Origin of the sequence: Pseudoflavonifractor sp. AF19-9AC (assembly GCF_003478995.1) — a bacterium.
Lineage (GTDB): Bacteria > Bacillota > Clostridia > Oscillospirales > Oscillospiraceae > Lawsonibacter.
In genome coordinates, this window is sequence record NZ_QUGI01000002.1 from 366,286 (window position 1) to 421,212 (window position 54,927).

General features: G+C 60.3%; 64 protein-coding genes (1 of these 64 only partly in view). 18 read left to right on the forward strand and 46 right to left on the reverse strand.

What is annotated here, in order from left to right; all coding sequences use genetic code 11:
- From DWX58_RS04635 to DWX58_RS04660, 6 genes are all read left to right on the forward strand, one after another.
- Positions 1-571, forward strand: the 3' portion of a protein-coding gene (locus DWX58_RS04635) for a dihydrodipicolinate synthase family protein (protein ID WP_118641796.1). The gene continues 329 nt to the left of window position 1, outside the view; 571 of the gene's 900 nt are visible here — the last part of the coding sequence; the start codon falls outside the window, past its left edge; the stop codon is at positions 569-571.
- A 95-nt stretch (positions 572-666) separates the two neighbouring features.
- Positions 667-2,778 (forward strand): PTS sugar transporter subunit IIA, encoded by a 2,112-nt coding sequence (locus DWX58_RS04640; protein ID WP_158579214.1) that lies wholly within the window; start codon positions 667-669, stop codon positions 2,776-2,778.
- Between the two features lie 42 nt (positions 2,779-2,820).
- Positions 2,821-3,087 carry an HPr family phosphocarrier protein gene (locus DWX58_RS04645; protein ID WP_118641798.1) on the forward strand — a complete coding sequence of 89 codons (267 nt, stop codon included), beginning with the start codon at positions 2,821-2,823 and terminating at the stop codon, positions 3,085-3,087.
- A 3-nt stretch (positions 3,088-3,090) separates the two neighbouring features.
- Positions 3,091-4,773, forward strand: a complete 1,683-nt coding sequence (ptsP, locus tag DWX58_RS04650; protein ID WP_118641799.1) for a phosphoenolpyruvate--protein phosphotransferase — start codon at positions 3,091-3,093, stop codon at positions 4,771-4,773.
- A 149-nt stretch (positions 4,774-4,922) separates the two neighbouring features.
- Positions 4,923-5,702: a polysaccharide deacetylase family protein gene (locus DWX58_RS04655; protein ID WP_118641800.1), complete on the forward strand. Its 780-nt coding sequence runs from the start codon at positions 4,923-4,925 to the stop codon at positions 5,700-5,702.
- 328 nt (positions 5,703-6,030) lie between these two features.
- Complete coding sequence (locus DWX58_RS04660) at positions 6,031-8,937, forward strand: S-layer homology domain-containing protein (protein ID WP_118641801.1); 2,907 nt, start codon at positions 6,031-6,033, stop codon at positions 8,935-8,937.
- Between the two features lie 59 nt (positions 8,938-8,996).
- On the opposite strand, the gene DWX58_RS04665 is transcribed toward DWX58_RS04660, so the two are convergent.
- On the reverse strand, positions 8,997-9,434 hold the full coding sequence (locus DWX58_RS04665; protein WP_118641802.1) for a hypothetical protein: 438 nt from the start codon (positions 9,432-9,434) through the stop codon (positions 8,997-8,999).
- 202 nt (positions 9,435-9,636) lie between these two features.
- Here DWX58_RS04665 and DWX58_RS04670 point away from each other — a divergent pair, with 202 nt between their 5' ends.
- The 8 genes from DWX58_RS04670 to DWX58_RS04705 all read left to right on the forward strand — a co-directional run bounded on the left by DWX58_RS04670 (position 9,637) and on the right by DWX58_RS04705 (position 18,471).
- Positions 9,637-10,512, forward strand: a complete 876-nt coding sequence (locus DWX58_RS04670) for a prephenate dehydrogenase (RefSeq protein WP_118641803.1) — start codon at positions 9,637-9,639, stop codon at positions 10,510-10,512.
- 901 nt (positions 10,513-11,413) lie between these two features.
- Positions 11,414-12,595 (forward strand): cation diffusion facilitator family transporter, encoded by a 1,182-nt coding sequence (locus tag DWX58_RS04675; protein ID WP_118641804.1) that lies wholly within the window; start codon positions 11,414-11,416, stop codon positions 12,593-12,595.
- Between the two features lie 94 nt (positions 12,596-12,689).
- On the forward strand, positions 12,690-13,382 hold the full coding sequence (locus DWX58_RS04680) for a response regulator transcription factor (protein WP_118641805.1): 693 nt from the start codon (positions 12,690-12,692) through the stop codon (positions 13,380-13,382).
- Between the two features lie 264 nt (positions 13,383-13,646).
- Complete coding sequence (locus tag DWX58_RS04685; protein ID WP_118641806.1) at positions 13,647-15,083, forward strand: HAMP domain-containing sensor histidine kinase; 1,437 nt, start codon at positions 13,647-13,649, stop codon at positions 15,081-15,083.
- Positions 15,084-15,597: 514 nt separating this feature from the next.
- On the forward strand, positions 15,598-16,857 hold the full coding sequence (locus DWX58_RS04690; RefSeq protein WP_118641807.1) for a trypsin-like peptidase domain-containing protein: 1,260 nt from the start codon (positions 15,598-15,600) through the stop codon (positions 16,855-16,857).
- Positions 16,854-17,339 carry an 8-oxo-dGTP diphosphatase gene (locus DWX58_RS04695; protein WP_118641808.1) on the forward strand — a complete coding sequence of 162 codons (486 nt, stop codon included), beginning with the start codon at positions 16,854-16,856 and terminating at the stop codon, positions 17,337-17,339. The genes DWX58_RS04690 and DWX58_RS04695 overlap by 4 nt, the downstream gene beginning before the upstream one ends.
- Positions 17,336-18,232 (forward strand): aldose 1-epimerase family protein, encoded by an 897-nt coding sequence (locus DWX58_RS04700; protein ID WP_118641809.1) that lies wholly within the window; start codon positions 17,336-17,338, stop codon positions 18,230-18,232. The genes DWX58_RS04695 and DWX58_RS04700 overlap by 4 nt, the downstream gene beginning before the upstream one ends.
- Positions 18,229-18,471: a hypothetical protein gene (locus tag DWX58_RS04705; RefSeq protein ID WP_118641810.1), complete on the forward strand. Its 243-nt coding sequence runs from the start codon at positions 18,229-18,231 to the stop codon at positions 18,469-18,471. The genes DWX58_RS04700 and DWX58_RS04705 overlap by 4 nt, the downstream gene beginning before the upstream one ends.
- 62 nt (positions 18,472-18,533) lie before the next feature.
- Here DWX58_RS04705 and DWX58_RS04710 read toward each other — a convergent pair whose 3' ends face one another.
- From DWX58_RS04710 to DWX58_RS04740, 7 genes are all read right to left on the reverse strand, one after another.
- Positions 18,534-19,649, reverse strand: a complete 1,116-nt coding sequence (locus DWX58_RS04710) for an LCP family protein (RefSeq protein WP_118641811.1) — start codon at positions 19,647-19,649, stop codon at positions 18,534-18,536.
- A 182-nt stretch (positions 19,650-19,831) separates the two neighbouring features.
- Positions 19,832-21,244: a hypothetical protein gene (locus DWX58_RS04715; RefSeq protein WP_118641812.1), complete on the reverse strand. Its 1,413-nt coding sequence runs from the start codon at positions 21,242-21,244 to the stop codon at positions 19,832-19,834.
- Positions 21,241-21,714: an RNA polymerase sigma factor gene (locus DWX58_RS04720; RefSeq protein WP_118641813.1), complete on the reverse strand. Its 474-nt coding sequence runs from the start codon at positions 21,712-21,714 to the stop codon at positions 21,241-21,243. Before DWX58_RS04720 ends, DWX58_RS04715 begins: the two co-directional genes overlap by 4 nt.
- 122 nt (positions 21,715-21,836) lie before the next feature.
- Positions 21,837-22,850: an alpha-hydroxy-acid oxidizing protein gene (locus tag DWX58_RS04725; RefSeq protein WP_118641814.1), complete on the reverse strand. Its 1,014-nt coding sequence runs from the start codon at positions 22,848-22,850 to the stop codon at positions 21,837-21,839.
- A gap of 118 nt (positions 22,851-22,968) precedes the next feature.
- The gene (locus tag DWX58_RS04730; protein ID WP_118641815.1) at positions 22,969-24,660 is read right to left on the reverse strand and encodes a Na/Pi cotransporter family protein; all 1,692 of its coding nucleotides are present in this window, start codon (positions 24,658-24,660) and stop codon (positions 22,969-22,971) included.
- A 302-nt stretch (positions 24,661-24,962) separates the two neighbouring features.
- Positions 24,963-26,561, reverse strand: a complete 1,599-nt coding sequence (locus DWX58_RS04735) for an ATP-binding cassette domain-containing protein (RefSeq protein ID WP_118641816.1) — start codon at positions 26,559-26,561, stop codon at positions 24,963-24,965.
- A gap of 180 nt (positions 26,562-26,741) precedes the next feature.
- A complete protein-coding gene (locus DWX58_RS04740) occupies positions 26,742-27,629 on the reverse strand; it encodes a LysR family transcriptional regulator (protein ID WP_118641817.1) in 888 nt (295 codons plus the stop codon).
- Between the two features lie 102 nt (positions 27,630-27,731).
- Here DWX58_RS04740 and DWX58_RS04745 point away from each other — a divergent pair, with 102 nt between their 5' ends.
- The gene (locus tag DWX58_RS04745; protein WP_118641818.1) at positions 27,732-28,754 is read left to right on the forward strand and encodes a putative sulfate exporter family transporter; all 1,023 of its coding nucleotides are present in this window, start codon (positions 27,732-27,734) and stop codon (positions 28,752-28,754) included.
- Between the two features lie 66 nt (positions 28,755-28,820).
- Here DWX58_RS04745 and DWX58_RS04750 read toward each other — a convergent pair whose 3' ends face one another.
- Together DWX58_RS04750 and DWX58_RS04755 are read right to left on the reverse strand one after the other, a co-directional pair.
- On the reverse strand, positions 28,821-30,191 hold the full coding sequence (locus tag DWX58_RS04750) for an MATE family efflux transporter (RefSeq protein WP_118641819.1): 1,371 nt from the start codon (positions 30,189-30,191) through the stop codon (positions 28,821-28,823).
- The gene (locus DWX58_RS04755) at positions 30,184-30,612 is read right to left on the reverse strand and encodes a MarR family transcriptional regulator (protein WP_158579216.1); all 429 of its coding nucleotides are present in this window, start codon (positions 30,610-30,612) and stop codon (positions 30,184-30,186) included. Before DWX58_RS04755 ends, DWX58_RS04750 begins: the two co-directional genes overlap by 8 nt.
- Before the next feature lie 133 nt (positions 30,613-30,745).
- Here DWX58_RS04755 and DWX58_RS04760 point away from each other — a divergent pair, with 133 nt between their 5' ends.
- A complete protein-coding gene (locus DWX58_RS04760; RefSeq protein WP_118641821.1) occupies positions 30,746-31,429 on the forward strand; it encodes a class I SAM-dependent methyltransferase in 684 nt (227 codons plus the stop codon).
- A gap of 69 nt (positions 31,430-31,498) precedes the next feature.
- Here DWX58_RS04760 and DWX58_RS04765 read toward each other — a convergent pair whose 3' ends face one another.
- Positions 31,499-31,900 carry a hypothetical protein gene (locus DWX58_RS04765; protein ID WP_118641822.1) on the reverse strand — a complete coding sequence of 134 codons (402 nt, stop codon included), beginning with the start codon at positions 31,898-31,900 and terminating at the stop codon, positions 31,499-31,501.
- Positions 31,901-31,917: 17 nt separating this feature from the next.
- Positions 31,918-32,559 (reverse strand): hypothetical protein, encoded by a 642-nt coding sequence (locus tag DWX58_RS15110; RefSeq protein WP_147382238.1) that lies wholly within the window; start codon positions 32,557-32,559, stop codon positions 31,918-31,920.
- 226 nt (positions 32,560-32,785) lie between these two features.
- Between DWX58_RS15110 and DWX58_RS04770 the strand changes: the two genes are divergently transcribed.
- Entirely contained in the window at positions 32,786-34,156 is a 1,371-nt protein-coding gene (locus tag DWX58_RS04770) for an aldehyde dehydrogenase (protein WP_118641823.1), read from the forward strand.
- A 276-nt stretch (positions 34,157-34,432) separates the two neighbouring features.
- Here the strand turns inward: DWX58_RS04770 and DWX58_RS04775 are convergent, their stop codons facing one another.
- The 3 genes from DWX58_RS04775 to DWX58_RS04785 all read right to left on the reverse strand — a co-directional run bounded on the left by DWX58_RS04775 (position 34,433) and on the right by DWX58_RS04785 (position 36,992).
- Positions 34,433-35,254: an amidohydrolase family protein gene (locus DWX58_RS04775; RefSeq protein ID WP_118641824.1), complete on the reverse strand. Its 822-nt coding sequence runs from the start codon at positions 35,252-35,254 to the stop codon at positions 34,433-34,435.
- Between the two features lie 3 nt (positions 35,255-35,257).
- Entirely contained in the window at positions 35,258-36,301 is a 1,044-nt protein-coding gene (locus DWX58_RS04780) for an acyltransferase (RefSeq protein ID WP_118641825.1), read from the reverse strand.
- A gap of 79 nt (positions 36,302-36,380) precedes the next feature.
- Positions 36,381-36,992 (reverse strand): LysE family transporter, encoded by a 612-nt coding sequence (locus DWX58_RS04785; RefSeq protein ID WP_243093259.1) that lies wholly within the window; start codon positions 36,990-36,992, stop codon positions 36,381-36,383.
- Positions 36,993-37,201: 209 nt separating this feature from the next.
- On the opposite strand from DWX58_RS04785, the gene DWX58_RS15550 reads away from it, so the two are divergent.
- Positions 37,202-37,990 (forward strand): hypothetical protein, encoded by a 789-nt coding sequence (locus DWX58_RS15550; protein ID WP_243093260.1) that lies wholly within the window; start codon positions 37,202-37,204, stop codon positions 37,988-37,990.
- Positions 37,991-38,319: 329 nt separating this feature from the next.
- Here DWX58_RS15550 and rplQ read toward each other — a convergent pair whose 3' ends face one another.
- From rplQ to rplC, 31 genes are all read right to left on the reverse strand, one after another.
- Positions 38,320-38,664, reverse strand: a complete 345-nt coding sequence (gene rplQ, locus DWX58_RS04795) for a 50S ribosomal protein L17 (protein ID WP_118641827.1) — start codon at positions 38,662-38,664, stop codon at positions 38,320-38,322.
- Positions 38,665-38,980: 316 nt separating this feature from the next.
- On the reverse strand, positions 38,981-39,934 hold the full coding sequence (locus DWX58_RS04800) for a DNA-directed RNA polymerase subunit alpha (RefSeq protein ID WP_118641828.1): 954 nt from the start codon (positions 39,932-39,934) through the stop codon (positions 38,981-38,983).
- A gap of 132 nt (positions 39,935-40,066) precedes the next feature.
- Positions 40,067-40,669, reverse strand: a complete 603-nt coding sequence (rpsD, locus tag DWX58_RS04805; protein ID WP_118641829.1) for a 30S ribosomal protein S4 — start codon at positions 40,667-40,669, stop codon at positions 40,067-40,069.
- A gap of 20 nt (positions 40,670-40,689) precedes the next feature.
- On the reverse strand, positions 40,690-41,091 hold the full coding sequence (gene rpsK, locus DWX58_RS04810) for a 30S ribosomal protein S11 (protein WP_118641830.1): 402 nt from the start codon (positions 41,089-41,091) through the stop codon (positions 40,690-40,692).
- A 13-nt stretch (positions 41,092-41,104) separates the two neighbouring features.
- Positions 41,105-41,473 (reverse strand): 30S ribosomal protein S13, encoded by a 369-nt coding sequence (gene rpsM, locus DWX58_RS04815; protein ID WP_118641831.1) that lies wholly within the window; start codon positions 41,471-41,473, stop codon positions 41,105-41,107.
- 18 nt (positions 41,474-41,491) lie between these two features.
- A complete protein-coding gene (gene rpmJ, locus DWX58_RS04820; protein WP_008982609.1) occupies positions 41,492-41,605 on the reverse strand; it encodes a 50S ribosomal protein L36 in 114 nt (37 codons plus the stop codon).
- A gap of 246 nt (positions 41,606-41,851) precedes the next feature.
- Positions 41,852-42,070 (reverse strand): translation initiation factor IF-1, encoded by a 219-nt coding sequence (infA, locus tag DWX58_RS04825; protein ID WP_020989775.1) that lies wholly within the window; start codon positions 42,068-42,070, stop codon positions 41,852-41,854.
- Positions 42,052-42,345: a KOW domain-containing RNA-binding protein gene (locus DWX58_RS04830; protein WP_118641832.1), complete on the reverse strand. Its 294-nt coding sequence runs from the start codon at positions 42,343-42,345 to the stop codon at positions 42,052-42,054. Before DWX58_RS04830 ends, infA begins: the two co-directional genes overlap by 19 nt.
- A gap of 5 nt (positions 42,346-42,350) precedes the next feature.
- A complete protein-coding gene (map, locus tag DWX58_RS04835) occupies positions 42,351-43,109 on the reverse strand; it encodes a type I methionyl aminopeptidase (RefSeq protein ID WP_118641987.1) in 759 nt (252 codons plus the stop codon).
- A gap of 5 nt (positions 43,110-43,114) precedes the next feature.
- Positions 43,115-43,747, reverse strand: a complete 633-nt coding sequence (locus DWX58_RS04840) for an adenylate kinase (RefSeq protein ID WP_118641988.1) — start codon at positions 43,745-43,747, stop codon at positions 43,115-43,117.
- Positions 43,748-43,769: 22 nt separating this feature from the next.
- Positions 43,770-45,152: a preprotein translocase subunit SecY gene (secY, locus tag DWX58_RS04845; RefSeq protein ID WP_118641833.1), complete on the reverse strand. Its 1,383-nt coding sequence runs from the start codon at positions 45,150-45,152 to the stop codon at positions 43,770-43,772.
- A gap of 2 nt (positions 45,153-45,154) precedes the next feature.
- Complete coding sequence (gene rplO / locus DWX58_RS04850) at positions 45,155-45,595, reverse strand: 50S ribosomal protein L15 (protein WP_118641834.1); 441 nt, start codon at positions 45,593-45,595, stop codon at positions 45,155-45,157.
- Between the two features lie 16 nt (positions 45,596-45,611).
- Positions 45,612-45,794, reverse strand: coding sequence for a 50S ribosomal protein L30 (rpmD, locus tag DWX58_RS04855; RefSeq protein ID WP_118641835.1), 183 nt, complete (start codon positions 45,792-45,794; stop codon positions 45,612-45,614).
- 14 nt (positions 45,795-45,808) lie between these two features.
- The gene (rpsE, locus tag DWX58_RS04860; RefSeq protein ID WP_118641836.1) at positions 45,809-46,309 is read right to left on the reverse strand and encodes a 30S ribosomal protein S5; all 501 of its coding nucleotides are present in this window, start codon (positions 46,307-46,309) and stop codon (positions 45,809-45,811) included.
- A 19-nt stretch (positions 46,310-46,328) separates the two neighbouring features.
- Entirely contained in the window at positions 46,329-46,688 is a 360-nt protein-coding gene (gene rplR, locus DWX58_RS04865) for a 50S ribosomal protein L18 (RefSeq protein ID WP_118641837.1), read from the reverse strand.
- 17 nt (positions 46,689-46,705) lie between these two features.
- Entirely contained in the window at positions 46,706-47,251 is a 546-nt protein-coding gene (gene rplF / locus DWX58_RS04870; protein ID WP_118641838.1) for a 50S ribosomal protein L6, read from the reverse strand.
- Positions 47,252-47,265: 14 nt separating this feature from the next.
- Positions 47,266-47,664, reverse strand: a complete 399-nt coding sequence (gene rpsH / locus DWX58_RS04875; RefSeq protein ID WP_118641839.1) for a 30S ribosomal protein S8 — start codon at positions 47,662-47,664, stop codon at positions 47,266-47,268.
- 732 nt (positions 47,665-48,396) lie between these two features.
- Positions 48,397-48,582, reverse strand: coding sequence for a type Z 30S ribosomal protein S14 (locus DWX58_RS04880; protein WP_118641840.1), 186 nt, complete (start codon positions 48,580-48,582; stop codon positions 48,397-48,399).
- Between the two features lie 14 nt (positions 48,583-48,596).
- Positions 48,597-49,148, reverse strand: coding sequence for a 50S ribosomal protein L5 (gene rplE / locus DWX58_RS04885; RefSeq protein ID WP_118641841.1), 552 nt, complete (start codon positions 49,146-49,148; stop codon positions 48,597-48,599).
- Positions 49,149-49,168: 20 nt separating this feature from the next.
- Positions 49,169-49,486 (reverse strand): 50S ribosomal protein L24, encoded by a 318-nt coding sequence (gene rplX, locus DWX58_RS04890; RefSeq protein ID WP_118641842.1) that lies wholly within the window; start codon positions 49,484-49,486, stop codon positions 49,169-49,171.
- Positions 49,487-49,501: 15 nt separating this feature from the next.
- Positions 49,502-49,870, reverse strand: coding sequence for a 50S ribosomal protein L14 (gene rplN / locus DWX58_RS04895; protein WP_087395882.1), 369 nt, complete (start codon positions 49,868-49,870; stop codon positions 49,502-49,504).
- Between the two features lie 12 nt (positions 49,871-49,882).
- On the reverse strand, positions 49,883-50,143 hold the full coding sequence (rpsQ, locus tag DWX58_RS04900; protein ID WP_118641843.1) for a 30S ribosomal protein S17: 261 nt from the start codon (positions 50,141-50,143) through the stop codon (positions 49,883-49,885).
- A gap of 15 nt (positions 50,144-50,158) precedes the next feature.
- Positions 50,159-50,356, reverse strand: coding sequence for a 50S ribosomal protein L29 (rpmC, locus tag DWX58_RS04905; RefSeq protein ID WP_118641844.1), 198 nt, complete (start codon positions 50,354-50,356; stop codon positions 50,159-50,161).
- On the reverse strand, positions 50,356-50,787 hold the full coding sequence (gene rplP, locus DWX58_RS04910) for a 50S ribosomal protein L16 (protein WP_118641845.1): 432 nt from the start codon (positions 50,785-50,787) through the stop codon (positions 50,356-50,358). The genes rpmC and rplP overlap by 1 nt, the downstream gene beginning before the upstream one ends.
- Entirely contained in the window at positions 50,787-51,617 is an 831-nt protein-coding gene (rpsC, locus tag DWX58_RS04915) for a 30S ribosomal protein S3 (RefSeq protein ID WP_118641846.1), read from the reverse strand. The genes rplP and rpsC overlap by 1 nt, the downstream gene beginning before the upstream one ends.
- Before the next feature lie 15 nt (positions 51,618-51,632).
- The gene (rplV, locus tag DWX58_RS04920; RefSeq protein ID WP_118641847.1) at positions 51,633-51,965 is read right to left on the reverse strand and encodes a 50S ribosomal protein L22; all 333 of its coding nucleotides are present in this window, start codon (positions 51,963-51,965) and stop codon (positions 51,633-51,635) included.
- A 14-nt stretch (positions 51,966-51,979) separates the two neighbouring features.
- Positions 51,980-52,252, reverse strand: coding sequence for a 30S ribosomal protein S19 (rpsS, locus tag DWX58_RS04925; protein ID WP_118641848.1), 273 nt, complete (start codon positions 52,250-52,252; stop codon positions 51,980-51,982).
- A gap of 14 nt (positions 52,253-52,266) precedes the next feature.
- Positions 52,267-53,100: a 50S ribosomal protein L2 gene (gene rplB / locus DWX58_RS04930; protein WP_118641849.1), complete on the reverse strand. Its 834-nt coding sequence runs from the start codon at positions 53,098-53,100 to the stop codon at positions 52,267-52,269.
- 15 nt (positions 53,101-53,115) lie between these two features.
- The gene (gene rplW / locus DWX58_RS04935; RefSeq protein WP_118641850.1) at positions 53,116-53,415 is read right to left on the reverse strand and encodes a 50S ribosomal protein L23; all 300 of its coding nucleotides are present in this window, start codon (positions 53,413-53,415) and stop codon (positions 53,116-53,118) included.
- Complete coding sequence (gene rplD / locus DWX58_RS04940) at positions 53,415-54,035, reverse strand: 50S ribosomal protein L4 (protein WP_118641851.1); 621 nt, start codon at positions 54,033-54,035, stop codon at positions 53,415-53,417. Before rplD ends, rplW begins: the two co-directional genes overlap by 1 nt.
- A gap of 19 nt (positions 54,036-54,054) precedes the next feature.
- A complete protein-coding gene (gene rplC, locus DWX58_RS04945) occupies positions 54,055-54,783 on the reverse strand; it encodes a 50S ribosomal protein L3 (protein ID WP_118641852.1) in 729 nt (242 codons plus the stop codon).
- Between the last annotated feature and the right edge of the window lie 144 nt (positions 54,784-54,927).

A 54,927-nucleotide genomic window follows, 5' to 3' on the forward strand; every position in this document is an offset into this window, starting at 1 on the left:
CTCTCCCAACCTGCCCGAGGAGGCTCACTACCGCCACTTTGCCGCCCTTCTGGACGCGGTAAACGAGGAGGAGTTCCCCGTCTTCGTGTACAACAACAAGAACCTCTCCCAGAACGCCATCACCCCCAAGCTGCTGCGCCGTCTGGCTGAGCACGGCCTGCGGGGCTGCAAGGACAGCTCCTTCGACCTGGTGAACTACTACCAGTTCCACGAGGCCATCAAGGACATCCCCGATTTCAACCTCATCGTGGGCACCGAGGCCATTTTCGTATCCGCCTTTGATGCCGGCGCCACCGGCTGCGTGTGCGGCATGGCCAACATTTTCCCCGAGCTGATGCAGGACATCCGCCAGGCCTACCTGAAGGGCGATCGTGAGAAGGCCATGGCCGATCAGTACAAGATCCTGAAGCTGCGCGCCGTCACCAAGTCCGCCCCCACCGTGCCCATCATGCACGCCATTCTGGCCATGCGCGGCGTGGACTCCGGCCTGCCCCGCAGCCCCTACATTGAGATCAGCGACGAGCTGAAGGCCAGCGTCAAATCCAAGCTGGAGGAAATGGGCCTGCTGTGATACAATAGCGGCATAGAGAAACACCGGGGCGGGTGGGAGCTTCCGGCCCTCCGTCCGCCCCCATCCCTCCGCCGGAGAGAACCGAGGTGGTATCTGTGCCCTATCTCACATCCCGATGCTCTGTCATCGCCCATATCCTTCTGGAACAGACGGAGCCCATCACCATCTCCCGCCTGGCCCAGACCCTTCAGATCAGCGAGCGAACCGTCCGCTACGATCTGGATGAGCTGGATGCCTGGCTGGCCGCCCAGAATGTGCTTCTGGTGCGCAAACGGCGCATCGGCGTCTTTCTGGACCGAACCTCCCAGGGCTTCCCCTCCCTTCAGGAGGCATTTACCGGTGCGTCCGACTCCTCCCGCATCTATTCCGGCGCGGAGCGCCGATGGCACATTGTACATCGGCTGCTCAGCGGTCTGCCCCAGAACCTGTCCGGTCTGGCGGAGGCCACAGGGGTCAGCAAATCCACGGTGTGCCGGGATCTGGAGGATGTGGAGCAGTGGCTGACTGCCCGCCGCATTTATCTCTCCCGTGCCCGCGATCTTTTCTGCACGGGCAACGAGCTGGATATCCGCAAGGCTATGGTGGATCTGGCCTATGAGCGCTTCGGGCGTATGCCGCTGGTGAAGCTGCTCCAGACCGCCCAGCGGCCTTTGAAGGATGTGCTGTGGTTTCCCGAGGGCTTCTCCCTCTCCACTGCCGAGCTGATTTCCACGGTGCGCCGCCTGCAGCGGGATCTCCAGGTATCCTTTACCGATGAATCTTCCCTGGAAATCCTCCTGTACTTCGGCGTGACCCTGTCCCGGATCTTTTCCGGCAAATATGTGTTTCTTCCCGAAGCGAACCTTGTCCACCTGGCCTCCACCCGGGAATTTCTGGTCACCGGACAGGTGCTGGGGGAGCTGGCTTCCAGTTTGAATCTGGACTTTCCCGAGGCCGAACGCTGCTACGCCACCATGCATGTGCTGGGCTGCAGCGTCACCCATGCCGACGCATCGGGCAAAACCTCCCGGGCTGAGCAGTACCTGCAGGCCGCGGTCAAGGATTTTATTGCGGAGGTCAGCCATATTCTGGGAAAAAACCTGTCCCAGGACCCCGTCCTTCTCCAGGACCTGATGCTGGAGCTCCGTCCCTGGATCTCCAGAGCCCGCTTTCGGGTGGGCACTCCCCATGACACCGGCAGTCTGATCCAGACGGCCTACGCCGATATTTTCCGGGCGGTCTGGGCTTCCATGCCTCTTCTGGAGGTGCAGTTTGGCGTACAGTTTGATCTGGCCCTTGCGGAGGAGCTGTCGGCCTACATCGCAGCCGCCTGGGAGCGCACGGAGCAGGACAGTGCAGACAAATACGTAACCGCCATCGTGGTGTGCGGGGCCGGCATCGGGGCAGCCAAGCTGCTCTCCTCCCGCATTACCAAGCTTTTTCCCCAAATTCAGGTTCTCCAGGAAATTTCCCTGGCGGAATTTGAATCCTTTGACACCGGCAGCGTGGACATTGTATTTACCGCCGCTCCCATAGAGCATGCCGCATCCAATGTCCTCTGTGTCGAGCCGCTCCTGGGTCCCGAAAGCCAGGAGCAGGTATCCCGCTATCTGCGGGATAACCTCCACCAGTTTGAAAATCGGGACCGCTATATTCAGAAAATTTTGATGATCGTGGAGAACAACTGCACCATCGAAAACCGTTCAAAGCTCTATCAGGAGCTGGAGCAGTTTCTCTACGCGCAGAAAGTGCATTCCATCTTACAAACCGCACGGCATTACTCGCTTGGATCTCTGATCACCAAAAAACGAATTATCCTTCATGCTGACGCCGCGGACTTCCGCCAGGCCATCACCCTGGGCGGTGAGCTGTTGGTCCGGGACGGCGCCATTGAACCAGATTATATCAGGGCGATGATTGAACACACCGTGGCCTATCCCTCCGACGTGGTGGTGGCCCCCCACGTCGCACTGGCCCACGCCACTTCCTGTGGGAATGTACACGAGGTCTGTATGAGCCTTGTGCTGCTGGATCACCCAGTTCCCTTCCACCATCTCCGCAACGATCCAGTCAAGCTGGTGCTCTGCTTGGGGACTGTAGATAACTATTCTCACGAGAAGGCAATCTATGACTTGCTTAAAATATTGGAAAACAAATATCTGCTGGACAGCATTCTGCAAGCGGAACATGTAAACCAAATTCTGCTCACCATCAACGGAATCAACTAAAACTGGGACAGAGTGTTCCCACAAGAATCAGGAGAATGGATTATGGAAAAGCAATCGGTCACCATTACCAATCCCACCGGCATCCATGCCAGACCCGCATCTCTTCTGGTAAGTCTGTGCCAACAATTCCAGTCTGACATTGTCATGGAGTGCGCAGACAGCGGGCGGCAGGTCAATCCCAAAAGCATTTTCAGCGTCCTGTCCGGCCGGCTGAAGCCGGGCACCACCGTGACCGTCGCGGCAGACGGCGAGGACGCTCAGCAGGCCGTGCAGGAGATCTGCACCTTTATTGAAGCACTGGAGGAATAACCCATGCAAATCAAAGGGATTGGCGTATGCGGCGGCATGGCGATTGCGCCCATACACTATGTGGAGTCGCCCTGTCCGGCGGATATCAACGAGCATACCGATCGGGAACCGGCACAGTTGAAGGCCCGTCTGGATGAGCTGACCGCAGCGCTGCAGCAGGAGTTTTTGTCCCGGGCGGCGCTTCTGCGTCAGCGTGAGCAGACACAGGACGCCGAGATGCTGGAGATGCAGGCGGTTATGCTCTGTGATGTCACCTTCCAGAACGGGGTCTGCCGCTACCTGGACCAGGGGTACAGTCTGGCCGCATCCATCACCCGCAGCTCCAATGACCAGCAGCAGGGCATTCTGGAAACAGAGGACCCCTACCTGATGGAGCGTGTGGCCGATGTGGCAGACATGGCCTCCCGTCTGGTATATGCCTGCTGGGAGATCCCCTATCCCGACCTGTCCCAGCTGGATCATCCGGTGGTGGTGGCGGCGGAGGACCTTCAGCCCTCCATGCTGGTCAGCGCTCCGGAGGAATTTATCCAGGGACTGGTGCTGGAGCACGGATCCCGCACCTCGCACATTGCCATCCTGGCCGCCGGCCGGGAGCTGCCCACCCTGGTGGGCTGCGAGGATCTGTCCGCCCTCCATGCCAGCTTCCGGGCGGGTAAGCCGGAGCTGGTCTGTCTGGATGCAGACCAGGGAACGCTCTCCTTTGCCATGACGGACCAGGAGCTGCAGCAGGCCCGGCAGAAGCTGGAGGCCTGGCAGCAGGAGCGGCAGGCGCTCTTTGTCTACCGTGATCAGATCTGTGCCACCGCCGACGGCGAGCGGGTGTATCTCTATGGCAACATCATGGAAGCCGCTGCCGCAGAGCGAGTCCGGGAGTACGGCGGCGACGGCGTAGGCCTGTTCCGCACGGAATTTCTTTACATGAACCGGTCCACCCTGCCCAGCGAGGAGGAGCAGTTTGCCCATTACCGGGCGGCTGTCCGCAAAATGGGCGGGAAGGACGTGACCATCCGCACCATGGATATCGGGGCGGACAAGCAGACTCCGGCGCTGGATTTGGGGCGGGAGGAAAATCCCTTCCTGGGCTTCCGGGCCATCCGGGTCTGCCTGGCCAAGCCGGATATCCTGCGCACACAGCTTCGGGCAATTCTGCGGGCCAGTGCCTTTGGCCCGGTTAAAATCCTGTTCCCCATGATTTCCCGCATGTCCGAGCTGGATCAGGCGCTGGCCATTCTGGAGGACTGTAAGGCCCAGCTCCGCCAGGAGGGCAAGTCCTTTGATGAGTCCATTCGCATTGGAATTATGGTTGAAATTCCCTCCGTGGCAATTTTGGCCTCTCAGTTTATTCAGAAGGTGGATTTTTTCAGCATCGGAAGCAACGACCTGACCCAGTACACCCTGGCCGTAGACCGGATGAACGAAAAAATCGACTATCTCTACGACGGGCTGGACCCTGCGGTCCTGACGCTGATTCGTGCCTCTGTCCGGGCGGCAGACCAGGCAGGCGGCGGAAAGACCTGCGGCCTGTGCGGCGAGCTGGGATCGGATCCCAAAGCGGTCCCCATTCTTCTGGGGCTGGGGCTCCGCCACCTGAGCGTAAATCCTTCCGCACTGCTGCAGACCAAGCGTCTTATTTCCCAGCTGCACCGTTCCGATCTGGAGCGGGCAGTGGCCCAGTTGAACTTGTAACTCCTCACCTCACTTCTTTTCCCTTGAGCATCCCCCGTCCTGCGTGACGGGGGATGCTCATTTTTCTTCCTTTTGGCGGAACCTCGAATGACAGCCCTGCTCTTCACATAAATATGGAGTAAATCTCAAATTGAATGGAGTGGGGCTCAATGAAGCTTGTGGGCAAACGTATTTTGTTCCTGTCTCTGAAGAAAAAGTGGTGGACCGCCGGTCTGTGCCTGTGCCTTGCGGCGCTGATGTTCTATGTGGTGAACTATCCGGCGGTGGTGGGAGCGTCGGCCACCACCCGTCAGCTGCCCATCTACTGCGTCCAGCGGGACCAGAAGCTGGTGTCCATCAGCTTTGACGCGGCCTGGGGGAACGAGGACACCCAGCAGCTCATTGATATCCTGGGACAGTATAACGTGAAGGCCACTTTCTTTGTGGTGGGGGAGTGGGCGGACAAATATCCCGAGTCGGTGAAGGCGCTGTCGGACGCGGGCCATGAGGTGATGAACCACTCCAACACCCACGCCCATTATCCCCAGATGTCCCCGGACGAGGTAGTGGCCGATCTCAACGCCTGCAACGATAAAATCGAGGCCATCACGGGGGAGCGCCCCACCCTGGTCCGACTGCCCTACGGGGACTATGATGACAACTCCATCAACGCCGTGCGGTCCATCGGCATGGAGCCCGTCCAGTGGGACGTGGACAGCCTGGACTGGAAGGAGATTTCGGCGGAGGAAATTACCCAGCGGGTCACCTCCAAGGTGCAGCCCGGGTCCATTGTCCTCTTCCATAACGCCGCACTCCATACCCCCGAGGCCCTGCCGACGATTTTGTCCACACTGCTCCAGGAGGGCTATACCTTCGTACCCATCTCCCAAATCATTCTGTGTCAGCCCTATACCATTGACCATACCGGGCGGCAGTGTCCCTGTGCGTAGGAGGGGCTGCCCCAGAGTGCAAAACAGGCCATGTCTACCAAATGTCTACCAAAAAAGGCGCCGGAACCCTTGTGTCCCAAGGGTTCCGCGTTTTTCCATTTTCTGGGCGTCTACCAAATGTCTACCAAGATAACTTTTTGACTGGAAAAGTGGCCATTTCCCTGGCTTTTCATTGGATTTTCCTCACAAAATCCCGAGTGCAAGGGGCGTTATACCGGCCTAAATGGCTTAAAAAGTTCCCAAAACCTCAAAATTTGGGGAAAATCCCCGAAAAGCGATCCAAAAAGATGAAATCTCGGAGGATCAAAATTTAGAAGGAGGAATTCCAATGAGAAACCTGAAGCGGGCTCTCGGCCTGGCTCTGGCTTCCGTCATGCTCCTGGGCATGATGGTGGTTGGTACCGGCGCGAGCTATGCCGATGTGGACTCCGCTGACAATGTGGAGGCCATTGAGGTCATGCAGACTGTTGGCGTCATGTCCGGCGACACCAATGGCAACTTTAACCCCGACCAGAAGGTCACCCGCGGTGAGATGGCCGTGGTTATGACCAACCTGCTGGGCCTGAAAGTCACCGACTATGTTGGCACTACCCTGACCTTTACCGATGTCCCCGAGTGGGGCAAGGGCTTTGTGGCCGCTTGTCTGGCCAACGGCATTGCCGCCGGCTACAACGACAAGCAGTTCGGCTTCAATGATTCCGTTACCACTGCCCAGGCTGCTCTGATGATGATGAAGGCTCTGGGCTACTTCCAGTACTCCAGCGACTTCGGCTCTGACTGGCAGCTGGCCACTGTGAAGCAGGCCTCCAAGATCGACCTGTTCAAGGGTATCGAGAGCGGCGCTACCGTGGCTATGACCCGCAACGATGTGGCTCAGATGGCTCTGAATGCTCTGTGCGCTAACATGGTCGAGCCCGATGACTCCACCGTCAGCATTACCACTCCCGACGGCACCACCGTTGAGGCTGGTACCGTTAAGTACAACGACGTGACCAAGCCCGCCGCCAGCACCGCTTACGCCATGATCGATCCCGACACTACCAGCGATGGTAAGCAGATCGTTCAGCTGGGCGAGCAGCTGTTTGAGGGCGAGCTGCGCCGCACCGAGAACATCACCGTTGTCGACGACGGCCGTCCCGCTGTTCAGTGGGATTACAACTCCAAGCTGATCGGCGTTTACGGCAAGGAGCCTCTGGCTACTTACACCGACAAGGTGACCCAGGCTACCATGTACAGCCTGCTGGGCAAGAGCACTTGGAATGGTCTGACTGCTGTTAACGACAGCACCGCTCTGACCGCTGGCGACACCGATCAGGTCATTGTCTATGTGGACGGCCGAATCGTTAACATCGCTGACAAGAGCACCCTGTATGCTGCCAACAACAGCACCTCCATCCAGAGCGCTGTCGGCACCAACCTGACCGGCAACGGCACTATGACTCAGGTCTACAAGGATCTGGACGGCAACGTGAGCATTGTCATCACCAACACTTACTTGCTGCGCGCCACCAACGATTACAGCGAGACCCGCGGCAACATGAACGTTGAGGTGATGAGCGACGGTCTGGTTCTGAACAGCAACATTCTGGATGATGCTGACTTCGATCTGGCTGGCTACAAGGATGGCGACTACATCCTGGCTCAGATTTCCTACAACGGTGCTGGCTATGATGTCATCGACATCCATAAGGCCACCGTTCTGTCCGGTGAGGTCATCAGCTATGACGTGAACGAGACCATCACCATTGAGGGTGCCACTTACAAGTACGCCTTCAAGGCCGACAACGAGAGCAAGACCACTGCTTACTCCGTGGGCGACACCGCTTCTGTGGTCCTCGACCAGTACGGCTATGTCATCAATGTGGATGACGCCACCGTGGACACCGGCAACTACATCTACATCTCCGAGTTTGCCACTGCCACCGGCCTGAGCAACGACATCGTCGCCGCCGCCTATTCCGCCGACGGCACCTACAAGGCCATTAACGTCAAGACTGTTGATGGCAGCGCTGCTACCACCAGCGATCCTGCTGGCTGGTACACCTACTCCATTGACAGCAACGACAAGTATGTGCTGACCACTGCCAGCACCGCCAAGAGCACTGTCACCGGCGATAGCGACGGCGAGGATGCCGTGAAGACCGGTGTAGTCGCTTTCGGTAACGCTGGCGCTCTGAAGGCTGATGCCAACACTATCTTCCTGATTAAGGATCATGAGGACGATGTCACCGCTTATGTGGGCGTGGACAAGGTTCCCACTATCACCGTCAAGAATACCAAGACTGTTGATATTTATTACCTGAACCGCGAGGATTCCAGCTACGCCCGCTTCGTCTACATTGACACCAAGACCAATGCTGACACCACCATTGACGATTCCTCTGATTCTACCGGCCTGGTTTACGTTCTGAAGCAGGGTGCCACTACCATTGACAGTGACCGCAACAAGTACATCACTTATGAGGTCACCATCGACGGTGTGAAGGATACCATCAAGGTGAACGACGGCGTGTCCATCACCGTGGGCAAGCTGTACAAGAAGATGGCTGTTGACAGCAATGGCTATGTCACCAGCCTGGTCGAGGTCTCCGGCAGCGGTTGGGCCGCCCAGGACTACATCGACGACACCACCGATGCCATTACCTACGAGAACGGCATCCTGACCATCGTGGATGACTCTGCCGCCTCCACCGACTATGTTGTGGCTGACGACTGCAAGATCGTTCTGGTGTACACCGACAGCGACCTGAAGGTTGACGACGGCGCCAACTATGAGCTGCAGTCCGGCATCTCTGCCGAGACCCTGTTCAAGTTCCTCCGCGGCTACAAGGCCACTACCACCGGTGCCAGCTTCTATGCGAAGACCAACACCGATTCTGGCAAGCTGGAGCAGCTCTACGTCCGGGTTGATAACGTGGCCGTAGACACCACCACCAGCTGGACTGCCACTGCGGCTGCCGCCAACGACGGCATCACTGTTGCTGGTACTGCTTCTGTCACTGGTTCCGCCCCCGTCAGCGCCATTTCCATCTCCGGCTCCACCGGTTCTGCTGCTAACGGCGACAAGATCACCGTGACTCTGGATGCCTGCGAGGGCGCCAAGGTCAGCGGCAGCTGGACCACCACTTACAACGGTTCCGCCTGGAGCGCTGTGAGCGGCACTATCACCGTCACCTTCGTGGACGGCAGCACCGCTAGCTACACCGCTACCAACATTACTCCCACTGTTGCCTAATGTGACTTCACTGTCATGAAGGACTCCGCGACCGCTGCGAATGCAGCGGGCGCGATTTTTCATCCAAATGCGACGTAGAGATATATTTTGCCCTTTTCGCTGTGTTGGGCCGCTGTGCTGTCGCCGGTCCAGGATACTCCCGTCGCTGTCCAGTTAAGATCCAGAAAATAAGCCGAACTCCAACTATGCGAGAGTGTATAAAAAGTTGTTGTCATTCCTTTCAAAAGTACCAACCCGGATGGGCTGGAATCACTGCACCGGACAATTAACAGTTCCGGGGCTTTCCCTAGCGTCTCTGCAAAATCCAGAGCAGTAGCATATATTCCGGTTCCATATTCACCGCTTCCAATATAGCTTCCGGTTACAATATGACAGTTTCCAAAGTTTTTCAGTGCCGCGTCAATTTTTGCGTTGTCCTCGTTAAACTCCGTGCGCATCACCTTATCTTCTGCCGCCCACTGATTTAATCCGTAATTACTAGTCTGTCCGCTTGCCATGTTGCATCCTCCTTTACAAATTGGGCTTTCACCCCCGGCGTGCAAAGCGACATCGTTTCTCAATTGCATACAGATATTGGAAATTACGTTGCAACCATCTCATTTCCCGGGAAAAGGGAGCGCCCTGCGCCTTGACTTTAACGCCTAAATGTGCTAAAGTGTCTAGTAACAGCTCCCCAGAGAGCACATGGGAGGAACCGTTATGAGCAAACACATTGTCATTGTAGGACTGGGCCTTATTGGAGGCTCCATGGCCCGGGCGCTGGAGGGCTTTCCCGGCTACGACCGCATCGGCGTGGACGTAAGCGAGCCCACCCTGCGCTACGCCCTGGAAAACGGAGTGGTGGACCAGGTGGAGCAGGACCCGGTGCGGGCCCTGACGGAGGGCGACCTGGTCTTTCTGTGCATGCACCCCCGGGGTATCGTGTCCTTCCTGAAGGAGCACCGGGACCACTTCAAGCCCGGGGCCATGGTCACCGACGTGTGCGGCATCAAGGGGGCCATCCTGGAGGCAGCCCGAGTGCTGCCCGACACGGTGTCCTTTGTGGGCGGGCACCCCATGGCGGGTCTGGAGACCTCGGGCATCCAGCACTCCCTGCCCAACATGTTCCACAGGGCCCACTACATTCTCACTCCCAACGACCAGTCCAGCCCGGAACACATCGCCCTCATGGAGCAGGTGGCCCGGCACGTGGGCTGTGCCGACGTGGTAAAGACCACCCCGGAGCAGCACGATGCCATCATCGCCTACACCAGCCAGATGATGCACATCATCGCCGTGGCGGTGTGTGACGACGAGAACCTCTTCCAGTACCAGGGCTTTGAGGGGGACTCCTTCCGGGGCTGCACCCGGGTGGCGGCGCTGGACGTGCCGCTGTGGACCCAGCTCTTCTCCATGAACCGCCCGGCCTTGTGCGCCGCTCTGGAGCATCTGGAGGACCACCTGCGCCAGTACCGCCAGGCCATCGAGGCGGGGGACTGTGACACCCTTTCGGAAAAGCTGGCCTACTCCGCCGCCCGCAAGCGGAAGATGAACCGTCTGGAGCGGGAGAGCGGCGCGGTGGGCCGCAACGGATAAAACAGCAAGGGGCCCCGGCATCTGGCCGGGGCCCCTTTGCTTGTGTGTGTTGTAAAGGAGAGGGAGAAATGGGAGATACAATTCTGTTTTCTGGCTACGGTGTTATCATACCGGAGAAACATGGCGGAATCGTGTCTTTGTCGTGAACATTTTGTGAATTTCCCGCCCATTTTCCCACAAAAAGCCCCGGTCTGTGACCGGGGCTCTCTGCTGTGTGTGTTGTAAAGGAGAGGGAGAAATGGGAGATATTGTTCTTGTCTTCCGGGTACACTGTGATCATACCGGAGAAACATGGCAAAATCATGTCTTCTTCTTGAACGTTTTGTGAACTTTCCGCCCGTAACCTCAAATGGCCCGCGTGAGGCACCAGCCGGCAGGAAGTCGGAGCAGACAGAGAGCCCCGGCCGCGGGCCGGGGCTCTTCTGCTGTGTGTGTTGTTGTAAAGGAGAGGGAGAAATGGGAGATATTGTTCTAACTTCTGGTTACAATGCTATGATACGGAAGAAAAATGGCAAAATCATGACAACTTCATGAACGTTTTGTGAACTTTCCAGTCTTTCCGCCGCCGGGGACCAAAAAACGGCGCCGCCTCTCCTGGCGTCCCGCTCCGCCCACAGCAAAGGGCCCCGGCAGCTCCGCCGAGGCCCTTGCCTGTGTGTGTGTAAAAAGAGAGGGGAAAAAGGAGATATCTTTGAAAGGCTGGGTACAAGTGTATGGTAAAACAGAAAGGTTTCCAATTCATGACCCGGGTGTGAATTTTTTGTTAACATGCAAACTGGTTTCCCGGGCCTCCCCGCCCGCCTTCCCCTTGACGTTCCGCCTCCCAAATGGGATAATATCCCTATGCGTTTTCGGCCGGTTTCCGGCCGTTGAATTTTTTGAAAACCGAGGTGCATTCCTTGTGATTCATCTGCTGATTCGTGCCTGTCTGAAGGACGGCGATCCCAACTCCCCGGCGGTGCGCCGCCGGTGCGGCACTGTGGCCGGAGGCGTGGGCATTGGGCTCAACGCCCTGCTGTTTCTGGGCAAGGTGATTGCCGGCCTGGCCACCGCCTCGGTGGCTATGATCGCGGACGGCGTCAACAACCTGTCCGACGCCGCCTCGTCGGTGGTCACCCTCATCGGTTTCCGACTGGCGGGGCAGGAGGCCGACGCCGAGCATCCCTTCGGCCACGGCCGCATGGAGTACGTCACCGGCCTCATTGTGGCCCTGGCCATCCTCCTCATGGGCGTGGAGGTGGGCAAGTCGGCGGTGGACGCCCTGCTCCATCCCCAGCCCGTCCAAGCCAGTGCCCTGTCCCTGGCCATTCTGGCGGCAGCCATCGCCGTCAAGCTGTGGATGTTCTTCTTCAACCGTGCCCTGGGGCGGGCCATCGGCTCCCAGGCCATGGAGGCCACCGCCGCCGACTCTCTGTCCGACGTGGCCTCCACCTCGGTAGTGCTGCTGTCCGCCCTGCTCAGCGGCCGGGTGAACTTCCCCATCGACGGTCTCGCTGGTCTGGCGGTGGCCCTGCTCATCTTGAAAACGGGCTGGGAAGCCGCCCGGGAGACGCTGGATCCCCTGCTGGGCCGGCCCATGGACCCGGAGCTGGCCCAGGACATTGACAAGCTGGTCATGTCCCACAACAACATTCTGGGCATCCACGACCTGGTGTACCACGACTACGGCCCCGGCCGGGCTATGATGTCCTTCCACGCGGAAGTGCCCGCCGACGGGGATTTTCTGGCCATTCACGACCTCATCGACCACATCGAGCGGGAGCTGAAGACCAAGCACCACATTGAAACGGTCATTCACATGGACCCGGTAGTGTGTGACGAGCGCACCTCCCAGCTGCGGGAGCAGGTGGCCGCCCTGGCCCGGGAGATCGACCCGGTCCTCACCATCCACGACTTCCGCATTACGCCCGGCCCGGAGCACACCAACCTGATTTTCGACGTGCTGGTGCCCCACGGCTTCCGCCTCACCGACAGCCAGGTGCGCACCGAGCTGAGCGGGCGGATCAAGGCACTGTCGGAGCGGTATTTCCCGGTCATCCAGGTGGACCGCTCCTATGTAGACCTGCGCACCGGTGTCAAATAAGGGACCGGGGCGGTAATTTACAAAAAATTCACCCAAGAAGCCAGTTTGGCGCTATAATAGTTCTAAGGAATCCATACAGAAACGGGGGATTGCTATGCCCAAAAAGGTATTGATTGTGGAAGACGACGGAAACATCGCGGAGCTGCTCCACCTCTATCTGGAGAAGGAGGGCTTTGAGACCAAGGTGGCCAAGGACGGCGGCAAGGGCGTGGAGTATTTCCGCTCCTTCCAGCCGGACCTGGTGCTGCTGGATATCATGCTGCCGGTGATGGACGGCTGGACGGTCCTGAAAAAGATCCGGGAAAACGACAAGACGCCCGTCATCATGCTCACCGCCAAGGGGGAGACCGAGGACAAGGTCACCGGCCTGGAGGGCGGCGCGGACGACTACATCGTCAAGCCCTTTGAAATGAAGGAGGTCCTGGCCCGGATCCATGCCGTGATGCGCCGCACCGGAGTGGAGGAGGAGCAGGGGGAGAAGAAGCTGTCCTTTGACAAGCTGGTCATCAACCTGGACTCCTACGAGCTGCTGGTGGACGGTCAGCGGGTGGACACGCCCCCCAAGGAGCTGGAGCTTCTCTACCACCTGGCCTCGGCCCCCAACCGGGTGTTTACCCGCAACCAGCTGCTGGACGAGGTGTGGGGCTTTGATTACTTCGGCGACAGCCGCACGGTGGACGTGCACATCAAGCGCCTGCGGGAAAAGCTGGAGGGCGTCAGCGACCAGTGGCGTCTGAAGACTGTCTGGGGCGTGGGCTATAAATTTGAAGTAGGCACCGCCGGCTGACCTTCCCTGTCGCTGACGCCCTCCCATTCCCCGTTATCCCGGCGCGCGGCCCAGCGAAGCGGGCGCGGGCCGGAGAGGAGCCGCAGCAGAATGAGCGACCGTTCGCCTTTGGCGGACGGGAGGGATATGGCGCTTGCGGCGACGAAGCGATCAGTGGCGTCTGAAGACCGTCTGGGGCGTGGGCTATAAATTTGAAGTGGGCACTGCCGGCTGATCTCACTCCGCCCAATCCACCTCCTGAAGGAAAATCGAGGTGAATGAACCATGAAATCTCTTTATAAGCGGCAGCTTGCCATGATGGTGGGCGTGATGGTCCTGTCCTTCACCCTGCTGTCCACTGCGTTCATGCTGCTGTCCTACCGCTACATTATCTCGGAGAAACGGGAATCCATGGAGCGCAACGCAGGCTACATCGCCAACTTTACCGCCTCCAACTACCAGCTGTTTCTCAACGTACGCAACGAGCTCTACCAGAGCTATGTGGCCTCCATCGCGCTGATCTCCGACTCTTATGTCATCATGGCCAACCCCGACGGCAGTATTATTTACGCCACGGACGGCGTAAACTTCTATGACTACGAAGATACCGTCATTCCCTCCTCCGTGGTGAACCAGGTGCTGGACAAGGGCTCTTACACCGGGATCACCAGCCTGGACGGCATCTATCCGGAGCGGCGGTATGTAGCCGGTCTGCCCATCACCTCCACGCTGGGCAACGTGACGGTGGCCCAGGGGCTGGTGCTGGTTTCGGCGGATACCTCCAGCTTGTCGGAGATGTGGGCGGCCACGGCCACCATATTCTTCTTCTCCGCGGTGGTGGTACTGCTCATCGCAGTCATTGCCAGTACCATCACCTCCGCCCACCAGGCCCGGCCGCTGAACGAGATGGCCGAGGCCGCCCGAAAATTTGGGCGGGGTGAGTTTGACGTGCGGGTCACCAGCTACAAGGGGCGGTGCGACGAAATCGGCACTCTGGCGGAGGCCTTCAACTCCATGGCCAACTCTCTGCAAAAGGTGGAGACCCAGCGTTCGGAGTTTATCGCCAATGTCTCCCACGAGCTGAAAACACCCATGACCACCATTTCGGGCTTTGCCGAGGGCATTCTGGACGGCACTATCCCCCCGGAGCGGGAGCGGGAGTTCTTGCAGATCATCGTCTCGGAGACCCGCCGGCTGAGCCGCCTGGTGCGGAAGATGCTGGACCTCAGCCGTCTCAACGCTCTGGCCGAAAACTCCATCACCGCCCAGGAGCAGTTTGACCTGACGGAAATCATGTCTCAGGTTCTGATCAGTCTGGAGACCAAGATCACCCAGCGCAATCTGGACGTGGACGTACAGATGCCCGAGGACAAGCTGATGGTGTGGGGCGACCCCGACTCCATTACCCAGGTATGCTACAACTTGCTGGACAACGCGGCCAAGTTTGCCGCCCCCGGTACCGCTATCACCGTCCAGATCACCAAGAAGGACGGGAAGGCCTACACCACCGTGAGCAACCTGGGAGCCACCATCCCCTCCGACGAGCTGCCCCTGCTTTTCGAGCGCTTCCACAAGGCGGACTACTCCCGTTCCATGGACCGGGACGGCGTGGGCCTGGGGTTGTATATTGTAAAGACCATTCTGGGCAATCTAAAGGAAAACATCACGGTGACCAGTGAAGATGGTGTCACCAAGTTTACCTTCACCCTCACGCTGGCCTGAGCATGCACACTTTGATGTGATGTTTTCCTTGGGCCCCGCCCTTGGCGGGGCGGCGCTGTGCGCCGTAAATTCCGCGCCATGCGCGGGATTTGCGCTGGGCGGATTCACTCCGCCCAAGCTTTGAAAAATCCGGGCCCCCGCCGGGAATCTCCCGGCGGGACCAAACATCACGGTGACCAGTGAAGACGGTGTCACCAAGTTTACCTTCACCCTCACGCTGGCTTGAGCATGCACACTTTGATGTGATGTTTTCCTTGGGCCCCGCCCTCGGCGGGTCGGCGCTGTGCGCCGTAAATTCCGCGCCATGCGCGGGATTTGCGCCGGGCGGATTCCCTCCGCCCAAGCTTTGAAAAATCCGGGCCCCCGCCGGGAATCTCCCGGCGGGACCAAACATTACGGTCACCAGTGAGGATGGTGTCACCAAGTTTACTTTCACCCTCACGCTGGCCTGAGCACACGCACTGTGATGTAATTCCTTACACCCCGCACACTCCTCACGAAACGAGGTGTCTCTTTGGACCATCAAACCGACGATCTCTGGAAGGGCGGCCCCTGGGAACAGCCCTCTCCCGACTTCACACCGCCTCCGGCGGTCTTTATCCCCCCCGTCTCCCGCTCCCGGCGGCCCAAGCTGGTCACCCGGCGGCGGAGACGGCGCTGGCCTGCCTTTGTAGGGCTGACTTCCCTGATCCTGGCTATCTGCCTGTCCGTGGTTGTCCTGGGGCAGCTGGACCGTACTCTGCCCTCCTTTACCTCTCCCGGCGGCCCCTCCAGCGGACAGACCCAACAGGAGGAGCACAGCACCCAGCCCCCCTCCATCGCCCATGCGGAAACGGGCACAGGGGTCACCCTGGAGCTGCAGGAGGCCGGAAGCACGCCCCTGAGCTACCGGGAAATTTACGAAAAAAATGCCCCCTCCATTGTCTCCATCGAGGCGGTCACCTCCTATGAGTACAGCACCGGAACCGGCGTGGTGCTCACCCAGGACGGCTATATCGTCACCAACGCCCATGTGGTGGCGGGGGCCAACAGCGTGGACGTGGTCTTTTCCGACAACCAGGTCCTGCCCGCCAGCTTGGTGGGCTTTGATGCGGAGGAGGACCTGGCGGTTCTCAAGGTGGACGCCCAGGGCCTCACCCCGGCGGAGTTTGGGGACTCCTCCCAGCTCCATGTGGGGGACCCGGTGGCCGCCATCGGCGACCCTTTGGGCTACCGCTCCACCATCACCGACGGCATCATCTCCTCCCTGGACCGGGAGGTGGATGTGGACGGCGTGACCATGGTCCTCATCCAGACCAGCGCCGCCATCAACTTCGGCAACTCCGGCGGTGCCCTCATCAACCAGTATGGCCAGGTGGTGGGCATCACCACCATCAAGATCGTCACTGACGACGGCTCGGCGGAATCCCTGGGCTTTGCCATTCCCTCCCGCCGAGTGAAATATGTGGTGGACACCCTCATTGACGGCCGGGAGGTGACCACCGGCGCCTTCGGCTTTTCCGTGTCCATCAAAGCGGTGGAGGGCGGCGGTCTGAAAATTCTCGGCGTGGACCCTGCCAGCGACGCCGCTGCCAAGGGCCTCCAGGAGGGAGATATTATCCTCTCCGCCAACGGCCAGACGGTGACCTCCACCCAGGACCTGTCCCGGCTCAAGCTGTCCAGGGGCCCCGGTGATGTCATCACCCTCACCATCCGACGTGGGGAAGAGACCTTCACCGTGGACGTGGCCCTGGTGGACGAATCCATTCTTGACCAAGGGGGGCAGGCCGGATGATCAACACCACCCTGTGCTACATCCAGCGGGGCGAGGACTATCTCATGCTCCACCGGATCAAGAAGCAGAACGACCTCAACCAGGACAAGTGGATCGGAGTAGGGGGGAAGTTCGAGGACAAGGAGAGCCCCGAAGACTGCCTCCTGCGGGAAGTGCGGGAGGAGACCGGCCTCACCCTCACCTCCTACCGCTACCGGGGCATTGTCACCTTTGTCTCCGACCGCTGGCCCACGGAATATATGCACCTCTTTACCGCCGACAGCTGGACGGGGGAGCTGAAGGAGTGCGACGAGGGCGTGCTGGAATGGCTGCCCCGCCGCCGCCTGCTGGAGCTGCCCCACTGGGAGGGGGACGCCATCTTCCTGGACCTCATCGCCCGGGAGGACACCCCCTTCTTCTCCCTGAAGCTGTGCTATGAGGGAGACACCCTCACCCAGGCGGTGCTCAACGGCACCTTTTTGAAAGGAGGCCCCAATTCATGACGGTAACCTTACAGAACGGCCGCCTGCGGGCGGAACTTGACACTCTGGGCGCCCAGCTCACCTCCCTGGAGGACGCCCGCGGCACCCAGTACATCTGGCAGGCCGACCCCGCGGTGTGGGGGCGACACGCCCCCAACCTCTTTCCCTTTATTGGTCGGCTGAAGGACGGACAGTACACCCTGGACGGGGAGCCCTACTCCATCTCCGCCCACGGCTTTGCCCGGGACTCGGAGTTTACCGTGGCGGAGCAGAGTGACACCTCCGTCTCCTTCCGCCTTACGGACAGCGAGGCCACCCGGAAGGTCTATCCCTTCCCCTTCGTCCTCACCATTACCTACACGCTGGAGGAAAACCGCCTTTTGAAGGCCTGCACCGTGGAGAACCTCTCGGACCGGGAGCTTCTCTATGAGTTCGGCGGCCACGACGGCTACCGGGCCCCGCTGGAGGCGGGGGAGACCATGGCGGACTACTCCATCCGCCTCCCGGGCGTGGAGACGCTGGAGCCCTACGGCATGGATCCCACGGGCCTGCTCACCCCCAAGGAGGCCGCCTTCCCCCTGGAAGAGGGCCGGATTGCCCTCACCCCCTCCGTCTACCACCTGGACACCGTGATTGTGGACAACCTGCCCCAGCGCCGGGCCAGTCTGGTGGATAAGGCGGGCCGTGAGCGGGTGCGGGTGGACTTCCCCGACTTCCCCTACCTGGGTCTGTGGACCCCGGACAAGCCCTTTGACACGGGCTTTGTGTGCATCGAGCCCTGGTCCTCACTCCCGGACGCCCACTTTGTGGGCCGGGGCCTGGAGGACAAGGAGGGGGTGCGCCGCCTGGCCCCCGGCGGGCGGGAGACCCTTCGTTATACCGTCACATTTTTTGAGAGGAGCGAACACGAATGAAGCCTGAGTACGCCAATACCTTCGGCATCCGGAAGGTGTCCGACAAGGAGGGTGAGGTGCTGGAGGTCACCCTGGACATCTCCTACAAATACATGGAAAACGCCGTCACCTTTACCTCCAAGGGAATGGAGAATGTGTCCACCCCTGCCGCCGAGCAGGTGGCCTCCATCGTCATGAACCGGCAGAGCGCCATTTCCCTGCGCAACCTGCTCATTCAGACCCTGGGTGTGGAGAACTGATTTTCCACCGATAAAGCCAATGAAAATGCCCCATCCCGTTTGGGATGGGGCGTTTTGTTTTCTCAGTCCGGCACCATCAGGTGGAGATCCTCCGCCGTGAGGGGCTCGTTGTAGGGGTTGACCTGCTCGTTGAGGACGGGCAGAATATCCTCCGCCTCATAGACAAAGCAGTAGCGGTAACCCTTGCAGGTGGCGTTTCCGTCCCCTTCCAGGGTACCCTGGGTGACACCGGTGGCCATATCCACCTGGAGGGCCTGGGTGGCAAAGTAGGCCATGTCAGTGGCAGAGAGGTCCGTCTTCACATACTTGTTGAAGATGTCAAGGAAGGACATGACTTTGGGCACCGAGTTCCAGGAGACCACCTTCTTGGCCAGCTGGGTGAGCACCTGACGCTGCATCTCACCCCGCTGTACGTCGCTGTACCACTGGTTGGCGTGATAGTTGGGGCTGCTCTCGTTGTCGTGGCGGTAGCGCACCACCTCCATGGCCTCCTGACCGCTGAGGGTCTGGGTACCCTTTTTGAAGTGGATGTGCAGATTCTGGTAGGGGTCGTCGTAGTTCATATCCAGGGGGATGTTGACCTCCACGCCGCCCAGCTCGTCCACCAGGGCCACGAAGCCGTTCAGATCCACCAGAATGTAGTAATCGATGGGGATGCCGAAGGTGTGCTCAATTTCCTCCTTCAGCACATCCGGCCCCGCACCGTAGAAGGCGCCGTTGATCTTGGGGTTGCTGCGCCAGGTGCGCTCCACGGCGGTGTCCCGGGGGATGGAGATCATGCCCACCTTTTTGTTGGGCACGTCGTAGCTGACCACGGTGATGGAGTCGGTGTTGCCGCTTCCCACGTCCTTGCCCAGCAGGACAAAGTTGTAAACGCCCTCCCGGCGCTGCCTGCCCTGTACCTCCTGGCTGTCATCCACATTGACCGCGGGGCCGGTCTGGCCGCCCTGATTTCCGGTTTGGGGGATTTCCGGGGGCCGGATGAGGGCGCTTGCCCCCACATAGACCACCACAATGAGGGCGGATACCACCACCAGGAATTTATAAAAGGCCCAAAAGACTGCCTTGGGCCCCGACCGCTTCCGCACTTTTTTCGCGGCTTTGGGTCGATGATCCGGCTGGGGCCTGCGCTGTGGGGCGCGCTGAGGCGCACGGCCCTCCCGCCGGTGTACGTTCATATATCGCTCTTCCAGAGTCTCTCACTCCTGCCTGCTGATTCCGGGTTTGCTTCTTCCGCCCCACTGCGGCATGCCGGGTCCAGCCCGGCCGCCCGGAGGCGTGTCTTTTTTTAGTATATCGGCTTCGACCGGTTTCGGCAAGAGGGACAACCTTCTATTCATGAAAATTTAAAATTTACCAGTCAGGCTTTGGGGAGCGTGGGCTCCACCAGCTCCCACATCTCCTCCACGGAGAGCCCCTTGGCGTCATACTGCACCAGAGTGTTGTCCGGGTGGAGAACGGAAAAGCTCATCCGCACCCCGTCGGTGTCCCCGGCGTCCTCCACGGTGTAGGCCCGGGCGGCCACCAGCTCCCGGCTCATGTCCTCCGCCCGGAACACCGGATGGTCCACCGTCTCCCGGTACGCCTCGGGCACGCTGTCCGCCCGGGGAACGGGGTAGAGGCGCACATCGTAAGTCTCCGGCTTGTTGACATCCACCACATTGCCCCAGACTGTCTCCCCCTCGGGCAGATACACCATCATAGTCACGTCGTCATAGCCCCGGCTCCACCGCAGGTATATGGTGTGCTCCAGGCCCTCCTGCCAGGTCATGCGGCCGTAGAACTCCCCGTAACCGGCCAGGTTCTCCTCCGGCAGCCAGGGAACAAAGTCGGCCTCCTGACGGGCCGCCTCCAGGGAGGCAAACTCCTCCTCCCGCCACTCCGGCACATCCTCCGCCGTCAGCAGGTGGTCCAGGGTAAAGCCCCCGTCCGTGGACAGGGCCTGGCTCACCAGCAGGGCGTTGAAGATCTGGGCCTTTCCCGCCCCGTCCTCTTCCCCGAAGAGGGACCCCTGGTTTTCAAACCGGACGCCCACGTCCCCGGCCATAAACTCGCTGCAGCACACCGCCGTGCCGTCCTCCTCCCGGCTCCAGCCGGTGACGGGGACGCCAAAGACCTCCGTAGTTTCCAAATCGGAGTAGAGTCCGCAGTTGAAGGGCAGCTCCCCGGGGCGGAGGGTAAGGGTAAAGGAGCTGTCCGTCTCCTCATGTTCTCCCCACAGGTTTACCCACAGCAGATTGCCGCCGTGGTCATAGAGGGCCGTTCCCGTCAGGGTGTAGCCCTCCCAGAACAGCATCCAGGGCAGCTCCTCCTCAGGCTCCTCTCCCCAAAAGATGGTGCAGATGTCCTCCCAGGCCAGGTCCCGGGTGAAGGAGCCCTCCGTCATCCATCGGGCCGGGGCCCCGTCTGTCTCCAGCTGTCCCTCCACACTCTGGTAGTTGATGTAGGGAATGCAGGGCAGCATCCAGGTCTCGCCCTCCGGCCCCTCCACCAGGAAGCCCTCCTCCGGCTCCTCCTCCCCGGGGCCGTAGTGGTCCTTGATACCGGGGTACAGGGCGTCGGAGGTCGTCTGGGGCTCCTCTGCCGGGGCGGCAAGCCGCCATACCCCCAGCCCCAGCACCAGGGCGCAGCAGGCCGCCAGCGCCCCCCAGCGCTTCCAGGGACGGGGTTTGGACGCCCGCCGGGCGGGCGTCTGCTCCCCCAGCTCCAGCAGCTTCCGGTGTCCTTCCGGGGACATCTGCTGCCGATCCATATACTCTTTGTAGTATTTCATGATAATTCTCCTTCTAGCAGTCGCTTCAGCCTGCCCCGGGCCCGGAACAGCCGGGCCCGAATGGTCCCCGGCCGCTGGCCCAGCAGCTGCGCAATCTCCCCGGTGGAGTACCCCTGGTAGTAGTGCAGGTGGATGACCGCCCGGTCCTCAGGGGACAGGGCGTACAGCTCCTCCAGCTCCTCCCGTTCCGCCTCCTGAGGGGCGGGGAGGGTGTCGGGCAGGGGACCCACCCGCCGCCAGCTCAGGCGCAGACGGCTCTTGCAGCCGTTGACCAGCACCCGCATGAGCCATGCGCCGGGGTGCTCCAGGTCCTCCGGGGCCTTTTCCAAAAACTTCAAAAAGGCGTCCTGTACGGCGTCCTCCGCCTCCTGGGGGGCTCCCAGGATGGCCAGGGCCGCCCGGTACAGGGATTGCTCATGGTCCGTGACCAGGGCCTCCCAATCCACCGGCCGGTTGGATATCGGAGCCATGGTTCCACCTCCTTCCTCTCTGTCTATTAGACGTATGAGGGCACTGAGTTGCTGCATGGAAGAAAAATTTTTAAAAAACGCGGGGAGGCCCATGGGCCTCCCCGCGTTTTCTTCTTTCACAATCAGAAAATCATGTCCCGGCTGATTTCCTTCAGGCTGTGCACGCCGCACATGGCCATGGTGTCCTGGAGCTCACCCTTCAGCTTATCGGTGAGCACCTTGACGCCCTCGGCGCCGCCGCCGTACACGGCGGTGACATAGGGCCGGGCCAGGATGCAGGCGTCAGCGCCCAGGGCCAGGGCCTTGCACACGTCCACGCCGGAGCGGATGCCGCCGTCCACCATGATCACCATCTGACCCTTCACCGCGTCGGCGATGGCGGGGAGTACAGCGGCGGTGGAGGGCACGCCGTCCTGGACGCGGCCGCCGTGGTTGGACACCACGATGCCGGCAGCACCGGCCTCCAGAGCCTTTTTGGCGCCCTTGACGGTCATGATGCCCTTGATGATGAAGGGCACGCCGGCGTACTCAATGACCTCCCGGAGCTCGGCCACAGTCTTGGAACCGGCGGGGGGATTGAGGCCCTTCAGGAAGGGCAGACCGGCGGCGTCAATGTCCATGGCGAACACCTTGGCGCCGGAGGCCTTGGCGGCGTCCAGCTTGGCAAAGAGGGTGTCCTTGTCCCAGGGCTTGACGGTGGGAATGCCCTTGCCGCCGTTGCGGCCGATGGCCTTGGAGGCGGCGTCAAAGACGGTGGGGTCGGTGCCGTCGCCGGTGAAGGCGGCGATGCCCGCCTTGGCGCAGGCATCCACCAGAATCTCATTGTACTCCATGTCGGTGAACTTGTCCCCATAGTGGAGCTTCACCGCACCCACCGGTCCGGCAAAGACGGGCAGGTCATAGCGCTCCCCAAAGAAGGTAAAGGCGGTGTCCACGGGTCCGTTTTCACAGATGGTATCCATGTTGAGGCACACATTCTGCCAGGCCTCATAGTTGCGGATGGCCACGGTGCCGCTGCCCTTGGCGCCGGGGCCGGGCATGGTGCTTCCGCAGGCCCGGCCGTTGCACACGGGGCAGGCCTTGCAGTAGGGGCCGCTGTAGGTGCGGGCGGCCTGAAGAACTTCCTGATAAGTCATAAAAAATCCCCCTCCTTGATTTCTCTACAAATCATACTCTTCCGGCCCTTTTTCGTCAAGGGAGGGAACAAAAAAGCGCCCCCAAATGGGGGCGCTTTTCGTTTGCAAAATCCGGGGCTTACAGACCGGTCTGGGCCTTGGTCAGCTCCTGGGCAATGTTCAGCACGTGGTCGCCGATACGCTCGAAGTCGGTGAGCAGCTCGGAGTAGAGGATACAGGCCTCCTCGTTGCACACGCCCTCCTTCATCCGCTCCAGCTGGCTGCGGCGGAACTGGGCGGTCATGTCGTCGATGCGCTGCTCCATCTGGGCCACGTCCATGAGCCAGTCAGGCTGGCCGGCCTGGTGGTAGAGCAGGGAGGAGATGGCCTCCAGACAGATGTCCCGCATCTGCCGGATCTCGCCCTGAGCCACCTCGGAGAACTCGATCTGCTTGGCGGTGAGCAGACGGGTGTAGCCGGCCAGGTTGTCGGCGTGGTCGCCGATACGCTCGATGTTGCCGGAGATGGTAAAGAAGCTGCTGACCACCGCGGAGCCCTGCTCGTTGGTCTCGATGGAAATGAGGTGGGAGACGTAGCGGGAGATCTCCCGGTTCAGGAAATCGATGTACTCCTCCCGCTCCTCCACCTGGGTGAGCTGGTTCTCATCCCGGGCCAGCACGGCCTCAAAGCTGTCGGAGACGTTGTCCCGGGCCATGGAGAGCATGCGGTTGAGCTCATGGCGCAGCTGGTCGATGACAATGGCGGACACACCCAGGCCGCCCTCCTTACCGGTGGAACCCACGGGGGTGAGGTAGGCCAGGGTCATAGCGCCCTCCTCAGCCTCGGGCTCGGGCTGATCGTGCAGGATACGCACGGCCAGCTTGGCCAGGTAGTTGCCCAGGGGCAGCAGCAGCAGGGTGGTCACGATGTTGAAGGTGGTGTGGGTCAGAGCGATCTGACCGGCGGGGGTGCCGGGCATCAGGCCGGAAATGGTCTGTCCCAGGCCTCCGGGCAGGACCAGGGAGCCGTCAATGACGCTGGCGATGGGGAACAGCAGGAACAGCGTGGTAAAGATAATGGTACCGATGATGTTGAACATCAGGTGGATGATGGTGGCCCGCTTGGCGTTGCGGTTGGTGCCGATGGAGGCCAGCACGGCGGTGATACAGGTACCGATGTTCTGGCCGAAGAGGACGAACACCGAGCTGGAATAGGCGATGACCCCGCTGTTGGCCAGGGCCTGAAGGATACCCACCGAAGCCGAGGAGGACTGGATGACGGCGGTAAACAGGGTGCCGGCCAGAATTCCCAGCACGGGGTTGGAGAAGTTGGACATGATGTTGATGAAGGCCTCGGACTCCCGCAGGGGCACCATGGAGGCGCTCATCATGTCCATGCCGATGAACAGTACACCCAGACCGGTGAGGATCTGGCCGATGTGCTGGAGCTTAGGCTCCTTGATAAAGACCATGAGCACCACACCGATGAAGGCGATCATGGGGGCCAGGGCGCCCACGTCCAATGCGATGAGCAGGCCGGTGACGGTGGTACCGATGTTGGCGCCCATGATGATCCAGACCGCCTGGTTCAGGGTCATCATGCCCGCGTTGACGAAGCCAACCACCATGACGGTGGTGGCGGAGGAGGACTGAATGACGGCGGTGATAGCCGCGCCCACCAGCACGCCCAAAAAGCGGTTAGCGGTCAGTCGCTCCAGGATCTCCTTCATTTTGCTGCCGGCCGCGGCCTCCAGGCCGGAGCTCATCATCTGCATGCCGTGCAGAAACAGGGCCAAGCCGCCCAGCAATCCCAATATGTCTGTAATTCCCATTTTCCTTTTTCCTCCCGCGCAGCGTTGAAATGCAAGAAAAAAGACATAGCCCGCACCCGGAATTCCAGGCGCAGGTTATGTCCCGCTTGTCCTACTTTTCTGGGACTGTCGTCCCCAAATATGCTGCGTCATAGCGTTCTTCCTCTTTTTATTCTTTCAAATTACTCCAGTTTTATTATAAGGAGGGGGAGAGGGACCGTCAACACTTTTTACCCAGATTTAACACTGTCCTTACACTTCCCCTGAAAGGCGCAAAAAAACGGCCCGGTGGGGCCGTTTTTTTGTCCATATCGTCCTGTGTCTCAGGCCTGCTCCTTCTGGGCGGCCAGGTACTCGTCGTAGGAGGTCTTGCGGTCAATGAGTTTGCCGTCGGCGGTGAAGTCAAAGACCCGGTTACACACGGTCTGGATGAGCTGATGGTCGTGGGAGGCCACCAGCACGTTGCACTTCACGGCCTCCAGGCCTTTGTTGAGGGCGGCAATGGACTCCAGGTCCAGGTGGTTGGTGGGCTGGTCCAGCATGAGGACGTTGGCGCCGGAGAGCATCATGCGGGAGAGCATGCACCGCACCTTCTCGCCGCCGGAGAGCACCTTCACGGGCTTGTAGACCTCGTCACCGGAGAAGAGCATGCGGCCCAGGAAGCCCCGCAGGTACTGCTCCTGGGGGTCGGGGGAGAACTGGCGCAGCCACTGCACCAGGTTGTCGTCGTTGTCCTGGAAGTAGGGGGTGTTGTCCTTGGGGAAGTAGGAGAAGGTGGCGGTCTGGCCCCACTTCACGGTGCCCTCGTCCGGCTCCATCTCCCCGTCCAGAATCTTGAAGAGGGCGGTGTGGGCGTTCTCGTTGTCGCCCACGAAGGCAATCTTGTCCCCGTGGCCCACGATGAAGGACACCTTGTCCAGCACCTTCACCCCGTCGATGGTCTTGCTGACGTCGGTGACAAAGAGGATGTCCTTGCCCACCTCCCGGTCGGGAGTGAAGCCCACCCAGGGGTAGCGGCGGGAGGAGGCGGGCATCTCCTCCACGGTGAGCTTATCCAGAAGCTTGCGGCGGGCGGTAGCCTGCTTGGACTTGGACTTGTTGGCGGAGAAGCGGGAGATGAAGTCCTGCAGCTCCTTGATCTTCTCCTCGTTGCGCTTGTTCTGGTTCTTGATGAGCTGCTGCACCAGCTGGGAGGACTCGTACCAGAAGTCGTAGTTGCCCACGTACATCTTAATCTTGTTGTAGTCGATGTCCACAATGTGGGTGCAGACGGTGTTGAGGAAGTGGCGGTCGTGGCTGACCACGATGACGGTGCCCTCGAAGTCCAGCAGGAAGTCCTCCAGCCAGTTCACCGCGTCGATGTCCAGGTTGTTGGTGGGCTCGTCCATCATCAAAAGGTCTGGGTTGCCGAACAGCGCCTGAGCCAGCAGCACCTTCACCTTCAGACGGGCGTCCAGAGTGGCCATGTCGTTGTAGTGAAGCTCGGTGCCGATGCCCAGACCCTGGAGGATGCGGCTGGCGTCGGACTCGGCCTCCCAGCCGCCCAGCTCGGCGTACTCCTCCTCCAGCTGGCAGGCCAGCATGCCGTCCTCGTCGGTCATCTCCTCCTTGGCGTAGAGGGCCTCCTTCTGCTTTCCGATGTCATAGAGGCGCTGGTTGCCCATGATGACCGTGTCCATGACGTTGTAGGCGTCGTAGGCGTTCTGGTCCTGCTTCAGGACGGACATGCGGATGTTGGGGAGGATGTTCACCTCGCCGGTGGAGGGCTCCAGCTGGCCGGAGAGGATTTTCAGAAAGGTGGACTTGCCGGCGCCGTTGGCGCCGATGATGCCGTAGCAGTTGCCCCGGAGGAACTGCAGGTCCACATGGGAAAACAGCGGAGTGCCGCTGTAATTGAGGCTCAGATCGGTGACCGTGATCATAGCTTGTTCTTCGCTCCTTCTTCAAAACCTTCGTATTGTCAAAGTCGTTCGCGTACCATCTTACCACAGCCTTGTGGAAAAAGATAGGCCCTTTTCTCAAGAAAATGTTCCGACTTTTTCGGGATTTCTCCCAAATTCTTGCCGCAATCCGCCAAATACCCCGGTTTCAGCCGGCCCTTCTCAGTTCTCCCCGGCCACCCGGCGGAAAAAAGCCTCGCAGGAGCGGCGGGTCATACTGTTTTTGGGGTAGGCGAAGTACAATGGCCGCCGGATGGGGAATCCCTCCGCCTCCAGCCATACCAGCTCCCCCGCCTCTGCCTCCTTCTGGGCCACTCCGCGGTAGAGGAAGCTCACCGCCTGGGTGCGCTTTAAAATCTCCTTGATCATCTGAAAGCTGCCGCACTCCATCACCCGGGCGAAGGCCTGGGCCGTCCGCCCCTGCTGAAAGAGGTGGGTCTCCAGAATGGCCCGGGTGCCCGAGCCCTTCTCCCGCAGCACCAGGGGATAGGGGAAGAGCTCCTCCAGGGTACAGGTCCGTCCCACCAGGGGATGCCCCGCTCCCGCCACAGGCAGGAAGTCCTCGGTGAGCAGCACGTGGCGGCAGAAGTCCTCCCCGCCGAACATCCCCTCAATGAAGGCGCAGTCCAGCTCCCCCCGGGCGCACTTGTCCAGCATCTCCTCCGTGTTGCCCACCTGGAGGCTCAGCCCCCAGCCCCGCTCCCCCAGGTGGGGCCCCAGCAGAGCGGGGAGGTAGTAGTCGGCAATGGACAAGGTGGCCCCCACCCGCAGGGTGCGGCTCACGCCCTCCATCTGCTCCAGCATAGCCCGCTCGTTGGCCTGCTGGAGGGTGCCGTACCGCAGCAGCAGCTCCCCCGCCGCCGTCAGCCGCAGCTGGTGTCCGGTGAAGTCAATGAGGCGGCAGCCGTAGTACTCCTCCAGCTTCCGCACGTGCTGGGTGACGGCGGGCTGGGTGATGTGCAGCTCATTGGCGGCCAGGGTGTAGCTCCCCAGCCGGGCCACGGTGAGAAAGGTCTCCAGCTTGCTGTCCAGCATAGTGGTCTCCTCCATAACGTTTCATTATTGAATATAAGATATCATAATTTGATTTTATAGTCAATTCCTGGTACACTGACACCACCAAAACCCGTGTGTGAAAAGGAAGGAATTGTTATGACTGCTGTAAAATCCCTCCCCGGACTGCTGCCTGGCTTCGCCGCCGCCCTGGTCATTGCCGCCGTGGCCAAGCTGGTGGAAGACCTGCTGCCCATCCCCCTCATCGGCGCCTCGGTCATCGCCCTGTTCCTGGGCATGATTCTGAACCAGATTCGCCAGCCGGGCGCCAAGATGGCCCCGGGCCTGAAGTTCACCTCCAAGAAGATTCTCAAGTTCGCCATCATCCTGCTGGGGGCCTCCCTGAGCATGGGCACGGTGCTCCACATCGGCCAGCTGTCCCTGACGGTGATGCTCTTCACCCTGCTCACCTGCTTCGGCGGCGGCTACTTTGTGGGCAAGGCCCTGGGCCTCAACTGGCGGCTGTCCAACATGATTTCCGCCGGCACCGGCATCTGCGGCGGCTCCGCCATCGCCGCCATGGCCCCGGTCATTGACGCCGAGGACACCGACATCGCCTACGCCATGTCCGCCACCTTCCTCTTTGACATGGTGATGATTGTTCTCTTCCCCATTATGGGCCGGGCCATGGGCCTGTCCGATGTGGCCTATGGCCTGTGGGCGGGCACCGCGGTGAATGACACCTCCAGCGTGGTGGCGGCGGGCTACGCCTTCTCTGAGGCCGCCGGCGACTTTGCCACCATGGTCAAGCTCACCCGCACCCTATCCATCATCCCCACCGTGCTGGTGTTCAGCGTCATCGCCCTCCGGGAGCGCCGGGCCGCCGGAGTGGGGGAGGACAATGAGCGTGTCCACCTCACCACCATCTTCCCCTGGTTCATCCTGGGCTTCCTGGCCATGGCCGGCCTCAACAGCCTGGGCCTCATTCCCGCTGTGTTCTCCGAGAGCATGAAGGAGCTCAGCAAGTTCCTCATGGTGGCTGCCCTGGCCGCCATCGGCATGAACACCGACTTCCGTCAGATGTGCAAGTCGGGCATCAACCCCATGATTCACGGCTTCATCATCTCCCTGCTGGTGGTCATCGTGGCCATCGCCGTGGAGGCCGCCATCGGCCTGGTGTGATATCCAATTGCAAAAGCACCCCCGGACCCCTTGGTCCGGAGGTGCTTTTTTCTTGGAACAGCAGGGTCAGTTCACCAGATCGGCCACGCTTTTCCGCATCCACTTGCCGCTCTTCACCCGCAGCAGGGAGACGGAGGCACCGATGGCCCAGCCGGCGGGGATGGACCACCAGATGGAGTTGGCGCCCAGGGGGGTGAGGTAGGCCAGAACATAGGCGATGGCCACCCGGGAAAAGAGGTTGGCCATGGAGCTGAGGGTAAAGGCCCCCATGTCGCCGGCGCCCCGGAGCATGCCGTTGGGCACAAAGAGCATGCCCATGAGGATGTAGAAGACGGACACGGTGTGCATATAGGCAAGGCCGTAGCCCAACGCACCGGAGGTGTCCCCGGGATCCAGGAACAGGGACAGCAGCTGGTTCCCGAAGAGGAAAATGACGACGGTAATGATCAGGGAGAAGACCACCACCATGAAGATGCAGGCCTTCAGTCCCTCCTTCACCCGGTCGTACTTGCCCGCGCCGATGTTCTGGGCGGTGTAGCTGGACATGGCGTTGGAGAAGTTCATGTTGGGCAGCATGGCCAGGGTGTCGATCTTGGTGGCGGCGGTGTAGCCGGCCACCAGCACCTTGCCGTAGGAGTTGACCAGGCCCTGCATGAGCATCATGGACAGAGAGACCAAAGACTGCTGGAGCATGGAGGGCAGGCCGATCTGGGCGATGCGCCGCACGGCCAGGGCGTGGAAGAGGGGGATTTTCTTTCCCTCCAGCTCCTTTTCGCAGGGCATCCGCTTCATGCGAAGGAACATCACCACCAGGGAGGCCACGGCGCACAAGCCCTGGGCGATGAGGGTGGCCCAGGCCACCCCCGCCACCCCCATGTCAAATCGGATGACAAAGAGGAGGTCCAGCACGATGTTGGTAAGGCTGGAAATCATGAGGAAAATGAGGGGGGTGCGGCTGTCTCCCTGGGCGTTGTAGATGCCGTTTAAGGTGTTGTACAAAAAGAGGAACACCGCTCCGCCGAAGTAGATGCGCAGATAGAGCTGGGAATCGGCCATAATATCCGGGTCGGTGCCCAGCAGCTGGAGCAAGGGGCCCGCCAGCACGGTGCCCAGGCCCATAATGATGAGGCCCAGCACACTCAGAGAAATGATGGCGGTAGAGATGGTGGACTTCATCTCATGGATGCGCCCGGCGCCGAAGAGCTGGGACACCACCACATTGCAGCCCATGGACAGTCCGGAGGCCACAGCCACCGACAAAAACACGATGGGGAAGGAGGAGCCCACCGCCGCCACGGCGTCCTCGCCCACAAATTTGCCCACCACCGCGGTGTCCACCATGTTGTAAAGCTGCTGAAACAGATTGCCCGCCACCATGGGCAGGGCAAAGAAAAAGAGCAGCGGAAGGGGCTTCCCCTCCGTCATATTCTTAACCATTTGGTTCCTCCCTCTTAAACTTCACCACATTCTCCGTAATTCGGGTCAAAAAGGCGTCGTACTCCGCCCGCTCCTCTGGGGAAAAGCCCTGGTAGCAGATGCGGTTCCACTCCTGGATGGCCGACTCAATGGCCTGGAACACGTCCTCCCCCGCCGGGGTGAGAGAGACCAGCTTCTCCCGGCGGCACCGGTCAGGTACCACCCGTTCCACCAGGCCCCGCTCCTCCAGCCGGGCCACCGCCCGGGCCACGGCGCCCTTGTCCAGCACCACCCGCTTGGCGATGTCCTCCTGGCACATACGGCCCTCCCGGGCCGCCAGCCGCAGCACCATGCCGTCCACCGTCTGCAGGCCCAGCGCCCCCAGCTTGTCCCGCAGGTACTGCCGCTCCACCCGCCGGTAAATCTCAATCCGGTCCTGCACGGCCCCCGCCTCCTTTGTTGTCATTTGCAACTGTTGCATTTTACAACAGTTTTTAGAAAATGTCCACCCCTTTCCCTGCTTTTTTCCATCCGGGACATTCTTCCGGTGGAAAAGCGGGCAAACTGGAGGTATAATGGAACAAAATCCGGTGTTCCCGGACAACCCTCCCGGAAAGGACGTGCAGGTTATGATTACCCCTCAGGACTTCTGGAACCAGCGCTCCCACACCTACGACCAGTCGTCGGGCTCCCATTATGCCGAGGCCTACCACAAGACGGTGTCCAACACCCTCAAGTACCTCAAGCCGGAGGACAACGTGCTGGAGTTTGCCTGCGGCACCGGCATCGTCACCCTCCAGGTGGCCCCCCACGTGGCTCACCTGCGGGCCATCGACATCTCCGACCAGATGGCCGCCCGGGCGGCAGCCAAGGTGGAAGCGGCGGGCCTGGAGAACACCCTGGTCACCAACACCGACCTCTTTGACCCCTGCCTGGAGGAGGGTTCCTACGACGCGGTATTGGCCTACAACGTGCTGTGCTATGTGGAAAATCCCCAGCAGGTCTTTGCCCGCATCCGCTCCCTACTGAAACCCGGGGGCATGTTCCTATCGGCCACCGACTGTCTGGGGAACGGCATCACCCGGGAGCGGCTTCGGAAGTTCTGGAAGAGCCATACCGGAGCCATGCCCTATGTGGCCTTCTACACCATGAAGACGCTGGAGGCGGAGATCGCCCGAAACGGCTTCACCGTCCTGGAGCGTGAAAACCTGTTCCCCGCTCCCCCCAATCTGTTTGTGGCCGCCCGGCGGGAGGATTAAAAAAAACGCCCCGGCTTCTCGCCGGGGCGTAACATCTGCTTTTTCTTTTCCAACCTTTCCGGAAGATCGTCAATCGGCCTTTGCCGCGGAGTAGGGGAAAAAGAGCGTGCACAGCTGGTTCTCCCCGTCGTAGAGCCAGAAGGTGCCGTCCTCGGCCAGGGTAAGCACCTGGGTGGGGACCCCCTGGACGCCGGTGAGCAGATAGCGGCTCCCGTCCAGCTTCTCCAGCCGCCCGGACCGCTCCAGCGTGTCTGTCTCGCCGGCCCGGGACCGGGTGAGGGTGAACTCCAGGGTCTCCGGGCGAATCCGGGCCTCATAGAGGTACCCCTCGTCCAGCTGGGTGAAATAGCCCTCCTCCAGCTCCGGGGAGGGCTGGATCTCCCCCCGGTAAAACAGCGCCACAAGGCCCATGGCCGCCAGAATCGACAGAACATATACGGGAAGCGGAATTCGGATTTTGCTCCATTTCATAACAGATTTTATTGTTCTCATTTCGTTTTAACAAGAGTAATAATCGGAGTTCCGATTTCTTCCTGGAAATACATTGTATCCCATAGTTCTGTTTTCCCTGTTTGTATATGCGTTCGATAAATTAGAACTTGACGGACTTCTACTCTTTTTGTTACTTGAATATTATAATATCCAGGGCCGTCAGATGCCATTTTTATAATGCCAATCGTCCCGCCGCTTGAAGTACTTTGTGTAAACCCTACCTTAATTGTAACAGTAATGGATTTATAAGGTGCTGTAAAAACTACTTCTTGAGATGCCGTTGATGAATCAGAAGAATCAATCCATACCAATCCATCATACCCATCACCCTCTAAATAAAATCCATCATCATCGTCATACTCATTATCGGCATAAGATGTAATATTGGTGTACTTGTAATTGGTTTCAGTATTGTATGTGTAATATCGATCATCTCCCTTAGGTTCAATAGGCGCGTAAGCTTTTATATATTCTTCGATATACCTTTCAATTACCATCTCTTTGTCTTCTGGCGCAATATGGGAAATATCGATCACAGATTTCTCATCTACAGAAGTTGATTGAGACATTGCAGACGCTGGGATAGACAACATCATAAACATTGCACACGATAAGCACAGAGAAATTATTTTTTTCATATAATTACCCCCCAAATTTTCCCATTAAAAATTCCGCTTATCTGCTTCAACCTATTAATATTATCTCTTGTTCATTAGCTAACTCCTTTCTTTAACATGCGTCCGTAAAACCGAAATCCTTCTGTCTCTTCTATGATAATTTTATTATTTTTATCATATTTGTCAATATTTTTTGTTAATTCTATTATTTTTTTGTTGTTTATGTCATTTTTGAGAGGAGTTTTTTATGAACCTTTCATCTCTCGTCTCCGCCCAGCGCGCCTACTTCCGCACCGGCGCCACGCTGGACCTGGCCTTCCGTCAACAGGCCCTGGAGACTCTGGAGGAGGCCCTCCGGGCCCGGGAGGGCGCCCTGCTGGACGCCCTCAAGGCGGATTTGGGCAAGTCGGCGGGGGAGGGCTATCTCTGCGAGGTGGGCCTCACCCTGTCTGAGCTGTCCTATGTGAAGAAGCACTTCCGCCGCTGGGCCAAGGCCAAAGGGGTGGCCACCCCCATGTCCCTCTTTCCGGGCAAAAGCTTCACCCTGCCCCGCCCCTACGGGGTGTCCCTCATCATGGCCCCCTGGAACTATCCCATCCTCCTTTCCCTGGAGCCCCTCATCGGAGCCATTGCCGCGGGCAACTGCTGTATTCTGAAGCCCTCGGCCTACGCCCCCGCCGCCTCGGCGGCCCTCCGGGAGCTGGTGGAGGCCTGCTTCCCCCCGGAGTATGTCTCAGTGGTGGAGGGCGGCCGGGCGGAAAATCAGGCCCTACTGGACCAGCACTTCGACTATATCTTCTTCACCGGCGGGGTGGAGGTGGGCAAGCTGGTGATGGAGAAGGCGGCCCGATACCTCACCCCTGTCACCCTGGAGCTGGGGGGCAAGAGCCCCTGCGTGGTGGACTCCACCGCCCGGCTGGACCTGGCCGCTCGGCGGATCGTCTTCGGCAAGCTTTTAAACTGCGGCCAGACCTGCGTGGCCCCCGACTACCTGCTCATCGACCGGCGTGTGAAGGACGCCTTCCTGGAGCGGGCGGAGCACTGGATTGGCCGCCTCTACGGCAAAAACGCCCTGGACAACCAGGGCTACGTCCACATGATCAACGAAAAGCACTTCCACCGGGTGTGCTCCCTCATTGACCCGGACAAGGTGGTCTTTGGGGGCGGCTGGGATGAGGACACCCTGCGCATCCAGCCCACCGTTCTGGATAGCGTCAGCCCGGAGGACCCGGTGATGCAGGAGGAGATCTTCGGCCCAGTGCTGCCTGTCATCCCCTTCGACTGCCTGGAGGAGGCGGAGGACTTTATCCTGGACCGCCCCCGGCCCCTGGCCCTCTACCTCTTCTCCCAGGACAAGGCCGTCCGGCGCCGCTTCGTGGAGCGGGTGCCCTTTGGCGGCGGCTGCATCAACGACACCATTCTCCACCTCACCAATCCCCGCCTGCCCTTCGGCGGCGTGGGCAACAGTGGCATGGGCCGCTACCACGGCAAATACAGCTTTGACACCTTCTCCCATGTGAAGGGGGTGCTCCAGTCCTCCTCCCGGGTGGACCTGCCGGTGCGCTATCCGCCCTACACCCCGGAGAAGATGAAGCTGGCCCGCCGGTTTTTGAAGTAACAAAAGGGAGTTTCCCCATTTCCCGGGGAAACTCCCTTTTCACAACATAAAAGCCCTCCTGCAAGGAGTTCCGCTGCCCGCAGGCAGCGGAATAAAGTTTAATTTCATCATTTCCGGCGACACAAGATGAATTGCCCCAAGGGGCAAGAGAAGGTCCCCTGGGGGATGCGCGTCGGAAATGACACTTCTCGCGCAAGATGGGTCGACTTTTCCGAAGGAATCGAGGCCCATCTTGCGCGCAACCTTTTCGAAAAAGTGGTTCCACCACTTTTTCGACTACAGCCCCAAACCGTACACCCGGTTGGCGTTGTGGAAGAATACCTTTTCCCAGTGCTTCTCGGGCACCAGGCCCTTCACAAAGTCGATGTACTCCCCCAGGTTCACAATGGGCCAGTCAGTGCCGTAGAGGATGTCATCCCACTGCCCGATGGCGGTGAGCCAGGTGCGCAGCAGGGACACATACCCCGCCTGCTCCCGGAAGTACTCCTCCAGATTCACCCGCCCCTCCAAGAGGCCGGACAGGTCGGCGGACACGTTGTGGTTTTTCTCCACCACCGCCGCTGCACTCTCCAGGAAGGGGTTGCCGAAGTGACACATGACAAACCGGGTCCGGCGGTGGTCGGCGGCGGTCTCGTCCAGCACCAGGGGGTGGCTGTACTTCAGGTGTGCCTTGGCAAAGGCGGTGAGCCCCATGTGGACGGCCACGGGCTTGTCGTACCTGGCGGCCAGCTGGTAGATGGGCTCATACATGGGGTCGGAGAGCCAGATGTGGTTGTAGCCGGGGTAGAGCTTCACCCCGCAGCAGTTCTCCCGTTTCAGGTGCTCCTCCACCCGGTCGGGGAGGTCGGGAATGGGCCCCTTCTCCTCATTCAGCAGGGTGCTGTCCAGCCCCACGCAGTAGTGAAACAAATCCTCCGGGTAGCTGTGGTAGCCCGTCTCCAAGCTCCGGTTGCCCATCACCACCCCATGGACCATGTTCAGCTCCCCATAGACCTGCCGCAGGTGGTCTGTGTTGTTCTCATGGCCCACCTTTTCGGCCATCCCGTCGGTGGACGGGGAGGAGGGAAACAGATGCAGATGGGCGTCAATGATCTTCATGGTTCAGCTCCTCTTTGTTCTCAGCCCCCGCCGCCATTGGGCCAGCTGGTAAAATACCACCGCCAGCAGGGTGGACAGGGCGGCAATCAGCGGAGTGGTCACCCACCGCCGCTCCATGAGCCAGGCGAAGGCGGCCACCTCTCCCTGCCACTCCTGGACGATGCCGTAAAGGGGGACATGGAGCACGTAAATATAGAAGGTGAGGTCCCGGCCGCAGAAGCAGGCGGTGCGCCGCAGCAGGTCACTTTTTACCACGGGGTTGACCAGGGCAATGGCCATAAGCACTATGGCCAGCAGGGTGGTGCCCAGCAGCACGTCAATGACGTCCACCAGGGAGAACTCCACCATCGCAAGCCCGATGCACAGTCCCGCCCCGATCCACAGCGCCTTCTCTGGCAGGCGGCAAATCCATTCCTTGTGCCGGCCAAACCAGGCGCCCAAGGCAAAGAAGGGGAATCCGTCCAGCCAGGCGTTGCGCACCAGCTTACTCTCCCAGGGCGTTTGCCCCATGAGCAGCTGCCACTCCACGTGGTACATGTGGTAGGCCAGCAGAGCCACCGCCAGCAGGGCCAGCAGGTTATAGGGCAGGGACTTGCCCAGCTTTTTGGCAATCCAGGCCATCACCAGCCACAGTAGGTACACCACAAACTGGGAGGCCAGATACCACATGGGCCAAGAGTAGGGGAGGGGCAGGAGCTGGTTGAACACAATTTCCTTCAGGAAAAAGACGTCCATCCGGCTCTGGAGGTAGGCCTCCACCGTCTGGCCCTGCCGGATAGCCAGCACACAGCCAAAGAGCAGCAGCGCCGCCGACGTGATCAGCAGCAACCACCCGGTCTTGGCCGCACGCCGGGCCAGCACAGCGGGGGATTTCTCGTAGGAGAAGTAGCCGGCCGTGAGGAAAAACAGCACTACCGAAAACTTAGCCAGGGCACACAATGCCCAGCCAAACTGCCCGGGCAGGGGAATGTGAGCCAGCACCACGCCATAGATGGCAATGCATTTGAACAGATCCAGCTTGTCATTGTGTCCGCCGCCTTTGGCCATGGGTTCTCCTCCTCTCCCGGTGTATCTTCCGGGGGTTATTATACCAAATTTCCCGGGTAAAAAAAAGTCCTCTTCCCAGTTAACCCAGGAAGAGGGAAATAGCGCACCAGACCAGCAGCAGGGCCATCACCGTGTTCACCACCCGGGCGTGGCGGGAGAAGCACTGACGGCACAGTGCCCCAAAAGCGGACCAGCAGAGGGTAAACGCAAAGCCGATGAAGGCCAGCAGCAGAGCAAAGGCCAGAAGGGGCAGGGGCTGGCCGTGGTAGACGGGCAGGATGTAGGCCTCCATGGACAAAATGGCGTAGAGGTAGAGCTTGGGGTTGATGAACTGGAGGAGCACTCCGGACCAGAACCCCTCCCTGGAATGGTCCTCCTGAATCTCTCCCGAGTCCCGGAAGATCTCCCAGGCCAAATAGAGCATGTAAGCCGCCCCGGCAATCAGCATGGGCAGCTTGATTTGTGGGATGAGGGTGGACAGCCCGGAGCAGAACGCGGTGCACAGGATCGTCATCAAAGAAAATCCCACCCAGATGCCCAGGTTGAAGGGCAGGGCCTTGCGGAAGCCCAGGCGGCTCCCGTTGGACATGGACATAATGTTGTTGGGGCCGGGGGTGGCGGCAGTAATGATCGCGTAGGTGAAAAACGGGAGCCAGTGCATGGCCCAACCCTCTCCCTTCCAAGGCTGCAAAGCAATTTTCCTCCATTGTGAAGTCCCCGCCCTCTTCTGTCAAGTGGAAACAGCGATTTTCCCCCTGTTTATGCCGGGTACTGCCCCTGCTTACCGTGCCTTGCAGCAGGCGCTTCGCCCTTTTATAATAAAGTGAGGTCACATGGAAACACCGGCAGCTTTTTTGCGTCTATATTGGTAAAGCCCCAATTGAACGGGAGGTGCACCGCATGAAAAAGCAGGGAATCGCAGCCCTCGCCCTGGCCTGTATGCTGGCTCTGGCGGGCTGCGGCAGCAGCAAAAGCATGAACGACATCATAGCCAATGAGCCAAGCATTACCGGAATTGTGGAGGAGGTCCTTGACCAGTCCATTCTCATTCACATTGAAACGGAGGGCTATCCCCAGGGCGCGGATTGCAGCGTTTCTCTGGATGTGGAAAACCCGGACAGCTATACAGACGTATCGGTTGGTGATGAGGTCGTTGTGTACTACAATGGGAATATTGCAGAGAGCGACCCTCTGCAGATCAACACCGTATATGCCATTACGTTAAAAACGCCTGCAAGCAGGCAGTCTGAATGGGACAAAATCCCAATGGTGATGGTAGACGGCAAGCTCTACTATGACACGGGAAAAGAAAGTGCTTTGGACGGCCGCTGCGGTATGATGGACGGAGAAATCACGTCCACCGTTGACGGCTCTGAGATCCCGGTTATGGACAATCAGTCCAATTTTGGAACCGGCTTTGGATACCAGTATGGCCCTGATGATACCCTGGAAATTTTGATCAACGGAACGTGGACGGTGTTTGAGCACCGGGCAGGGGATGGAAGCCAGGTCCGCTTTGGGGACCATTGGGTGGACCGGGAGGGTCTGTCTGAGGAAACGCTGGAATGGCTTGATTGGTACAACGGTCTCTCCCCGGAGGAACAGCGGGCTGTAAGCGCCATTCCCGCAGACTTGTTGGAGGAATGTGGAATTTCCGGTACGGAAGATGCAGAAGCTCCCGCGGATTAACTCCCTGCACACGGGGAAGCCGTTTCTGCTCTCTCAGGTCAGTTCAATCCGGCAACGCAAAAAAGGTCCCGCCCAAATGGGCGGGACCTTTCGTTATCCTGTGATGGATTACACCAGCTGGATGATGGCCATCTCAGCGGCGTCACTTCGTCGTCGCGGGCTTCATATCCCTCAGCCCCGCGCAAGCGCGAGGCCTCGCTCATTCCGCCGCTCCTCCTCTCCCCAGAAAAGCCCTGCGTGCTTTCCCGGGGGCCCCGTTTGTCCCGCCGCGGCAACGCAAAAAAAGTCCCGTCCAAAATGGACGGGACTTTTCGTTATCCTGTGATGGATTACACCAGCTGGATGATGGCCATCTCAGCGGCGTCGCCGCGGCGGGGGCCAATGCGGACAATGCGGGTGTAGCCGCCGTTACGGTCGGCATACTTGGGGCCAATCTCCTTGAAGAGCTTGTTGGCCACATCCTCCTTGGTGATGAAACCAAGGGCCTGACGGTAAGAAGCCAGGGTGTTGTCCTTAGCCAGAGTAATCATCTTCTCGGCCACGGGAGCGACTTCCTTGGCGCGGGTGACAGTGGTCTTGATCTGGCCGTTCTCCAGCAGGTAGGTAACCATGGCACGGAGCATAGCCTTACGCTGATCGCTGGTGCGGCCCAGCTTACGGTTCTTCAGAGACATGAGAAACACTCCTTCGACCTCGCGTGGCGAGATCTGATCAAATTCGTTCATTGGGTTCCAGCGGAACCCGGGACACCCTTTCGGGACGGCCAATGGCCGCACGGGAAGCGGAACGTTACATACCTTCCGCGCTGCCCCTTAGAAGCGCTACCTCCTTTTCAGGAATCCGGCGCTTCGCATTATCACGCTGCGGATTGGGCGCACGGCCGGGTCGACAACTTCTCCGACTACGGGCAAACCCGATCCCGCTGTGCGGGCTCTGGGCTTTGCCCATTCGCTCCGAAGTCTGTCTCCCCTGTGCGCCTATCCTTCGCGCTTAGTTATTGTTATCATCGCTGGCCAGGGACAGGCCCATCATAGCCAGCTTATTGATGACCTCTTCCAGGGACTTGCGGCCCAGGTTCCGGACCTTCATCATCTCTTCCTCGGTCTTGGAAATCAGGTCCTCCACCGTGTTGATGTTGGCCCGCTTCAGACAGTTGTAAGAGCGGACGGACAGGTCCATGTCGTCGATGGTCATCTCCATCACCTTGTCGCGCTGAGTCTCAGCCTTCTCCACCACGGTGGACTTGTTGCCCATGGTCTCGCTGAGGTCGGTGAACAGGGTGAAGTGGTCGCAGAGGATGCGGGCTCCCAGGGACACCGCGTCGCGGGCGTCGATGGTGCCGTTGGTCCACACCTCTAGGGTCAGCTTGTCATAGTCGGTGGCGTCACCCACACGGGTGTTCTCCACGGTGTAGTTGACCTTGCGCACGGGGGTGTAGATGGAGTCCACGGGGATCAGGCCGATGATGGACTGGGCGGGCTTGTTCTTGTCCGCGGAGACATAGCCCCGGCCGTGGGACAGGGTCAGCTCCATGGACAGGGTGGCGTCCGGGCCCAGGGTGGCGATGTGGAGGTCGGGATTGAGGATCTCCACGTCGGCATCCGCCTTGATGTCGCCGGCGGTGACCTTGCACTCGCCCGCGGCCTCAATGTGGACGGTCTTCACGCCTTCGCAGTACAGCTTGGCGATGATGCCCTTCACATTCAGGACGATCTCCGTGACGTCCTCCTTGACGCCGGGGATGGTGGTAAACTCATGCTGGACACCGGCGATCTTGATGGAGGTCACCGCGGTGCCAGGCAGAGAGGACAGCAGAATCCGGCGCAGGGAGTTGCCCAGAGTGGTGCCGTAGCCTCGCTCAAGGGGCTCCACCACGTACTTGCCGTAGGAGGTGTCGCCGGGATTCTCTACACATTCGATACGGGGCTTTTCAATTTCTACCATATGCTAGGATACCCTCCTTATCTCGGCGGCGTCTTCAGGCCGCCTCATTCAGCTCACCAATATCTGAGGGTTGTCTAAGTGGATGCCGCCGGGCCGCTCCGGCCTGAGCCGAAGCGGCCCGGCGGACAGAGATTACTTAGAATACAGCTCGACGATGAGGTGCTCTTCCACGGGGAAGTCGATGTCGTCCCGGGTGGGCATGGCAACGACGGTGCCCTGGAGGGTATTCTTGTTGCGGTCCAGCCACTTGGGCACGTTGACCACGGGGGCATCCTCGCCCAGCAGGCGCTTAAACTTCACAGAGGAGCGGCTCTTCTCCCGGACCTCGATGACGTCGCCGGCCTTGACCAGGTAGGAGGGGATGTCCACGCGCTGACCGTTGACGGTGAAGTGACCGTGGGTGGTCAGCTGACGGGCCTCGCGGCGGGTCTGAGCAAAGCCCAGACGATACACCACGTTGTCCAGACGGCGCTCGATGAGGGTCAGCAGGTTCTCACCGGTCTTGCCCTGCATGCGGGAAGCCTTCTCATAGTACATATGGAACTGCTTCTCCATGATGCCGTAGACAAACTTGACCTTCTGCTTCTCGGTCAGCTGCATAGCGTACTCAGACTGCTTCTTGCGCATCTGGCCCTTGGGGTTACGATTGGTAGTCTTCTTGGCATAGCCCATGGCGGCAGGGGACAGGTTGAGAGCCTTGCACCGCTTGGCAATGGGCTGCATATTTCTGGCCATGTGTCAAAACCTCCTTCTAATCAGACGCGGCGGCGCTTCGGGGGACGGCAGCCGTTGTGGGGAACGGGAGTCACGTCCTTGATCAGGGTGACCTCCAGGCCCACGGCCTGCAGTGCCCGGATAGCGGCCTCACGGCCGGCGCCGGGGCCCTTCACGAAGACCTCGACGGTCTTCAGGCCATACTCCATCGCGGCCTTGGCAGCCGTCTCGGCGGCAGTCTGAGCGGCGAAGGGGGTGGACTTACGGGAACCACGGAAGCCCAGGCCGCCGGAGGAGGCCCAGCTCAGGGCGTTGCCCTGGGCGTCAGTGACGGTGACCATGGTGTTGTTGAAGGAAGAGCGGATATGCACCTGGCCCTTCTCTACGTTCTTACGCTCGCGGCGCTTACGCACCACTTTCTTACCCTTGGTATTCGCAGCCATGTGTTATCCCTCCTTACTTCTTCTTGTTGGCGACGGTACGCTTGGGACCCTTGCGGGTACGGGCGTTGGTCTTGGACCGCTGGCCGCGGACGGGCAGACCCTTGCGGTGACGGATGCCGCGGTAGCAGCCAATCTCAGTCAGGCGCTTGATGTCCATTGCCACGTTACGGCGCAGGTCGCCCTCGACGGTGTACTCATGGGCAATGACCTCGCGCAGCTTGGCCTCATCGTCCTCGGTGAGGTCCTTCACGCGGGTGTCGGGGTTAATCCCGGCCTTGGCCAGGATCTTGTTGGCGCTGGTGCGCCCAATGCCGTAGATATAAGTGAGGCCGATTTCGATTCTCTTCTCTCTCGGCAGGTCAATACCGGCAATACGAGCCATTTTTTACAGCACCTCCAATTAACCTTGTCTCTGCTTATGCTTGGGGTTTTCGCAAATTACCATGACTTTGCCCTTGCGCTTAATGACTTTGCACTTCTCGCACATGGGCTTCACGGACGGTCTGACTTTCATTGTTAAAACCTCCTGATGAATGCCTTTATGGCCCCTCGTCGTCGCGGGCTCCATATCCCTCGCCTCCCCCTACACGGGGAAGGCTCGCTCATTCCGCCGCTCCTCCTCTCCAAATGCGACCCGCTACGCTGGGCTCGCATTTGGGAGCGGCCTTGCGGCCGCTTGTCCCCGCGGGGGGACGGGAGTCTGGTCGGACCCCGGAAGGCAAGGCTTCCGGAGAAAGCCGGACGATTCGGTCGTTGATAGTTACTTAGAACGCCAGGTAATACGGCCTCGGGTGAGGTCGTAGGGTGACATTTGAACGGTCACCTTGTCTCCGGGCAGGATGCGGATGAAGTTCATACGCAGTTTGCCGGAGATATGTGCCAGGATGATATGGCCGTTTCCGATATCCACATGGAATGTGGTGTTGGGAAGGGATTCGGTGACGACTCCCTCCAACTCGATCATATCGTCTTTCGCCAAGCGTGATTCCCTCCTTGAAAGGCGGCCAGCGCCCGTCTCAGTTCCCGGTCAGACACCGGTTTTCCTTCTTTCAGCTTTCCGATGGCCGGATGGTCAAATTCGGCCCGGTCCAGGGGCCGGACGTGGCCCAGCTTTTTCTGCTTGGGGTGGGAGACTTTCCGCCGCTTGCCATCGGCCAGCAGCAGCCGTTCTCCCTCCACGCCCACCACGCAGAACACGCCGCCCTTGTCCCGTCCGGCTTGCGCCAGGACGATCCAGCCGGTGTAGTTGTGCATGGGTTTCACTCTCCGGTGACGGTGAGAATTTCCGGCTCACCGTCGGTGATCAGGATACTGTTTTCATAGTGGGCGGTGAGCGAGCCGTCCAGGGACACGGTGGTCCACTTGTCGGCCAGTACCTTCACCTGCCAGTCTCCGGCGCACACCATGGGCTCCACCGCCAGGGTCATGCCCGGCAGCAGCCGGGGCCCGTGGCCGGCGGGCCCGAAGTTGCGCACCTCGGGGGGCTCGTGGAGCCGGGCTCCCACGCCGTGGCCCACGAAGTCGCGGACGACGGAGAAGCCGTTTTGTTCCACATACGCCTGCACGGCGTGACCGATGTCGGAGACGCGGCAGCCCTGCCGGGCATACTTGATGCCCTCCCAGAAGCTCTGCTCGGTGACCTTGATGAGGCGCATGGCCTCGTCGCTCACCTCACCGCAGGGGTAGGTACCGGCGCAGTCGCCGTGGAAACCGCCGATGTAGGCGCCCACGTCCACGCTGACGATGTCCCCCTCCTGCAGCTTCCGGGGGCCGGGGATGCCGTGGATGACCTGCTCGTTGATGGAGATGCAGGCCGATCCGGGGAAGCCGGCGTAGCCCAGAAAAGAGGGCTTGGCACCGTGGCTTTCGATGAAGCGGCGCACCGCCGTATCGATTTCGTGGGTGGTGACGCCGGGCCGAATCATGGAAGCGGCCAGGGCCCGGGCCTGGGCGGTGATCCGCCCGGCCCGGCGCATAGCCTCAATCTCCCGGGGAGATTTCAGCGAAATGAGTTCCATTGCCATCAGATTCCCAGGGCCTCCACAATCACTTGGGTGGTCGCCTCAATGGTGGGCTGGTTGTCCACCGGGACGAGGACGCCCTTCTGCTGATAGTAGCCTTTCAGGGGCTCGGTCTCGGCATGATAGACCTCCAACCGATGGTGGACGGTCTCAGCCTTGTCGTCGTCCCGCTGAATCAGCGCGCCGCCGCAAGTGTCGCACACGCCCTCCTGCTTGGGGGGCTTGGCCTTCACATGGTAGGGGGCTCCGCACTTGGAGCACACCCGACGGCCGGACATACGCTGTTCGATCTCTTCATCAGAGATCTCGATGGACAGCACATGATCAAAGGTGATGCCGTGCTGGTCCAGGGCCTCGGCCTGGGGCAGAGTGCGGGGCACCCCGTCCAGGATAAAGCCGTTCTGGCAGTCGGGCTGGCTGAGCCGCTCAGCCACGATGCCGATGATCACGGAGTCAGGCACCAGCTTGCCGGCGTCCATATAGGACTTGGCCTGCAGGCCGATTTCGGTACCCTCCTTGATGGCGGCGCGTAAGATGTTGCCGGTGGAGATGGTGGGGATGCCCAGCTTGGTGCTGAGGATCTCCGCCTGAGTGCCTTTGCCGGCGCCGGGGGCGCCCAGCAGGATCAGCTTCATTCCCATGACAACCTACTCCTTCTTACTCCAGGAAGCCCTTGTAGTGCCGCATCAGCATCTGGGCTTCCATCTGCTTGACGGTCTCCAGGGCGACGCCCACCACGATGATGACGGAGGTGCCGCCGATGGCCAGAGAGCTGTACCCAACAAGGTTGCCGGTGATGATGGGGGCGATGGCAACCACGGAGAGATACAGAGCGCCGAACATGGTGATCTTGGACAGAACCTTGGTGATGAAGTCGGCGGTGGGCTTGCCGGGACGGAAGCCGGGGATAAAGCCGCCGTTCTTCTTCAGGTTGTTGGACACCTCAATGGGGTTGAACTGCATGGTAGCGTAGAAATAGCTGAAGCCCACAATGAGGAGGAAATAGAGCACGCTGTAGAAGGGCTTGCTGGTGTCAAAGAGCCGCATCATGCCGCCGCCGAAGCCCTCGCTCTTCACCGTCCAGCCGGCGAAAGCGCCGATGGTGGCAGGCAGGGAAGCGATGGACTGGGCAAAGATGATGGGCATAACGCCGGACATGTTCACCTTCATGGGGATGTGGGTGGACTGGCCACCGTACATCTTGCGGCCCACAACGCGCTTGGCGTACTGCACGGGCAGACGGCGCTCGGCGTTGGAGATGAAGACGATGAACACAACCAGAGCCAGCATGCCGATGACGATGAGAGCGATCATCCAGGGGGCCAGGGCCTGCTTCAGGTAGGCGGCGGCCTGGTCGGCGGTGAAGCCGGCCTCGGTGAGGGTCTCAGTGGTCACGGTGCCCTGACGGACCTGGTTCCACAGGGTGACGCCGCTGATGCAGTCGCCCACCATGCGGGGGAACCGGGACACGATGCCGGCGAACAGCAGAATGGAAATGCCGTTGCCGATACCGAACTCGGTGATCTGCTCGCCCAGCCACATCAGGAAGGCAGAACCGGCGGTGAAGGACAGGACGATGACGACGCCCACCCAGATGGCATTCATGCTGCCGGTCTCAACAAGGCCGTAGCTCTTGATGAGGGAGTAGTAGCCGAAGCCCTGGAGAAGGGCGATGGCCACGGTGGTGTACCGGGTGATGGAGGCAATCTTCTTCCGGCCTTCCTCGCCGCCCTCCTTGGCCAGCCGCTCCAGAGCGGGGATGGCCACGGTGAGCAGCTGGATGATAATGGAGCTGTTGATATAGGGCTGGATGCTCAGGGCGAAGACGGTGGCCATGGAGAAGGCGGAGCCGCTCATGGCGTTCATCAGGCCCAGGATGGTGCCGCTCTGGAGAGCCAGGTGCTGCTCCAGGGCAGCGGAATCGATATAGGGGACGGGGATAGCGGAACCCAGGCGGAAGATGAGCAGAGCGAAGACGGTAAAGAGCATCTTCTTGCGCAGCTCAGGCACGGCCCAGGCGTTGCGGATTGTCTGAATCATACTCAGACCACCTCCACCTTACCACCTGCAGCTTCGATCTTTTCCTTAGCGGAGGCGGAGAAGGCGGAAGCCTGGACGGTCAGCTTCTTGGAGATGCTGCCGTTGCCCAGAATTTTAACGCCGTACTGGCACTTGGACAGGATGCCCTTCTCCAGCAGGGCCTGGGCGTTGACAACAGCGCCATCCTCGAACTTGTCGAGAGCGGAGACGTTCACAGCCTCCAGGGGCTTGGCAAAAATGTTGTGGAAGCCCCGCTTGGGGATGCGGCGGGCCAGAGGCATCTGGCCGCCCTCAAAGCCCACGCGCACGCCGCCGCCAGAACGGGCCCACTGGCCCTTGTGGCCGCGACCGGCGGTCTTGCCGTTGCCGGAACCGGCGCCGCGGCCCTTGCGGTAAGCCTTGGTGTTGGAGCCGGCGGCGGGGGAGAGTTCATGCAGATTCATTGTCTCGCGCCTCCTTTTAGTTTTCCTCGGTAACCTGGAGCAGGTAGCCGATGTGGGCGATCTTGCCGCGGGTAGCCTCGTTGTCGGGCTGCACGGTGGTGTCGCCAATCTTACGGAGGCCCAGGGCCTCGGCGGTCGCCTTGTGCTTGGCAATGCGGCCGTTCAGGCTCTTGACCAGCTTAATGTTCAGATTCGCCATTGTGAATGACCTCCTTAACCCACGATCTCTTCCACGCTCTTGCCGCGGGTACGGGCCACTTCCTCGGGGCTGCGCAGGGACTTCAGGCCCTCAAAGGTAGCGGAGACCACGTTCTGCGGATTGTTGGAGCGCAGGCACTTGGTACGGATGTCCTTGATGCCGATGGCTTCCATCACGGCACGGACGGGGCCGCCGGCGATTACGCCGGTACCGGGAGCAGCGGGCTTCATCAGCACGCGGCCGGCGCCGAACTCGCCGATCACCTCGTGGGGAATGGTGGTGCCGGACAGGGACACGGTGATCATGTTCTTCTTGGCGTCCTCGATGCCCTTGCGGATGGCCTCGGGCACCTCAGCGGCCTTGCCCAGGCCGAAGCCCACGCGGCCCTTCTCGTCGCCAACCACCATCAGGGCGGAGAACTTGGCCACACGGCCGCCCTTGACGGTCTTGGATACACGGTTCAGATAAACCAGCTTCTCAACGAACTCGCTGGGCTCTCTTTCAAATCTAGCCATTTTGTTGTTTCCTCCTCCCTTAGAACTGCAGGCCGCCCTCACGGGCGCCCTCGGCCAGAGCCTTCACGCGGCCGTGATAGACATAGCCGCCGCGGTCGAAGACCACGGTCTCAATGCCCTTGGCCTTGGCGCGCTCAGCGACCAGCTGGCCAACCTGCTTGGCGGCGTCGGTCTTGGTGCCGTCGCAGGCGAAGTCCTTCTCCAGGGAAGAAGCGGAGACCAGAGTCTTGCCGGCCACATCGTCGATGATCTGGGCATAGATGTTGGTCTCGCTGCGGAAAACGTTCAGGCGGGGACGCTCGGGCGTGCCGGAAATCTTGGCGCGCACGCGCTTATGGCGCTTAAGCCGCTGGGAACGAGTATCGGGTCTGTTGATCATAGTGGCACACCTCCTTCTTACTTCTTGGCGCCGGTCTTACCAGCCTTGCGGCGGATGACCTCGTCGGTGTATTTGATGCCCTTGCCCTTATAAGGCTCGGGTGGACGCTTCTCTCTCACTTCGGCGGCAAACTGGCCCACCTGCTGCTTGTCACAGCCGTGGATGATGATCTTGTTGGGGCCGGGCACCTCGATGGTGATGCCGGGGACCTCCTCCATGGTGACCTGGTGGGAGTAGCCCAGGTTCATAACCAGCTTGTTGCCCTCCTTGGCCACACGGTAGCCAACGCCGTTGACGTCCAGCTCCTTCTTGAAGCCCTCGGTCACGCCCAGAACCATGTTGTGGATCAGGGTGCGGGTCAGGCCGTGCAGAGCGCGGTTCTCCTTAGCGTCGTTGGGGCGGGTGACATGCAGCACGTTCTCCTCGATGGCAATAGCCATGTTGGGGTTGAACTGCTGGGTCAGGGTGCCCTTGGGGCCCTTGACGGTGACAACGTTGTTGTCCTCTACCTTAATCTCCACTCCGGCGGGAATGGCGATAGGAGCTCTACCAATTCTAGACATTCCTATAACCCTCCTTACCAGACAAATGCCAGGACTTCGCCGCCGACATGGGCCTGACGGGCCTTCTTGTCGGTCATGACGCCCTTGGAAGTGGAAACGATGGCGATACCCAGGCCACGCAGAACCTTGGGCAGCTCCTCAGCGCCGGCGTACACACGCAGACCGGGCTTGGAGACGCGGCGCAGACCGGAGATGACCTTCTCCTTGCCGGGGCCGTACTTCAGGGTGATGCGGATAACGCCCTGAGTTCCATCGTCGATGAGCTGGAAGTTCTTGATATAGCCCTCATCCAGCAGGATCTGCGCGATGGACTTCTTCATGTTGGACGCAGGAACGTCCACGGTGTCATGCTTGGCGTTGTTCGCGTTGCGGATGCGAGTGAGCATATCCGCAATGGGATCGGTGATTTGCATGAGTCTTACCTCCTATTCAGATTACCGGTTTTCAGGCCGGTAGAGACGGTAAGGTATCGAGAGGCAGGTGACCTTTCGACCTGTTGACCGCCTTTGCGCCTGGTTGGGGCAGGCGCGAAATCTATATCAAAACCGCCGGTGGCGGATTTGACCGGATAGGTGCCCCGGTTTTCTCCAAAGGGCCGCCGGACGGGACGCTTTTCAGGCGCCGGTCTCCGGACTTTGGGCCATGGGACAAACAGGGCAAATCCCCGCAGCCGTGGTTTTTCTCAAAACCCCGGTTCCGGGTGCGCACTCCCGACTGCGTTGGGAGTTTATTGAATTGTGCCTGGCGGCGCAATCGACTAATTATACCCCATATTTTTAAGGTTTACAAGAGTTTTTTGCTCCGCACACACGAAAGCGTGGAAAGATTATTCCGGGAAGGAGCCTTTCGGCCCCTCCCCGGGGAACATCTTATCCAATTTTTCCCGGCTGCCCGGCAGGGGAGAGGAGCGGTCCCACCCCGTGCACAGGGCGGCGCTCCAGGGTTCTGAACCGCTGGGCGGGGATCGGTGAAGATCGTTTCGTCCGACGAGGGGGCGCGGCGACGGCGTACTTTGTGTACGCAACCGGACACCCAGCCTCAGGAGAACGATCTTGGTGAGGAAAATGTTCCTGGGCGATGTGCGGGCCGCGCCGCCGTACTTTGTGTACGGCAAGCGGACCTCACGAAGCACAGGGGCATTTAACTTACCAAGAAGCCTTCTTCACGCCGGGGATCTGTCCCTTATAGGCCAGCTCACGGAAGCAGATACGGCAGATGCCGTAGTCCCGGAGGTAGGCGTGGGGACGGCCGCACAGCTTGCAGCGGTTGTACTGGCGGCTGGAGAACTTGGGAGCGCGCTGCTGCTTCAGAATCATAGATTTCTTAGCCATTGTTCTTCCTCCTATCAGCGGCCGGCGAAGGGAGCGCCGATGAGCGTCAGCAGCTCACGGGCCTCCTCATCGGTCTGGGCGGTGGTGCACATCACGATGTCCATGCCGCGGATCTTGTCGATCTTGTCGTACTCGATCTCGGGGAAGATCAGCTGCTCCTTGATGCCCAGGGCATAGTTGCCGCGGCCGTCGAAGGCGTCGGCAGAGATGCCGCGGAAGTCACGGACGCGGGGCAGGGCCACGTTGAACAGGCGGTCCAGGAACTCCCACATCTTGTTGCCGCGCAGGGTAACCTTAGCGCCAATGGGCATGCCCTCACGGAGCTTAAAGTTAGCCACGGACTTCTTGGCCTTGGTGATGATGGCCTTCTGGCCGGTGATGGTGGTCAGGTCGCTGACCACGGCATCCAGCACCTTGGCGTTCTCGCGGGCCTCGCTGCAGCCCACGTTGACCACGATCTTCTCCAGGCGGGGAATCTGCATGGTGGACTTGTAGCCGAACTTCTGCATCAGAGCAGGAGCGACCTCGTCCTGATACTTCTTCTTCAGGTTGGGCGTGTTAGCCATTTGGAATCACTCCTCCTCTCTCAGATTTCAGCGCCGCACTTCTTGCAGACGCGGACCTTCTTACCGTCGGCCAGCAGCTTGTGGGCGGCACGGGTGGGCTTGTTGCACTTGGGGCAGACGCGCTGCACCTTGCAGGCGTAGATGGGGGCCTCCTTCTGGAGGATGCCGCCCTGGTCGCCCTGCTTGCGGGGCTTGGTGTGGCGGGAGACCACGTTGACCTTCTCAACGATGACCTTGCCATCCTTGGGCATAACCTCCAGGACCTTGCCCTGCTTGCCCTTGTCCTTACCGGACAGGACGACGACCAGGTCGTCCTTGCGAATGCTCATTTTATTCATCTCACTCGACCTCCCTTACAGCACTTCGGGAGCCAGGGACAGGATCTTCATATAGTCCTTGTCACGCAGCTCGCGGGCCACTGGGCCAAAGATACGGGTGCCGCGGGGGTTCTTGTCCTCCTTGATGAGGACGGCGGCGTTGTCGTCAAAGCGGACATAGGAGCCGTCGGCACGACGCACGCCGCGGCTGGTGCGGACGATAACGGCCTTCACGACCTCGCCCTTCTTCACGGTGCCGCCGGGCTGAGCCTTGCGGACGGAGGCGACCACCACGTCGCCGATGTTGCCGAACTTGCGCTTGGAGCCGCCCAGCACGCGAATGGTCTTAATCTCCTTGGCGCCGGTGTTGTCGGCAACCTTCAGATAGCTTTCCTGCTGAATCATACCGACACCTCCTTACTTCGCCTTCTCGATGATCTCAACCACGCGCCAACGCTTATCCTTGGACAGGGGGCGGGTCTCCATGACCTTGACGCGGTCACCGATGCCGCACTGGTTGTTCTCATCGTGAGCCTTCAGCTTATAGGTTCTCTTAACGATCTTCTTGTACAGAGGATGGGCCACGCGGTCGGCGATGGCGACCACAACGGTCTTGTCCATCTTGTCCGAAACCACCAGGCCGACTCTGGTCTTACGGGAAGAAGTTCTGTTTTCCATCTTCTATTCCTCCTCTTAGCGGCCGGCGAGCTGCTGCTCGCGGATGATGGTCTTGACCCGGGCGATATCCTTCTTGACCTGGGCGATGCGGATGGGGTTATCCAGCTGGTTGGTGGCGTGCTGGAGGCGGAGGTTGAACAGGTCCTTCTTCAGGTCCTGCAGCTTGGTCTCCAGCTCAGCGCCGGACATCTTGCGGACTTCATTGGCCTTCATTACGCTTCACCACCCTTCTCGGTTTCCTCACGCTTAACGATCTTGCACTTGACGGGCAGCTTGTGGCTGGCCAGGCGCAGAGCCTCGCGGGCGACCTCTTCGGAGACGCCGGCGATCTCGAACATCACACGGCCGGGCTTGACCACGGCCACCCAGTACTCGGGGGAGCCCTTACCGGAACCCATGCGGGTCTCAGCGGGCTTCTCAGTCACGGGCTTATCGGGGAAGATCTTGATCCACACCTTACCGCCACGCTTGGTGTGACGGGTCATGGCGATACGGGCGGCCTCGATCTGGTTGCTGGTGATCCAGCTGGGCTCGGTGGCCTGCAGGCCGAACTCACCGTAGGTCACGGTGTTGCCGCGGCTGGCCTTGCCCTTCATGCGTCCGCGGTGAACGCGGCGATACTTAACGCGCTTAGGCAGCAGCATTACTGAGCGCCTCCTTCCTTAGGAGTATTGGCCTGACCGGCGGGGCGGGGGCCACGGTTGTTGTTGAAACCACCCTGACGGCGGTCACGGTTGAAGCCGCCCTGGCGGCGGTCGCCGTCCCGACGGTCACGACGGGGACGCTCGCGGCGCTCCTGATAGGGCTTGCTGGTGTCCAGGGTGCGGGGAGTGGTACGCAGGGCCTGGGTCAGGACCTCACCCTTGTAGATCCACACCTTGATGCCGATGCGGCCGTAGGTAGTGGCAGCCTCAGCAAAGCCGTAGTCGATGTCGGCGCGGAGGGTCTGCAGGGGGATGGTGCCGTCGTGATAGTGCTCGGTGCGGGCGATCTCGGCGCCGCCCAGACGGCCGGCGCAGGAGATCTTGATGCCCTTGGCACCGGCGCGCATGGCCCGGCCCATGGAGTTCTTCATGGCGCGGCGGAAGCCAATGCGCTTCTCCAGCTGCTGGGCGATGTTCTCGGCCACCAGCTGAGCGTTGGTATCGATGTCGCGGACCTCAACGATCTTCAGGTCCACGGGCTTGCCGACCATCTTGACCAGCTGAGCCTCGATCTTCTTGATGTCCTCGCCGCCCTTGCCGATGACAACACCGGGACGGGCGCAGTGGAGGTAAATGCGGACCTTGGCGTTGTCCCGCTCGATCTCGATCTTGGGGATGCCGGCGCCGTAGAGGGTCTTCTTCAGGTAGTCACGGATCTTCTTGTCCTCCACCAGCAGATCGCCCACCAGCTCGTTGCGGGCGTACCAGCGGGAGTCCCAATCCTTAATCACACCCACGCGCAGGCCGTGGGGATTCACTTTCTGTCCCATATTGTTCCTCCTCCCTTAGCGCTCGCTCACGGCGATGGTGACGTGAGAGGTACGCTTGTTGATGCGGTACGCACGGCCCTGGGCCCGGGGCATGATGCGCTTGATGATGGGGCCGGGGTTGGCGTAGCAAGCACTGACGTACAGCTTCTCAGGGTCCATCTGGTGGTTGTTCTCCGCGTTGGCGGCGGCGCTCTTCAGCAGCTTGAGCACGGGCTCAGAGGCTGCCTTGGGGGTCTGCAGCAGAATGGCGGTGGCGGTGGCCACGTCCTTGCCCCGGATGAGGTCCAGGACGATCTTCACCTTACGGGGAGAGATCCGCAGATATTTCAGATTAGCAACAGCTTCCATGTTCTCTCTCCTCCTTACTTACCGGTCTTGCTGCCCGCGTGACCCTTGAAGGTGCGGGTGGGCACGAACTCGCCCAGCTTGTGGCCGACCATGTCCTCGGTGACATAGACGGGCACGTGCTTGCGGCCGTCATGGACGGCAAAGGTGTGACCCACGAAGGAGGGGAAGATGGTGGAGGCGCGGCTCCAGGTCTTCAGCACCTTCTTCTCGTTCTTGGCGTTCATTTCATCGACCCGCTTCAGCAGCTCAGGGGCGCAAAAGGGGCCTTTCTTAATGCTTCTGCTCATCTTTCACTGCCTCCTTACTTGCTGTTACGGCGCTTGACGATGAACTTATCAGTACGGTTCTTCGTCTTGCGGGTCTTGTAACCCAGAGCGGGCTTGCCCCAGGGGGTGACAGGGCCGGGACGGCCGACAGGGCTCTTGCCCTCGCCGCCGCCGTGGGGGTGGTCACAGGGGTTCATGACGGAACCGCGGACGGTGGGCCGCCAACCCATGTGGCGCTTACGGCCGGCCTTACCAATCTGGATGTTGGCCCAGTCGGTGTTGCCGACCTGGCCGATGGTGGCCTTGCAGTTCTCGCGGACATAGCGGACCTCGCCGGAGGGCAGACGGACCTGAGCCATGCCGTTCTCCTTGGCCATCAGCTGAGCAGCCACGCCGGCGGCGCGGACCAGCTGAGCACCCTTGCCGGGGTAGAGCTCGATGTTGTGGATCATTTCACCAACAGGGATGTTGGCGATGGGCAGGCAGTTGCCGGGCAGAATGTCGGCATCGGGGCCGGTCATGATGATGTGGCCAGCCTTCAGGCCGTTGGGGGCCAGGATATAGCGGCGCTCGCCGTCCTCATACTCGATGAGGGCGATGTTGGCGGAACGGTTGGGGTCGTACTGGAGGTTAATCACGGTAGCCTTGCCGTTCTTGTCCCGCTTGAAGTCGATGATGCGGTACTTCTGCTTGTTGCCACCGCCGTGATGACGGACGGTGATGCGGCCATAGCTGTTGCGGCCGGCGTGCTTCTTCAGCACCTCAGTGAGGGCGCGCTCGGGCTTGGCCTTCTTGTCGATCCCCTCGAAGGCGGACACAGTCATGTGACGGCGGGAGGGGGTAGTGGGCTTAAAAGTCTTAATAGCCATTTCTCAATCTCCTCCTTACACCATACCCTCGAAGAACTCGATGGTCTTGGAATCGGCGGTCAGGGTGACCATGGCCTTCTTCCAGTTGGCGCGGCGGCCGGCGGGCCGGGCACCCATGCGCTTCATCTTGCCCTGCATGTTCAGGGTGTTGACCTTGGCGACCTTGACGCCGAAGATCTCCTCAACCGCCTTGGCGATCTCGATCTTGTTGGCGGTCTTGGCGACCTCAAAGGTGTAGCGCTTCATCTCAGTCTGCTCCATGGACTGCTCGGTGATGATGGGGCGCTTGATGATGTCATAAGCCTTGGTAGCCATTACGCGTACACCTCCTCGATGATAGCCAGGGCAGCCTTGTCGATGACCAGCTGCTTGGCGTTGACGATGTCATAGACGCTGAGGATCTTGGCGGTGGTGGTAACCACGCCGGGGATGTTGCGGGAGGACTTGACCACGATGTCGTCCACCTCGGGGGTGATGACCACGGACTTGGTGGCGCCCAGGTTGTCCAGCAGGCCCTTCATGGTCTTGGTCTTGATCTCGTCCAGCTTCAGACCGTCCACCACGATCACGGCGCCCTCGGCAGCCTTAGCGGACAGAGCGGACTTCAGAGCCAGACGCTTCACCTTCTTGTTGAGGGTGTAGCTGTAATCGCGGGGCTTGGGAGCGAACACGATACCACCGTGAGTCCACTGGGGAGCGCGGGTGGAACCCTGACGGGCGTGGCCGGTACCCTTCTGGCGCCAGGGCTTCTTGCCGCCGCCGGAAACCTCGGCGCGGGTCAGAGCGCTCTGGGTGCCCTGACGGCAGTTGGCCAGGTGATTCTTGACCACCTCGTGGACCACAGCCTGGTTGGGCTCGATGCCGAAAACAGCCTCGGAGAGCTCGATCTCGCCGACCTGCTGGCCGGCCATGTTAAACACATTTGCTTTTGCCATGATTTACACTCTCCTTTCCTTACTTGTTGCGGGCGGAAGCCTTCTGCGGGTTGACGCGGGCAGAGGCCTTCTGCGGGTTGTTGCTGATGCCGGCAGCGCCCTTCTTCTCGGCGTTGTGCTTGACGGTGTTCTTCACGAAGACGATGCCGCCCTTGGGGCCGGGGATAGCGCCGCGCACGGCGATGAGACCCAGCTCGGCGTCCACCTTGACCACGTCCAGGTTCAGAACAGTGACCTGCTCGTTACCCATCTGGCCGGCGCCGATCTTACCCTTGAAAATGCGGCTGGGGTCGGTGCCGGAGCCCATGGAGCCCGCGTGGCGGTGAACAGGGCCGGTACCGTGGGTTTCCTTCAGGCGGGCGGCGCCGTGGCGCTTCACAACGCCCTGGTAGCCGTGGCCCTTGCTGATGCCGGTGACGTCAACGAAGTCGCCCTCGGCGAAGAGGTCGGCCTTCAGCTGGTCGCCCACTTCAAACTTGGAGCAGTCCTCCAGAGGGAACTCCTTCAGGACCTTCTTGAACTCCTCCAGACCGGCCTTCTTCTGGTGACCCAGCTCAGGCTTGGTGAGCTTGCGCTCAGGAACGGTCTCGTAGCCCAGCTGAATGGCGTTGTAGCCATCCTTCTCGGCGGTCTTCTTCTGCACCACGGTGCAGGGGCCGGCCTCAATCAGGGTGACAGGCACCACATGGCCGGCTTCATCGAAGATCTGGGTCATGCCGATCTTTTTGCCGATGATCGCTTTCTGCATTTGGATTTCCTCCTACTTCAAAGGTTATTGGTCGGAGTAGTTGACGTAAGGGCCCCGTTGGGCTGGGCCCTGTCACGCCTCGCCTGCTCACAACGCACGGCTTCCCTTCGACTCGGGACACAAACATCCGGGCTTTGGCCCTTC

Coding starts and splice junctions, on each gene's coding strand:
- DWX58_RS04645 (WP_118641798.1), top strand. CDS start 2,821: ATGGAAAAGCAATCGGTCACCATTACCAATCCCACCGGCATCCATGCC.
- ptsP (WP_118641799.1), top strand. CDS start 3,091: ATGCAAATCAAAGGGATTGGCGTATGCGGCGGCATGGCGATTGCGCCC.
- DWX58_RS04655 (WP_118641800.1), top strand. CDS start 4,923: ATGAAGCTTGTGGGCAAACGTATTTTGTTCCTGTCTCTGAAGAAAAAG.
- DWX58_RS04660 (WP_118641801.1), top strand. CDS start 6,031: ATGAGAAACCTGAAGCGGGCTCTCGGCCTGGCTCTGGCTTCCGTCATG.
- DWX58_RS04665 (WP_118641802.1), bottom strand. CDS start 9,434: ATGGCAAGCGGACAGACTAGTAATTACGGATTAAATCAGTGGGCGGCA.
- DWX58_RS04670 (WP_118641803.1), top strand. CDS start 9,637: ATGAGCAAACACATTGTCATTGTAGGACTGGGCCTTATTGGAGGCTCC.
- DWX58_RS04680 (WP_118641805.1), top strand. CDS start 12,690: ATGCCCAAAAAGGTATTGATTGTGGAAGACGACGGAAACATCGCGGAG.
- DWX58_RS04685 (WP_118641806.1), top strand. CDS start 13,647: ATGAAATCTCTTTATAAGCGGCAGCTTGCCATGATGGTGGGCGTGATG.
- DWX58_RS04695 (WP_118641808.1), top strand. CDS start 16,854: ATGATCAACACCACCCTGTGCTACATCCAGCGGGGCGAGGACTATCTC.
- DWX58_RS04700 (WP_118641809.1), top strand. CDS start 17,336: ATGACGGTAACCTTACAGAACGGCCGCCTGCGGGCGGAACTTGACACT.
- DWX58_RS04705 (WP_118641810.1), top strand. CDS start 18,229: ATGAAGCCTGAGTACGCCAATACCTTCGGCATCCGGAAGGTGTCCGAC.
- DWX58_RS04710 (WP_118641811.1), bottom strand. CDS start 19,649: ATGAACGTACACCGGCGGGAGGGCCGTGCGCCTCAGCGCGCCCCACAG.
- DWX58_RS04715 (WP_118641812.1), bottom strand. CDS start 21,244: ATGAAATACTACAAAGAGTATATGGATCGGCAGCAGATGTCCCCGGAA.
- DWX58_RS04720 (WP_118641813.1), bottom strand. CDS start 21,714: ATGGCTCCGATATCCAACCGGCCGGTGGATTGGGAGGCCCTGGTCACG.
- DWX58_RS04725 (WP_118641814.1), bottom strand. CDS start 22,850: ATGACTTATCAGGAAGTTCTTCAGGCCGCCCGCACCTACAGCGGCCCC.
- DWX58_RS04730 (WP_118641815.1), bottom strand. CDS start 24,660: ATGGGAATTACAGACATATTGGGATTGCTGGGCGGCTTGGCCCTGTTT.
- DWX58_RS04735 (WP_118641816.1), bottom strand. CDS start 26,561: ATGATCACGGTCACCGATCTGAGCCTCAATTACAGCGGCACTCCGCTG.
- DWX58_RS04740 (WP_118641817.1), bottom strand. CDS start 27,629: ATGGAGGAGACCACTATGCTGGACAGCAAGCTGGAGACCTTTCTCACC.
- DWX58_RS04745 (WP_118641818.1), top strand. CDS start 27,732: ATGACTGCTGTAAAATCCCTCCCCGGACTGCTGCCTGGCTTCGCCGCC.
- DWX58_RS04750 (WP_118641819.1), bottom strand. CDS start 30,191: ATGGTTAAGAATATGACGGAGGGGAAGCCCCTTCCGCTGCTCTTTTTC.
- DWX58_RS04760 (WP_118641821.1), top strand. CDS start 30,746: ATGGAACAAAATCCGGTGTTCCCGGACAACCCTCCCGGAAAGGACGTG.
- DWX58_RS04765 (WP_118641822.1), bottom strand. CDS start 31,900: ATGAAATGGAGCAAAATCCGAATTCCGCTTCCCGTATATGTTCTGTCG.
- DWX58_RS15110 (WP_147382238.1), bottom strand. CDS start 32,559: ATGAAAAAAATAATTTCTCTGTGCTTATCGTGTGCAATGTTTATGATG.
- DWX58_RS04770 (WP_118641823.1), top strand. CDS start 32,786: ATGAACCTTTCATCTCTCGTCTCCGCCCAGCGCGCCTACTTCCGCACC.
- DWX58_RS04775 (WP_118641824.1), bottom strand. CDS start 35,254: ATGAAGATCATTGACGCCCATCTGCATCTGTTTCCCTCCTCCCCGTCC.
- DWX58_RS04780 (WP_118641825.1), bottom strand. CDS start 36,301: ATGGCCAAAGGCGGCGGACACAATGACAAGCTGGATCTGTTCAAATGC.
- DWX58_RS15550 (WP_243093260.1), top strand. CDS start 37,202: ATGAAAAAGCAGGGAATCGCAGCCCTCGCCCTGGCCTGTATGCTGGCT.
- rplQ (WP_118641827.1), bottom strand. CDS start 38,664: ATGTCTCTGAAGAACCGTAAGCTGGGCCGCACCAGCGATCAGCGTAAG.
- DWX58_RS04800 (WP_118641828.1), bottom strand. CDS start 39,934: ATGGTAGAAATTGAAAAGCCCCGTATCGAATGTGTAGAGAATCCCGGC.
- rpsD (WP_118641829.1), bottom strand. CDS start 40,669: ATGGCCAGAAATATGCAGCCCATTGCCAAGCGGTGCAAGGCTCTCAAC.
- rpsK (WP_118641830.1), bottom strand. CDS start 41,091: ATGGCTGCGAATACCAAGGGTAAGAAAGTGGTGCGTAAGCGCCGCGAG.
- rpsM (WP_118641831.1), bottom strand. CDS start 41,473: ATGGCTCGTATTGCCGGTATTGACCTGCCGAGAGAGAAGAGAATCGAA.
- rpmJ (WP_008982609.1), bottom strand. CDS start 41,605: ATGAAAGTCAGACCGTCCGTGAAGCCCATGTGCGAGAAGTGCAAAGTC.
- DWX58_RS04830 (WP_118641832.1), bottom strand. CDS start 42,345: ATGCACAACTACACCGGCTGGATCGTCCTGGCGCAAGCCGGACGGGAC.
- map (WP_118641987.1), bottom strand. CDS start 43,109: ATGGAACTCATTTCGCTGAAATCTCCCCGGGAGATTGAGGCTATGCGC.
- DWX58_RS04840 (WP_118641988.1), bottom strand. CDS start 43,747: ATGAAGCTGATCCTGCTGGGCGCCCCCGGCGCCGGCAAAGGCACTCAG.
- secY (WP_118641833.1), bottom strand. CDS start 45,152: ATGATTCAGACAATCCGCAACGCCTGGGCCGTGCCTGAGCTGCGCAAG.
- rplO (WP_118641834.1), bottom strand. CDS start 45,595: ATGAATCTGCATGAACTCTCCCCCGCCGCCGGCTCCAACACCAAGGCT.
- rpmD (WP_118641835.1), bottom strand. CDS start 45,794: ATGGCGAATCTGAACATTAAGCTGGTCAAGAGCCTGAACGGCCGCATT.
- rpsE (WP_118641836.1), bottom strand. CDS start 46,309: ATGGCTAGATTTGAAAGAGAGCCCAGCGAGTTCGTTGAGAAGCTGGTT.
- rplR (WP_118641837.1), bottom strand. CDS start 46,688: ATGATCAACAGACCCGATACTCGTTCCCAGCGGCTTAAGCGCCATAAG.
- rplF (WP_118641838.1), bottom strand. CDS start 47,251: ATGTCTAGAATTGGTAGAGCTCCTATCGCCATTCCCGCCGGAGTGGAG.
- rpsH (WP_118641839.1), bottom strand. CDS start 47,664: ATGCAAATCACCGATCCCATTGCGGATATGCTCACTCGCATCCGCAAC.
- DWX58_RS04880 (WP_118641840.1), bottom strand. CDS start 48,582: ATGGCTAAGAAATCTATGATTCTGAAGCAGCAGCGCGCTCCCAAGTTC.
- rplE (WP_118641841.1), bottom strand. CDS start 49,148: ATGGCTAACACGCCCAACCTGAAGAAGAAGTATCAGGACGAGGTCGCT.
- rplX (WP_118641842.1), bottom strand. CDS start 49,486: ATGAATAAAATGAGCATTCGCAAGGACGACCTGGTCGTCGTCCTGTCC.
- rplN (WP_087395882.1), bottom strand. CDS start 49,870: ATGATTCAGCAGGAAAGCTATCTGAAGGTTGCCGACAACACCGGCGCC.
- rpsQ (WP_118641843.1), bottom strand. CDS start 50,143: ATGGAAAACAGAACTTCTTCCCGTAAGACCAGAGTCGGCCTGGTGGTT.
- rpmC (WP_118641844.1), bottom strand. CDS start 50,356: ATGAAGGCCAATGAAGTCCGCAAGATGTCCGGCGCTGAGCTGGAGACC.
- rplP (WP_118641845.1), bottom strand. CDS start 50,787: ATGCTGCTGCCTAAGCGCGTTAAGTATCGCCGCGTTCACCGCGGACGC.
- rpsC (WP_118641846.1), bottom strand. CDS start 51,617: ATGGGACAGAAAGTGAATCCCCACGGCCTGCGCGTGGGTGTGATTAAG.
- rplV (WP_118641847.1), bottom strand. CDS start 51,965: ATGGAAGCTGTTGCTAATCTGAAATATCTGCGGATCTCTCCCCGTAAG.
- rpsS (WP_118641848.1), bottom strand. CDS start 52,252: ATGAGCAGAAGCATTAAGAAAGGCCCCTTTTGCGCCCCTGAGCTGCTG.
- rplB (WP_118641849.1), bottom strand. CDS start 53,100: ATGGCTATTAAGACTTTTAAGCCCACTACCCCCTCCCGCCGTCACATG.
- rplW (WP_118641850.1), bottom strand. CDS start 53,415: ATGGCTACCAAGGCTTATGACATCATCAAGCGCCCCATCATCACCGAG.
- rplD (WP_118641851.1), bottom strand. CDS start 54,035: ATGGCAAAAGCAAATGTGTTTAACATGGCCGGCCAGCAGGTCGGCGAG.
- rplC (WP_118641852.1), bottom strand. CDS start 54,783: ATGCAGAAAGCGATCATCGGCAAAAAGATCGGCATGACCCAGATCTTC.